This window comes from Leptolyngbya sp. CCY15150 (assembly GCF_016888135.1).
Taxonomy (GTDB): domain Bacteria; phylum Cyanobacteriota; class Cyanobacteriia; order RECH01; family RECH01; genus RECH01.
Map to the genome: position 1 here is coordinate 1 of NZ_JACSWB010000292.1, position 57,671 is coordinate 57,671.

The 57,671-nt window shown below is 54.3% G+C and carries 49 protein-coding genes, 1 tRNA gene and 1 pseudogene; 31 read left to right on the top strand and 20 right to left on the bottom strand.

Annotation, left to right across the window (positions count from 1 at the left end; translation table 11 throughout):
- Positions 1-104: 104 nt before the first annotated feature.
- Both JUJ53_RS23020 and JUJ53_RS23025 read right to left on the bottom strand, forming a co-directional pair.
- Positions 105-914 (bottom strand): hypothetical protein, encoded by an 810-nt coding sequence (locus JUJ53_RS23020; protein WP_204154398.1) that lies wholly within the window; start codon positions 912-914, stop codon positions 105-107.
- A 137-nt stretch (positions 915-1,051) separates the two neighbouring features.
- Complete coding sequence (locus JUJ53_RS23025; RefSeq protein ID WP_204154399.1) at positions 1,052-1,285, bottom strand: hypothetical protein; 234 nt, start codon at positions 1,283-1,285, stop codon at positions 1,052-1,054.
- 197 nt (positions 1,286-1,482) lie between these two features.
- On the opposite strand from JUJ53_RS23025, the gene JUJ53_RS23030 reads away from it, so the two are divergent.
- A complete protein-coding gene (locus tag JUJ53_RS23030; RefSeq protein ID WP_239125310.1) occupies positions 1,483-3,138 on the top strand; it encodes a DUF2079 domain-containing protein in 1,656 nt (551 codons plus the stop codon).
- Between the two features lie 180 nt (positions 3,139-3,318).
- Positions 3,319-3,876 (top strand): NUDIX hydrolase, encoded by a 558-nt coding sequence (locus JUJ53_RS23035; RefSeq protein ID WP_204154400.1) that lies wholly within the window; start codon positions 3,319-3,321, stop codon positions 3,874-3,876.
- A gap of 95 nt (positions 3,877-3,971) precedes the next feature.
- On the opposite strand, the gene JUJ53_RS23040 is transcribed toward JUJ53_RS23035, so the two are convergent.
- Positions 3,972-4,056, bottom strand: a tRNA-Ser gene (locus JUJ53_RS23040).
- 424 nt (positions 4,057-4,480) lie between these two features.
- Between JUJ53_RS23040 and rsfS the strand changes: the two genes are divergently transcribed.
- The 4 genes from rsfS to mdh all read left to right on the top strand — a co-directional run bounded on the left by rsfS (position 4,481) and on the right by mdh (position 6,680).
- Positions 4,481-4,939, top strand: a complete 459-nt coding sequence (gene rsfS, locus JUJ53_RS23045; protein WP_204154401.1) for a ribosome silencing factor — start codon at positions 4,481-4,483, stop codon at positions 4,937-4,939.
- Positions 4,940-5,109: 170 nt separating this feature from the next.
- The gene (locus tag JUJ53_RS23050; protein WP_204154402.1) at positions 5,110-5,280 is read left to right on the top strand and encodes a ssl1498 family light-harvesting-like protein; all 171 of its coding nucleotides are present in this window, start codon (positions 5,110-5,112) and stop codon (positions 5,278-5,280) included.
- 158 nt (positions 5,281-5,438) lie between these two features.
- Positions 5,439-5,654, top strand: coding sequence for an NAD(P)H-quinone oxidoreductase subunit O (locus JUJ53_RS23055; RefSeq protein ID WP_204154403.1), 216 nt, complete (start codon positions 5,439-5,441; stop codon positions 5,652-5,654).
- Positions 5,655-5,717: 63 nt separating this feature from the next.
- Complete coding sequence (mdh, locus tag JUJ53_RS23060) at positions 5,718-6,680, top strand: malate dehydrogenase (RefSeq protein ID WP_204154404.1); 963 nt, start codon at positions 5,718-5,720, stop codon at positions 6,678-6,680.
- A gap of 75 nt (positions 6,681-6,755) precedes the next feature.
- Here mdh and JUJ53_RS23065 read toward each other — a convergent pair whose 3' ends face one another.
- Both JUJ53_RS23065 and JUJ53_RS23070 read right to left on the bottom strand, forming a co-directional pair.
- Positions 6,756-7,571 carry an SDR family oxidoreductase gene (locus JUJ53_RS23065; protein WP_204154405.1) on the bottom strand — a complete coding sequence of 272 codons (816 nt, stop codon included), beginning with the start codon at positions 7,569-7,571 and terminating at the stop codon, positions 6,756-6,758.
- 24 nt (positions 7,572-7,595) lie between these two features.
- Positions 7,596-8,321 carry a hypothetical protein gene (locus tag JUJ53_RS23070; protein WP_204154518.1) on the bottom strand — a complete coding sequence of 242 codons (726 nt, stop codon included), beginning with the start codon at positions 8,319-8,321 and terminating at the stop codon, positions 7,596-7,598.
- Between the two features lie 794 nt (positions 8,322-9,115).
- On the opposite strand from JUJ53_RS23070, the gene JUJ53_RS23075 reads away from it, so the two are divergent.
- Positions 9,116-9,634 carry a GNAT family N-acetyltransferase gene (locus JUJ53_RS23075; RefSeq protein WP_204154406.1) on the top strand — a complete coding sequence of 173 codons (519 nt, stop codon included), beginning with the start codon at positions 9,116-9,118 and terminating at the stop codon, positions 9,632-9,634.
- Here JUJ53_RS23075 and JUJ53_RS23080 read toward each other — a convergent pair.
- The 3 genes from JUJ53_RS23080 to JUJ53_RS23090 all read right to left on the bottom strand — a co-directional run bounded on the left by JUJ53_RS23080 (position 9,631) and on the right by JUJ53_RS23090 (position 12,644).
- Positions 9,631-10,071 (bottom strand): DUF4332 domain-containing protein, encoded by a 441-nt coding sequence (locus tag JUJ53_RS23080; RefSeq protein WP_204154407.1) that lies wholly within the window; start codon positions 10,069-10,071, stop codon positions 9,631-9,633. The genes JUJ53_RS23075 and JUJ53_RS23080 overlap by 4 nt on opposite strands.
- Before the next feature lie 87 nt (positions 10,072-10,158).
- Entirely contained in the window at positions 10,159-11,328 is a 1,170-nt protein-coding gene (locus tag JUJ53_RS23085; RefSeq protein WP_204154408.1) for a DUF3747 domain-containing protein, read from the bottom strand.
- A 485-nt stretch (positions 11,329-11,813) separates the two neighbouring features.
- On the bottom strand, positions 11,814-12,644 hold the full coding sequence (locus tag JUJ53_RS23090) for a photosystem II manganese-stabilizing polypeptide (protein WP_204154409.1): 831 nt from the start codon (positions 12,642-12,644) through the stop codon (positions 11,814-11,816).
- 332 nt (positions 12,645-12,976) lie between these two features.
- On the opposite strand from JUJ53_RS23090, the pseudogene JUJ53_RS23095 reads away from it, so the two are divergent.
- The 3 genes and pseudogenes from JUJ53_RS23095 to clpP all read left to right on the top strand — a co-directional run bounded on the left by JUJ53_RS23095 (position 12,977) and on the right by clpP (position 15,407).
- Positions 12,977-14,191, top strand: a pseudogene (locus tag JUJ53_RS23095) (transposase).
- Positions 14,192-14,342: 151 nt separating this feature from the next.
- The gene (locus JUJ53_RS23100; protein ID WP_239125312.1) at positions 14,343-14,702 is read left to right on the top strand and encodes a hypothetical protein; all 360 of its coding nucleotides are present in this window, start codon (positions 14,343-14,345) and stop codon (positions 14,700-14,702) included.
- A 96-nt stretch (positions 14,703-14,798) separates the two neighbouring features.
- The gene (gene clpP, locus JUJ53_RS23105; protein WP_204154410.1) at positions 14,799-15,407 is read left to right on the top strand and encodes an ATP-dependent Clp endopeptidase proteolytic subunit ClpP; all 609 of its coding nucleotides are present in this window, start codon (positions 14,799-14,801) and stop codon (positions 15,405-15,407) included.
- Positions 15,408-15,520: 113 nt separating this feature from the next.
- On the opposite strand, the gene JUJ53_RS23110 is transcribed toward clpP, so the two are convergent.
- On the bottom strand, positions 15,521-16,180 hold the full coding sequence (locus tag JUJ53_RS23110; protein WP_204154411.1) for a hypothetical protein: 660 nt from the start codon (positions 16,178-16,180) through the stop codon (positions 15,521-15,523).
- On the opposite strand from JUJ53_RS23110, the gene JUJ53_RS23115 reads away from it, so the two are divergent.
- The 3 genes from JUJ53_RS23115 to JUJ53_RS23125 all read left to right on the top strand — a co-directional run bounded on the left by JUJ53_RS23115 (position 16,179) and on the right by JUJ53_RS23125 (position 19,354).
- The gene (locus JUJ53_RS23115) at positions 16,179-16,328 is read left to right on the top strand and encodes a hypothetical protein (protein ID WP_204154412.1); all 150 of its coding nucleotides are present in this window, start codon (positions 16,179-16,181) and stop codon (positions 16,326-16,328) included. The two genes, JUJ53_RS23110 and JUJ53_RS23115, sit on opposite strands and share 2 nt — an antisense overlap.
- 440 nt (positions 16,329-16,768) lie before the next feature.
- Positions 16,769-17,536, top strand: coding sequence for a DUF475 domain-containing protein (locus tag JUJ53_RS23120; protein ID WP_204154413.1), 768 nt, complete (start codon positions 16,769-16,771; stop codon positions 17,534-17,536).
- A 165-nt stretch (positions 17,537-17,701) separates the two neighbouring features.
- Entirely contained in the window at positions 17,702-19,354 is a 1,653-nt protein-coding gene (locus tag JUJ53_RS23125) for a CTP synthase (protein WP_204154414.1), read from the top strand.
- 40 nt (positions 19,355-19,394) lie between these two features.
- Here JUJ53_RS23125 and JUJ53_RS23130 read toward each other — a convergent pair whose 3' ends face one another.
- Positions 19,395-20,777: a HAMP domain-containing sensor histidine kinase gene (locus tag JUJ53_RS23130; protein ID WP_204154415.1), complete on the bottom strand. Its 1,383-nt coding sequence runs from the start codon at positions 20,775-20,777 to the stop codon at positions 19,395-19,397.
- 371 nt (positions 20,778-21,148) lie between these two features.
- On the opposite strand from JUJ53_RS23130, the gene JUJ53_RS23135 reads away from it, so the two are divergent.
- From JUJ53_RS23135 to JUJ53_RS23175, 9 genes are all read left to right on the top strand, one after another.
- Positions 21,149-21,463, top strand: coding sequence for a DUF3155 domain-containing protein (locus JUJ53_RS23135; protein WP_204154416.1), 315 nt, complete (start codon positions 21,149-21,151; stop codon positions 21,461-21,463).
- 690 nt (positions 21,464-22,153) lie between these two features.
- The gene (locus JUJ53_RS23140; protein WP_204154417.1) at positions 22,154-22,777 is read left to right on the top strand and encodes a TetR/AcrR family transcriptional regulator; all 624 of its coding nucleotides are present in this window, start codon (positions 22,154-22,156) and stop codon (positions 22,775-22,777) included.
- 79 nt (positions 22,778-22,856) lie between these two features.
- On the top strand, positions 22,857-24,236 hold the full coding sequence (locus tag JUJ53_RS23145; RefSeq protein WP_204154418.1) for an aminopeptidase P family protein: 1,380 nt from the start codon (positions 22,857-22,859) through the stop codon (positions 24,234-24,236).
- A 177-nt stretch (positions 24,237-24,413) separates the two neighbouring features.
- Positions 24,414-26,933, top strand: a complete 2,520-nt coding sequence (locus JUJ53_RS23150; protein WP_204154419.1) for a hypothetical protein — start codon at positions 24,414-24,416, stop codon at positions 26,931-26,933.
- Between the two features lie 85 nt (positions 26,934-27,018).
- The gene (locus tag JUJ53_RS23155) at positions 27,019-28,200 is read left to right on the top strand and encodes an aldo/keto reductase (protein WP_204154420.1); all 1,182 of its coding nucleotides are present in this window, start codon (positions 27,019-27,021) and stop codon (positions 28,198-28,200) included.
- A 249-nt stretch (positions 28,201-28,449) separates the two neighbouring features.
- Entirely contained in the window at positions 28,450-30,096 is a 1,647-nt protein-coding gene (locus JUJ53_RS23160; RefSeq protein ID WP_239125313.1) for an ABC transporter substrate-binding protein, read from the top strand.
- A gap of 9 nt (positions 30,097-30,105) precedes the next feature.
- Complete coding sequence (locus tag JUJ53_RS23165) at positions 30,106-31,128, top strand: ABC transporter permease (protein ID WP_204154421.1); 1,023 nt, start codon at positions 30,106-30,108, stop codon at positions 31,126-31,128.
- 149 nt (positions 31,129-31,277) lie between these two features.
- On the top strand, positions 31,278-32,051 hold the full coding sequence (locus tag JUJ53_RS23170) for a hypothetical protein (protein WP_204154422.1): 774 nt from the start codon (positions 31,278-31,280) through the stop codon (positions 32,049-32,051).
- Between the two features lie 287 nt (positions 32,052-32,338).
- Entirely contained in the window at positions 32,339-32,884 is a 546-nt protein-coding gene (locus JUJ53_RS23175; protein WP_239125314.1) for a hypothetical protein, read from the top strand.
- 20 nt (positions 32,885-32,904) lie between these two features.
- On the opposite strand, the gene JUJ53_RS23180 is transcribed toward JUJ53_RS23175, so the two are convergent.
- The 3 genes from JUJ53_RS23180 to JUJ53_RS23190 all read right to left on the bottom strand — a co-directional run bounded on the left by JUJ53_RS23180 (position 32,905) and on the right by JUJ53_RS23190 (position 37,432).
- Positions 32,905-34,653: an ABC transporter ATP-binding protein gene (locus JUJ53_RS23180; RefSeq protein ID WP_204154423.1), complete on the bottom strand. Its 1,749-nt coding sequence runs from the start codon at positions 34,651-34,653 to the stop codon at positions 32,905-32,907.
- 185 nt (positions 34,654-34,838) lie between these two features.
- Positions 34,839-35,957, bottom strand: coding sequence for an RNA polymerase sigma factor RpoD (gene rpoD, locus JUJ53_RS23185; RefSeq protein ID WP_204154424.1), 1,119 nt, complete (start codon positions 35,955-35,957; stop codon positions 34,839-34,841).
- A 938-nt stretch (positions 35,958-36,895) separates the two neighbouring features.
- Entirely contained in the window at positions 36,896-37,432 is a 537-nt protein-coding gene (locus JUJ53_RS23190; RefSeq protein WP_204154425.1) for a hypothetical protein, read from the bottom strand.
- A gap of 281 nt (positions 37,433-37,713) precedes the next feature.
- Here JUJ53_RS23190 and JUJ53_RS23195 point away from each other — a divergent pair, with 281 nt between their 5' ends.
- Positions 37,714-38,946, top strand: coding sequence for a sensor histidine kinase (locus tag JUJ53_RS23195; protein ID WP_204154426.1), 1,233 nt, complete (start codon positions 37,714-37,716; stop codon positions 38,944-38,946).
- 37 nt (positions 38,947-38,983) lie between these two features.
- Positions 38,984-39,652: a response regulator transcription factor gene (locus JUJ53_RS23200; protein WP_204154427.1), complete on the top strand. Its 669-nt coding sequence runs from the start codon at positions 38,984-38,986 to the stop codon at positions 39,650-39,652.
- Between the two features lie 187 nt (positions 39,653-39,839).
- Here JUJ53_RS23200 and JUJ53_RS23205 read toward each other — a convergent pair whose 3' ends face one another.
- The 4 genes from JUJ53_RS23205 to JUJ53_RS23220 all read right to left on the bottom strand — a co-directional run bounded on the left by JUJ53_RS23205 (position 39,840) and on the right by JUJ53_RS23220 (position 44,231).
- Positions 39,840-40,829, bottom strand: a complete 990-nt coding sequence (locus JUJ53_RS23205; RefSeq protein ID WP_204154428.1) for a 30S ribosomal protein S1 — start codon at positions 40,827-40,829, stop codon at positions 39,840-39,842.
- Positions 40,830-41,084: 255 nt separating this feature from the next.
- Positions 41,085-42,083, bottom strand: a complete 999-nt coding sequence (locus tag JUJ53_RS23210) for a Gfo/Idh/MocA family oxidoreductase (protein WP_343328023.1) — start codon at positions 42,081-42,083, stop codon at positions 41,085-41,087.
- A 492-nt stretch (positions 42,084-42,575) separates the two neighbouring features.
- Positions 42,576-43,154 (bottom strand): hypothetical protein, encoded by a 579-nt coding sequence (locus tag JUJ53_RS23215; RefSeq protein WP_204154429.1) that lies wholly within the window; start codon positions 43,152-43,154, stop codon positions 42,576-42,578.
- A gap of 168 nt (positions 43,155-43,322) precedes the next feature.
- Positions 43,323-44,231 carry a MoxR family ATPase gene (locus JUJ53_RS23220; RefSeq protein ID WP_204154430.1) on the bottom strand — a complete coding sequence of 303 codons (909 nt, stop codon included), beginning with the start codon at positions 44,229-44,231 and terminating at the stop codon, positions 43,323-43,325.
- Positions 44,232-44,956: 725 nt separating this feature from the next.
- Here JUJ53_RS23220 and JUJ53_RS23225 point away from each other — a divergent pair.
- From JUJ53_RS23225 to JUJ53_RS23235, 3 genes are all read left to right on the top strand, one after another.
- Positions 44,957-45,181, top strand: a complete 225-nt coding sequence (locus tag JUJ53_RS23225) for a DUF2811 domain-containing protein (RefSeq protein ID WP_204154431.1) — start codon at positions 44,957-44,959, stop codon at positions 45,179-45,181.
- Between the two features lie 371 nt (positions 45,182-45,552).
- A complete protein-coding gene (locus JUJ53_RS23230) occupies positions 45,553-46,002 on the top strand; it encodes an NUDIX domain-containing protein (protein WP_204154432.1) in 450 nt (149 codons plus the stop codon).
- A 63-nt stretch (positions 46,003-46,065) separates the two neighbouring features.
- Entirely contained in the window at positions 46,066-46,782 is a 717-nt protein-coding gene (locus JUJ53_RS23235) for a SprT family zinc-dependent metalloprotease (protein ID WP_204154433.1), read from the top strand.
- Positions 46,783-47,060: 278 nt separating this feature from the next.
- Here JUJ53_RS23235 and JUJ53_RS23240 read toward each other — a convergent pair whose 3' ends face one another.
- Together JUJ53_RS23240 and JUJ53_RS23245 are read right to left on the bottom strand one after the other, a co-directional pair.
- A complete protein-coding gene (locus JUJ53_RS23240; protein WP_204154434.1) occupies positions 47,061-47,465 on the bottom strand; it encodes a hypothetical protein in 405 nt (134 codons plus the stop codon).
- A gap of 170 nt (positions 47,466-47,635) precedes the next feature.
- Positions 47,636-49,537: a hypothetical protein gene (locus JUJ53_RS23245; RefSeq protein WP_204154435.1), complete on the bottom strand. Its 1,902-nt coding sequence runs from the start codon at positions 49,535-49,537 to the stop codon at positions 47,636-47,638.
- A gap of 265 nt (positions 49,538-49,802) precedes the next feature.
- Between JUJ53_RS23245 and chlG the strand changes: the two genes are divergently transcribed.
- The gene (gene chlG, locus JUJ53_RS23250; RefSeq protein WP_204154436.1) at positions 49,803-50,822 is read left to right on the top strand and encodes a chlorophyll synthase ChlG; all 1,020 of its coding nucleotides are present in this window, start codon (positions 49,803-49,805) and stop codon (positions 50,820-50,822) included.
- Between the two features lie 238 nt (positions 50,823-51,060).
- Positions 51,061-53,007, top strand: coding sequence for a tRNA uridine-5-carboxymethylaminomethyl(34) synthesis enzyme MnmG (mnmG, locus tag JUJ53_RS23255; RefSeq protein WP_204154437.1), 1,947 nt, complete (start codon positions 51,061-51,063; stop codon positions 53,005-53,007).
- A 90-nt stretch (positions 53,008-53,097) separates the two neighbouring features.
- Here the strand turns inward: mnmG and sigC are convergent, their stop codons facing one another.
- Entirely contained in the window at positions 53,098-54,348 is a 1,251-nt protein-coding gene (gene sigC / locus JUJ53_RS23260) for an RNA polymerase sigma factor SigC (protein ID WP_204154438.1), read from the bottom strand.
- 753 nt (positions 54,349-55,101) lie between these two features.
- On the opposite strand from sigC, the gene JUJ53_RS23265 reads away from it, so the two are divergent.
- Positions 55,102-55,743, top strand: coding sequence for an L-threonylcarbamoyladenylate synthase (locus JUJ53_RS23265; RefSeq protein WP_204154439.1), 642 nt, complete (start codon positions 55,102-55,104; stop codon positions 55,741-55,743).
- A gap of 461 nt (positions 55,744-56,204) precedes the next feature.
- Positions 56,205-57,485 (top strand): HetZ-related protein, encoded by a 1,281-nt coding sequence (locus tag JUJ53_RS23270; protein WP_204154440.1) that lies wholly within the window; start codon positions 56,205-56,207, stop codon positions 57,483-57,485.
- Positions 57,486-57,671 lie beyond the last annotated feature (186 nt).

Sequence of the window (57,671 nt, forward strand, 5' to 3'; positions counted from 1 at the left end):
TTGACATGCTAACGACATCAGTCCGGTTACTCATCTACTATCTCAAGCATCGTCAGATTCCAGTATTCACTTAAATCATTCTTGATTGCGCAACGCCTAAAAGACTATGCTTCCTTTCTTGCACGAGCTTCCTCTCTCCATCGTGCCAGTTGAGTACATGTCGGAGTGCCTGAGAACATTTCTCTAGCCCAGTGTTCACAGTTATAGCTTAGCTTATTCCAAATACGCTTCTCTGATTGTCGGGCTAATTTAATACGCTGTTCAACTTGGCTGTAGGGAACCATATCAGGCAGATGTTCCTCCACAATCCAGGATGGCTCATAGGCAACCTCATGAATATACCCAAATCCTTTCTCAACTAAGTTATTTTGAGCCTTTACAGTCGAGCCAGTGAAAAAGTGAGCAACTCGGAAACCCTTAGGACTAGACACTAGCACACCGTAGTGTTCGTAGTCTTGTCCATTTTCATCTTTACATAAAACCGATACAAGATCGCCTACCTTTACGACTTCACCATTGATATCACAAACATCAGGAACTTTATCTAGTAACGTATAGCAGTCTGACAAAGTGAGTAACTGCCGTTCAGTCGCGGAAAATGGTGAACTAATCCACTTTGGATCAATGCTGGCTCGCAGATCTACAACCTCATCGAACCTATCCGATGCCCATTTCAAATGATTTTGTAAGTTTTTCAGAGCACTAGCATGTTGCTTGTCATCTAGTCTTGTAAACTCTTTGTCTATTTCTATATCCAAGCATGTCACAATCCGATCGCAAACGGCTAGGATTTCTTGATCTCGTGTATGTTTGACTATTTTATTGATTTCATTACGAATGGTGCCATTATTCATGTGTTCTTGAATATGGGCAAGTAAATGCAATGCTTTGCTAGGGCTTGAATAGGTAGGCATGGTTTTAACATTCGGCAGAAAGACACAGTTTTCGGAAATCCGAATTATGGACACTTATACCAGGTTGATACTTCTTTTCGTATTTCGCAAGCAGCGCTTTAAAAGCATCAATAATCCGGATTCAAAGGTGTTGAAAATCATCCTTTCTTAGCCTTAGACTGGCGTTCTGCTTTAGACTCTTTCTCCATCTCATCAATTAGCTCGTCAGTTACCCTGGGCATTGGTACCTGACTGGATTGTATGTTTACTTGACTTCCATAAATGTTTATGGTTGCATCTTTCACTTCTATGGGTAAGCTACCTTTAGAGGCTGCTTGTCCAGCAGTCTTTGCGGAGGCTTGAGCTGAGTTATTGCTTGCAGCAGAGGTCATGACTGGTTACCTAATCAGATGTTTTTTCGCTTGGATTCTAAACAGGAGTGAAGAAGCTTGGTCATGCTAGGGATACTTCACATTACGATTATTCCCCTAATCATAGGAGAAATAACCGAATTGGGCGATCGCCTCCCCCATGGTCTGTGGTTGAATGAAAAGCACAATGTTTCGCAACCATCGTGGGTAAAGCAGGTATGAGCCAGGAATCCAGCAGCGGGTGGAAATGGCAGACGGGGCCAATGGTATGGGAGGTGAGCCGGGGGGCGTTGATGGCCGCCGCACTGTTTTGGGTGGTGGTGCTGGTCTTGGTGCTACACCGCCACCATGCCATGTATCCCTCCTACGCCTCCTTCGACCAAGGCATTTTCAACCAAGTGTTTTGGAACAACAGCCACGGTCGCTGGTTCCAAAGTTCTCTCTCCTCCAGCCTGTCCACCCCCGTTGTCCACGATGGTCAGGTGCCGGATGTGTCCTACCGGCGACTGGGACAACATTTCACCCCGGCCCTGCTGCTGTGGCTGCCGATCTATGCGATCGCCCCCTCCCCCACCACCCTATTTATCATTCAGGTAACCCTGGTGACCTTGGCGGGTCTAGTGCTCTACAACCTGGCCCGGTGCTATCTCACGCCGCAGCTCTCCACCCTGATCGCCATTAGCTACTACGGAGCCAATTCCGTCATCGGGCCCAGCTTGGCGAACTTCCACGACATTTGCCAACTGCCCTTGTTTTTCTTCAGCCTCTTTCTCGCCCTAGAAAAACGCTGGTGGGCCCTGTTTTGGATCATGGCGGGACTGATTTTGCTGGTGCGGGAAGATGCGGGGGTGGCGCTGTTTGGCGTTGGCGTCTATCTGCTGGTCAGCCGTCGCTATCCCTGGCTGGGCGCGATTCTCTGTGGTCTTAGCCTGGGCTATATGCTGCTGCTGACAAACCTGATCATGCCGCTGTTTTCCGAAGATATTTCTCGGCGATTCATGATTGAGCAATTTGGCCAGTACGTCGAGGGCGATGAGGCCAGCACCCTAGATGTAATCGGGGGCATGGTCAGCAATCCGGGGCGCTTGCTGCAGGAATTGGTCAATCCCCTGGGGGACAAAATTCGCTACCTGCTGGGGCATTGGCTGCCGCTGATGTTTATCCCAGCGATCGCTCCCTCTGCTTGGCTTTTGGCAGGCGTGCCCTTACTCAAAACCTTTCTGCGCCAAGACCCCATCGCCCTATCGATTAACCTGCGCTATTCCATGAACATTGTGCCGGGCTTATTCTACGGCGCTGTCCTCTGGTGGTCGGTGCATCCCCAGGCGATTCGTCAGCGCTGGGTGCGGGGCCTGTGGATTGCGGCCATCACCCTATCGATTTTGTTCACCATCACGTCGAATCCCAACCGATCGCTCTCCTTTATCATTCCCGATTCCATTCAACCCCAAGTGTACCTACCGGCTCCGCAGCAGTGGCAACATGTGGCCAAGATTCGGGGTTTCATGGCTGAGATTCCCAGAGATGCCAGCGTCTCAGCCACGTCCCACATCGTGGCCCATCTATCTAGCCGACGGCAGGTGCTGCGCTTTCCAGACCTGAGCCTGCAAAACGATGCTGACGAGGTGGTGGAAATGGACTACGTGCTGCTCGATCTAGAGCAACTGGTCACCTATCAAACCGTATTTGCCGACGATCGCCAACGGCTACAGCGCGCCGTGCGCGTGGTGGATCGGATTCTGGAGCGCGATCGCTACGGTGTTCAAGGCTTCACCGACGGCATCCTTTTTCTGCGGCGAGCAACGCCCTCCCAGCCCGATGCCTTGGCAGCATGGCAAGCCTATCGACAAGCGATCGCTGCTGCGGTAGATTGATGCCCGCCCAAGGAGCCGTAACCGTTAACCGATTCTGGGCATGAGCAATCCATGAACCGGCTGAAATGCCAGAAATGTTGCGGGATTGAGGGAGAGCGATCGCCCATTGTCTAGCCATCTGAGCTACAGTGTGGAGCAGCATTCCTAAGACCCATCTGTAACTATTCTGTAACTATGTCGATGTCAGAGCCGCTTGTGTTTAAAAATCGCCCCAATCAACCCATCGTGGTGGAGGGAAAAACCTACTGGATTAGTCGCAGTGTCACGGTGGTGCCTGTCTTACTCTTTGCCATCGAACGCCAGCTCTATGTTCCCCTCGGTAAGCGCGGCATCGACATGCCCAATGAGCAGGGCAAGTGGGGATTACCCGGTGGCTATCTCGATTTTGATGAAACGACGAGCGAAGCGGTGATCCGCGAAGTCTATGAAGAAACGGGACTGAACCTGCCCTACCTAATGGCCCATCATCGGGTGGTGGGTGATTTAGAGCATCCCTACCTGATTGAAAGTCGGCCGCTGTATTTACAAAACGTATCGCTGCGCTTTCCGCTGATGATTTTTGTAGACGACCTGCCCCCGCTGGCTGCCAAGGTGGGGGTGGGGGAAGTGGAAGAATTGCGGTGGGTGCCGGTGGAAGAGGCGATCGCCCAAGACCTAGCCTTCGAGCACCATCTCCTCATCCAGCATTGCCTAGAGACCTACTTCTGCTGGAATCAAGCAGGCGATCGCACCCTCTAGACACCCTGTAGAATAGATATAGAAACCCCTAACGTTGGCAACGGCAGTCTCAAGCGCGATCGCTCAGTTGCACAACACCTAGATTCCAACACCAACGGAGAGGGTGGGATTCGAACCCACGGTACCTTTCGGTACACTCGATTTCAAGTCGAGCGCATTCGACCACTCTGCCACCTCTCCAGCGCTTTTTATTCTAGCGTGAGTCGAGCATTTATCAACGCCAGAGTTATACGGGTTTTAAATCCGGCATTTGACTAAATCTCGAATCAATGCATCATAGTGATCTAGACATCCATCGGCCGTGCCAGTTTCTGCGGAAGCTGAGGACGCCCCCAACTCTCGAATTAGCTTTGACGTCAACCTTGAAACCTCTCATCATCTCAACCGTTTGGCAACGGTTTCCGTCAGCCCGCGTCGGTATTGAATCAACCTTCAATCAACCGAAGCGATCGCGCCTTCTCCTCGCTAGAGTTGTCCTATACTGACTGGAACACAGGCTCACGCACCCATGGGCAGATCGTATGCGGATTGTATCTTGACTGCCAGACCTTGTGCTCTCAAATTTTCCAAAATTCTTAACCTTTACTGAGGACGAACATCCTGAATGACTGATCACTCTCCAACCACATCCCACCCACCCATCGCCGCGTCACGCTCCGCATCAGATGCGCCAACCCCCTCCAACCCCAGCTATGACCTGGCCCATCGCATTGCCCAAGCCGCAGACGATCGCAAAGGGGGCGATATTGCCTTACTGAATGTTGAGGATGTCTCCTACCTGGCCGATTACTTTGTGGTGATCACAGGGTTTTCCAATGTCCAAGTACGGGCGATTTCCCACAGCATTGAAGACACCATCGCCGACGATCTGCAGCGACAGCCCTTGCGCGTCGAGGGGCGCGGCGAAGGTAATTGGGTGTTGATGGACTATGGCGAAGTCATCGTTCATATCTTCATGCCCGATGAACGGGAATTTTATGATCTAGAAGCCTTTTGGGGTCATGCCGAACGGGTGCCCTTTGTGCCCACCTTCACCGATACCCGCATCCGAACCACGCCGTAATTAGGTGCCCCATAGCGGGCGCGCCATCGAGCTATACCTGGTTTCCAGCCAACGTTTGGGGAGTTTTCCTAGGAAGCTGGTTGTTGCCCCTAGTTTCGTTAAGAAAGCGTTGCATTTTTTGACCCGCCGTCAATTTCTGTTACTGTTGGTAACCAAACGTGGAGGAAATTATGCCTTATACAACTGAAGAAGGCGGACGTCTTAATAACTTTGCTAAAGAGCCCAAAGTCTACGTTGCTGAGCCCCCCAACAAAGGTCAAAAACGCACCTACGTTATTCTGGGTGTGCTAGCCGTTGTGTTGATCGGCGGCTTAATTTCAGTCGCATTCCTCGTCTCCTAAGCGGATAGAGCGAGGCACGTCATCTAACAGGCAACAGCCGAGTTTGATACACTAGCCAAGGTGTTGATAACAGCCGCCTGGGTACAATCATTAGACTCAAGGGCGATCGCTGTTGTCCTCCCTTTTCTCTACCTCTAGGACTGAATACGGCATAGACTATGGCACTCAAAAAAGGTGATGTGGTTCGGGCGCTTCGCGACAAGCTAGACAGCAGCGTCGAGGCCAGCGCCAGTGATACCCGCTGGCCCCCTTATATTTTTGAAACCAAAGGGGAGATCATGGACACTCGCGATGACTATGCCCTCGTGCAGTTTGGCTATGTTCCCACTCCCAATATGTGGCTGCGGCTCGATCAATTAGAAAAGTTTGAATAACATTTCCGGAAAACCTGAACATTTACGGTTATCGTCGTCATTAGGCGACGATTTTTTTTGACCATGTCCACCTACCTTTCCGTGACCTGTATTCCCACCCGCGTGTCTGTGATTGGCGCAGGGCACGTTGGCAGTACCCTCGCCCAGCGCATTGCTGAGAAGAATCTTGCGGATGTGATCCTGCTAGATGTTGAGGCGGGCCGGCCCAAAGGCATTGCCTTGGACTTGATGGAAGCCCGAGGGCTGGAAGGGCACGATCGCCAAATTATTGGCACCGATGACTACCGCGATACGGCCAATTCCAACATTGTGGTGATTACCGCTGGGCTACCTCGCCGCCCCGGCATGACCCGCGATGATCTGCTGCGCACCAATGCCCAGATCGTCATCGAAACCACCCAAAAAGCGATCGCTCACTCCCCGGACGCAGTCCTCGTGATCATCACCAATCCCCTCGATGTGATGACCTACCTAGCCTGGAAGGTGAGCGGCTTCCCCAGCTATCGAGTGATGGGCATGGCCGGCATCCTCGACTCCTCTCGCTTCCAAACGTTCATTGCCATGGAATTGGGCGTCTCCACCGCCGATGTCCATGCCATGGTGCTGGGTGGTCATGGGGATTTGATGGTGCCCTTGCCGCGTTTCTCCACCGTCAGCGGCATTCCCATCACTGAGCTCATGGATCCAGACACCATCCATCGCTTGGTGGAACGCACCCGCAACGGCGGCGCAGAAATTGTCAACCTCATGCAAACCGGGGGAGCCTACTTTGCCCCCGCCTCCTCGGCCTACACCATGGTGGAATCCATTCTCTGCAACCAGTCGCGCCTGTTGCCCGTGGCATCCTACCTATCCGGCGAGTATGGGCTCAACGATATCTTCATGGGCGTGCCGGCCTTCCTCAGTTGTCGCGGTATTGAGCGGGTGTTGGAGCTTGACTTAAAGGACGAGGAACGGGATGCGCTGCACCAATCGGCCCAAGCCATTCGCCATACCCTAGATGACGCTCTGAAGATGATGCCTTGATCTGGTGCTAGCGATCGGGTAGATGAGGGGCGATCGCCCCCCATTCCCCCATCACTCACCATTCAACCGGAAAACTCAGGTAGACGAAGGACGCCCTAATCGCGCCATGCCCCACTGCACCAGGCCCGGCAAAAGTCGGTAAGCTTCCGTAGCGATCGCCGTGGCCCCCACCCCCACCTCCGTCTTCCCATCGGTTGCCGCCTCCCAGATAGCCTGGGCCACATCCTCCGGCCGACTCGCCCAGCTTTGCGTCATCGCCTGGGCCATTTGCTGCCGCTGCTGCTCCGCCGCCGCCGTAGACGCACCACGAAACTGGGCCCGCTCCAAAAACTGACTGTTGATCAACCCTGGATTCACCAACCCCACATGAATTCCCTGGGGGGCCAGTTCTAGGCGCAGGGTATCTGTCAAACCGGTCACGGCATATTTACTGGTGCAGTAGGCGGTCATGTGGGTGAGGGGCATCTTGCCGCCAAAGGAACCCACATTGACGATCGCTCCCTGCTGCCGCTCGATAAACTGGGGTAATAGCGCATGGATGGTGTGAATATAGCCCCACAGGTTGGTATTCAGAATTTGCTGCCAGTCTTCTAAGCTGGTGTGCTCCATGGTGCCCGTCCGGCAAATGCCCGCATTGTTCACCAAAACATCGACGCTGCCGAAACGATCCAGCGCCTGATGCGCCAGTTGAGCTACCGCACCAGCATCCCCCACGTCCGTCGGCACCGCTAGGGCTTGGCATCCCGTCTGGTTGATCTCCTGAGCGATCGCCTCCAGCCGTTCCGCCTGCCGCGCTGCCAGCACCAGGTTATACCCACGCTGGGCAAACAGGTGGGCCGTGGCTCGCCCAGTTCCCTGGGAGGCTCCTGTAATCAACACCGTTGGCGGCATGGAATCTATCCTCAAACAACAAGACTAAAAACGGCTGCCCAACAGGCGTTGCCGCACACCCTCAGCAATTTTTTGACCCAAATATTCTGGAATCACACTCTCATTGGGGCCCAACAAATAGAGAATCAGCCGGGTGCGCCCGCGCCACACCAGAAGGTTAGCATTCACCACCAGCAGATCTTCCTGCCAGATGGCATACATCACCTTATAGAACAACCCTGGTTGGTTGTCTGCCTCAATCAGCAGCGCCGGTAGGTGAAACACTGGGTCAACATAGAACTCGGTTTCCACCTGCTCTAGCCCAGCATCGAGGTTGAATTCCACCGCCAGCATTTCTTCAACCTCAAACCGTCCCGCCAGCGCCTCGCGAATGGCCCGCCGCACATTATCGGCCGTTTTGTCCGTCAAGACCTTGCCACCCCGCGACACAATCAGCTTGATGAACACCAGCATCGGCGGATAAATTTGCCCATACAGACTGAGGCTATGGATCGTGAGCCCATAGGCCGCCAAGACGCCAAAAATGTCGCTGAGCAAAAACGATTGGTTGCGATAGGCGAAATGCAGGGCGCTCTTCGTCCCCTCCGGCTTAAGATCAATCACGACCTGCCGACTCTTATAGAGTTGATACGCCAGCTTCAGGTTTTGAATCTGAATCTCGCTGCTAACAAACTGTTCATAGAATTGTGGAAACGCACGATTGAACCGTTTCAACAATTCCAGCGTTGATTGTTTCAAACCCGAAGCCATAGTTTTGGTATTACACCTGTCTTTCAGGTTAAAGTCCGAGTCAAATTGGACAATCATAGATCCTAGGATCCTAAACATGGGGCGATCGCGACACAACACCCCTACCGTGCTGTTCTGCTAAGACCAACCTGTCAAAAACAGAATGCCCGTTTTTAGGTGCATTGGTGTCACTAGACCGTTCTTGCAGGGGTAATCATGTCCACGCCCTGCAGGGGTTGTCATCTAACCTCAGCGATCGCTCTTCACCTTGCTTCAGAGACCCCATCGCCATGCTCTGTGGATACATCTGATCCGTCTTGCCCTTACAACATCAAGACAACCATTACCCCATCTCCACACCTGCGTGATCTGCATGACACTTGCAGATCCTCTCCGCAGTGGGGTCGAAGATGCCAACAATGAGCCAGCAATTCTACAAGCGCGATGACCGCAATGGCTGCACGATAGTTGTCGCTGTAAAGGTAGATGTTCAGGGGGCTAGAAACCGTTTGTGCTGCATCATGACTAAACCCCAACATACTGAGAGGTAGACCTCTAGCATCCAATCTTGGTGCAGGAGCTACGCTCTCTAGCCGGTATGTGTCAATCCTGAGAATAATACACAAACACAAAGCCAAAGACACTTTCTAGCCTATTTTGACTCATTAAGAGCTATCAAACCCTATCAAAACTCTAAGTTTTGTGCAATTTTCATAGACGAATCCTAGGGAATTCTCAGATTATCAGAGTCGAGACAGGGCACGAAGGATATACTATCTAGTATTGTTGACCTCTACTACCGTAACCATACCTGCATGGGTTTCTGGAAGAGTTTGTTTGCGACCTCTGACGCGACCCCGTCAAAGCCAGCACCAACCAATGACTATACTGAGTTCAACGGAACTTCAAGCACCAATCCTCGCATCTTCTTCAGTACAGAGCGCGAGATAGATTTGTATGACCTTGAAGAGCTGTGTGATGCGGTCGGCTGGTCTCGCCGTCCACTGCGCAAGGTGAAAAAGGCCATCCAGCACAGCTTTTTAGTGGTGTCCATGTGGGAGCAGCGCGGCGCACAGCGACGGCTGGTGGGCTTTTCTAGGGCAACCTCCGACCACGCCTTCAATGCCACCATTTGGGACGTAGTGGTGCATCCAGACTACCAAGGCAAGGGTTTAGGTAAAGCTTTGATGAAGCAGGTGATCAAAAAGCTGCGCAGTGAAGACATCAGCAACATTACGCTATTTGCCGACCCCCAGGTGATCGATTTCTACCGAGGGCTAGGCTTCATGCCCGATCCTGAAGGCATTAAGGGTATGTTTTGGTATCCAGACTAGCGGCGACCGGTGAGCTGCTGGGCATCCTGAATCCACACCATCACGTCGTTGAGCGACGGACAAAGATCTTTGTTCTGCATCGTGGAAATATGCAGCTTCATCAGTTGCCGATGCAGGCGCGGCAGGGGCGTGGTCGCTAGCTGTTCAGGCGTTGCCACCCCGGCATAGAGCAACATTCCACAATAGTGACAGCCCACGCTGGCTACGCGGGCTAGGTTTGCCAAAGCAGACCACTTCTTCACATGCTGTAGATGAGTTTGGAGCTGATTGGCGAGCTGCTGTTGCTGATCTGGAGTTTGGGTTTGGCGCACAAGCTGCAAGGTGGTTTCAATGCCAAGATCCACGAGCTTTTGGCTGTCCTCGGGGCTGAGACCAGGCAACTGCGCGATCGCATAATTGGGCGATCGCCCTTGGGGCGCATGAGAAGGTGAAGCCATGGCGGACATCTGCCAAAAAGATCGTTACTGATCAGCATAGTCCACCGGCTGTCCCTTGACTATTCTTCTCGATCCTCGGGATCAGCGCTAATCAATAGGAAGCACCGATGCAGAAAGACCCTGGCTAGAGAGCGATCGCTGTAGTTGATCCGCCGCCGTCCGGTCTTCAAACAAACCTGCCTGCATGACGGTGCGCCCGTTAAGATTGGTACGGAACGCATCAGGGACAAGCGATCGCACCTGCGCTTCCTGCTGAGAGGAGGTGGTGTTGACAATCACCCGGTAATTAAAGCCCAGAGCTGCCGCTTGGGGCGACGGGGCCGCTACGGCCACATTGGGCATCAGGGTTGTATTCCCCAAAGGCGGCGTCATATTGGGAACGGGTTCCAGCGGTGTAGGCGGCGGCAACACCGGCGGTGCTCCTTGTGCCACCGGAGGAGGTGTAGGGGTAGGAGTGGGCGGCTGAGGCGGCGCTGCCCCTAGTTGCGTGGGAGTTTGACCAAACTCAATCCAGCCGTCGGTAGCCGGTTGCGTGGGTGCGGCGGGCGGCGCAACAGTGACGGGAGCAGGCACCAAGGCAGGAGGCTCCACCACGTCTGGCTCATCTGGCTCAAGGTCTGGTGTAGAAAAGTCTGGACGGACTACAGGCTCTGCAGACGGCGGCAGGGTCACCGATAGTTCTCGCTGAGGTGCTGCTGCGATGGTGGAGCGCAGATCCTGTTCATGGGTGAGGTAGAAATGGCCTAGGGTTTGCCCATCATAGGCTCGTTGGGAAATATACCAGCTTGGATACAGGTAGATTTTGGCAAAACCCGTGGTGATGCGGTTGGTTTGACCAAGGGCGAAACTGGGGGCAGAGCGATCGCGATCGGGCACCGCCATGAGCACCAAGCTATCGCTCGATCGCATCAAGCGCAGGCTGTAGTCCATGCCGAGATCTTGACCTGCCATGCGAACAGAATAGCCATTGCTATCGGTGCTGCGGCCACAGATGCCGGTGAAGTCAAATGAGGTGAGCAGCAGATCAACCACGCCATTTTGCTCACTCCAGCAGGCGCGTTCACTCGACAGTTGCCGCAACAGCAGCAGTTGGTGGTTCTCCCCCACTGGAGTAGCCACCAAAATGAAGTCCTCTGCCGGGACGCTCTGCTGCTCAAACTCAACGGCGATCGCCGGAGCACTTGCACCCACACCAGCCACCATCAAGCCCATACTTAGCAGCAGCGATCGCATCTTCCCAACGCTTCGACTCACCATAGCTTCTTCATTCCTTCGCTTCACCATGCCCACATGTATTCATGGATAACAACTCGTCCACAGGACTACTGACCCGAACCACGTTGCACCCAACCATCTTAATGAAGAGATCGTCTTTTTTGATCCGTGTTGTCAAATCTGGAACCGAGGGGCATCACGATCGAACCTTGGGGAGTTTGGCCGTTGGGGAGCTACAGCCCTATCCTGGTTCCTAATCTTCGTCAATTCTCGACGCTCACTTCAGCAGACCAGCTCGTTGCTGTATGAATTAGCCCTAAGTGTAGCGAAGAAGTGCAAACTTTGATCGCGGATCATCCCCAAATCTGGCCCAACGGCAACCCCTAATAACACCCCCTAACAACAACAAAGAGGGGTATTGCTCCCCTCTTTGCTGCACGTATGCACAATATTCAAATGGCGATCGCCCCTTGATCAAGCTAAAGCACCCTAAAGCAGGTTGCTATCACGAAAGCGATCGCAGCAGCCTAAGCTTCCGATGGTTCAACCCGAGCGTAGAACAAGCCACGGATTTTGACGTCTAGAGCTTCGTCGGTTCCCATATCGGTATCCGAAGGTTGCTCACTCTCAAACGTTCCAGCAATTTCGCCCGTGTAGCCATCTACCTTGGCGACCTGCAGGGAAATGTGACCTTCGCCCGTTTCAAAGCTCTTGACATTTTCCCGACGGATTTCTTCGCTGTCTGCCCGAGCTGGCAAAGCAACGGCGTTGTCATACCCAGTCGTCAAACCCCGACCTTTTGGATCAAGGAAGTTGGACGTACGGTAGGACGGAACTCGGAAGGTACCTTCTAGGTCACTGGACGTGTTGATGGCACCCAAGCCCGGCTGGCTCTTAGCTACTAAACCCTTGATGGTGAACAGGAAGGGTACCTGTTCGCCGCCCGGCAGGAGAACGGTGATGGCTTGGAAGTCAAAACCACCTTCTTCAACAAACGTGACCGACCCATCGGGTTCAGCCTTGAGCTTGCCGCTTACTTGGTCAATGGTTGATGTACGACGAGTCAGCGCCTTACCCGCAATGAAGCGAGATTCTTGGCGCTTATTGGTCGATTCTTCCTTAACAAAGTAGGACGTTGGCTCTAGACAAAGCTCGCGAATGACAAAGGATCCATCACCCTCAATAGGAATGGCTCCTCGGCTGACTTCACCAAGCTGAGGGCATTTGTTGGCTAGCCCGGTGCCACGAATTTGTTCGTAGGTGAGTGGGCCGTCCGCCGCATCTGGAGCCTCACTACACGCAGTTAAAAAGCCTAAACATAATGCCAGGAATGCGGCAACGAAAGCGCGATACCTCATGATTAACCTCTATGTGAATGCAAAATCCCCACCAATATTCCGAATGCGTATAACCGGCTTCTGACGCGCAGGCGCAGGACGTCAGATGCGTTGTGCAACTGCTAGGGCGTGCTTTGCAATCACAAGGCGATCGCAAACTCCGTTGTCCTAGTCACCGAGACAAGCCTAGTCATCTAAACCAGCTCGGGTTCAATAAACTCTGCGCGAAACGCAAGCGATTAGAAGCCTAAAGTGGTTCTCGTATAAGTCTCATAGAGCATGTTACCAAAGAACTGGATCTAAAGCCTTGTCCTTCTGAGACGGCTTTTTATGTTGCATAATACGACATGACGATGATTGTGCTTGAGTTCAAAGCCTACGGTAAATCTCAGCAAGACCGGGCGATCAGCGACGCGATCCGGACTGTTCAATTCATTCGTAACCAGTCCATCCGATATTGGATGGACAACCGGGGCACTGACCAGAATGATCTGCAAAAGCTTTGCGCCAGACTTGCTAAAGAATTTCCTTTTGCGGCAGACCTCAACAGCATGGCTCGGCAGGCCAGCGCAGAACGAGCATGGCGTGCAATCTGTCGGTTCTATGAAAACTGCAAAAAAGCCATCCCTGGAAAAAAGGGGTTCCCCTTGTTCCAGAAGGATAATCGTTCGGTGGAATACAAGACCTCTGGGTGGAAGCTTGCAGAGAACCGTAAGGCTATCACCTTCACCGACAAAAAGGGAATCGGCACCTTGAAGCTCAAGGGTACCCGCGACCTACACTCATACTCAATCGATCAGATCAAACGGGTTCGAATCGTCAGGAGAGCAGATGGGTACTACATCCAATTTTGTATTCGGGTAGAGCGTACTGAGTCCGTAGAGCCGTCTGGTCGAGCTATCGGTCTGGACGTTGGACTGAGGGAGTTCTACACCGATAGCAATGGTGAAGTAGTCGCAAATCCCCGGTATCTCAGGAAGGGTGAAGAACGTCTAAAACAGGCGCAACGCATTGTTTCAAGGAGGGTTAAGGGGGGGCAAAACCGGGCAAAAGCAAGGGCAGTTTTGGGTAAGCGCCATCTCAAAATAAGTAGGCAACGTAAAGATTTTGCTGTGAAGTTAGCAAGATGCGTCATCCAGTCTAACGACTTGGTGGTCTACGAAGACTTGAGGATCAAGAATATGGTGCAAAATCACCACCTTGCCAAGTCGATTAGCGACGCTTCTTGGTATCAGTTTCGAGTGTGGTTGACCTATTTTGGCAAGGTGTTTGGCAAGGTCATCATCGCCGTTCCACCTCACAGAACTAGCCAGGAATGCTCTGGTTGCGGTGCGATTGTCCAGAAAACGCTATCCACTCGGACTCATGTGTGTCGGTGTGGATGCGTCCTAGATAGAGATCACAACGCAGCGAGAAACATCCTCAGTCGGGGATTGAGTACGGTAGGGCATACCGGAACTTTTGCGCTAGACGCAAGCAACGCTTCAGGAGAATGAGCCTCTACCTTGGTTGGAGCCATCCTGTCAAGGCAAGCTGATTCGTTGAGTGAAGAATCCCCACGCCTTTAGGCTAGGGAGTGTCAAAAGACCTTGTCGCCTTATTTTGGCGCAAGTCCGCAAATTCAAGCAGCGCAAAGACCCACAAGACAAAATCGGGTGCGTCTCGGGATGAGAGCAGCTACGATGATGAAACCCACTCCTGAGATACAACAGGCTACTTATGAATCAACGTGTTCCCTCGACCAATCCAACATCATTGCCAGGAAAACTGTCCGTCGATCCCAGCACCTACCCAGAAGATTTACAGGCGATCGCCACCTTGGTTCAAGATGCAGCCATCGGCCGCAAAGACGACTGTTTGAGCCTGCTGTCGTTGCTGCGGCTATTGGAAGCGCTCCACCGCGATATCCGCGAGCATCTTTTTCAAGACACCCTGCCTAGAAATCGGCAAAATCTCTACGCCCTACTACGAGACATTGAAGCCAATGGCGGTTGGCCCTACATTCATCGCATGAAAATTCGTCGATTGCTCGATAACGTGCCGATGCCCGATGACTCGGATTCATCTCCCCTAGCCTAAGCACCGAGTATCTTCAGTGGCGTTGATTGAGCGATCGCCCCCGACGATCCAAGCAAATCGGTAGAATAGGGCAAAGACCTGTTAGCAGTAAGCTCCATGATTCCTACAGTTATTGAACAATCTGGTCGTGGCGAACGCGCCTTTGACATTTACTCCCGTCTCCTGCGCGAGCGGATCATCTTCTTGGGGCAAAAAGTTGACTCTGACCTAGCCAACCTCATTGTGGCCCAGATGCTGTACCTCGAATCGGAAGACTCCGAGAAGGATATTTACCTCTATATCAACTCTCCCGGTGGGTCTGTGATGGCAGGTCTGGGTATTTTTGACACCATGAACCACATCCGCCCCGATGTTTGCACCATCTGCGTAGGTTTGGCGGCCAGCATGGGAGCCTTCTTGCTCAGCGCCGGCAAAAAAGGCAAGCGCATGAGTCTACCCCACTCTCGGATTATGATCCACCAACCCATTGGGGGAGCCCAGGGGCAAGCCGCTGATATTGAAATTCAAGCCAAAGAAATTTTGTACCACAAGCGCCGACTCAACGAGTGGCTGGCCAATCACACCGGCCAACCCCTAGAGCGCATCGAGGAAGACACCGAACGGGACTTCTTCATGTCTGCCCACGAAGCGATGGAGTATGGACTGGTGGATCAGGTCATTGATAACCAATCCGTCGGTAGCCGTCCTCTGTCTATGGATCAATAGGGTCAGAACTCAAGAGGGTCAGGACTCCCTAGATTCACACCTCAAAAGAGTCAGCTCTGCTAGAAGCGATCGCTTCTAGCAGAGTTTCCCATGCCTAAACCCCAGCCCAAACCCTACTGCGCTTCTAGAAAACCGAGGAAGTCCATCAGTTCCGAGTCGGTCAATTCTTGGCGGGTTTCTTTGCCATAGGTTCTCCGCAAATGGTCTCGCCCTTGGGATTTTGACCATCCCAACCGCCGCATTTCCACCAAAATTTTTGCAATATCATCCGATCGATCCACATTCCCTAGAGGCACATCAGCGGGTGGAGATTCTGCTGGATAGGGGGTAGGAAAACTAGACAATGGCTGCGATCGCTCCTCTGGCAGGGTCGGATGATCCCATGACTCCGATCGCGGTCTGGGAGCGCTGACACCCACCGGCTCCGGCATGACCGGTTGACGAGGTTCTGGAGAGGTTGACCGAGATTCAAGGGAAAACTCAGGCGGTAAGGATGGCGGCGTTGTGCTGGCAACCGACTGGGGTATGGGAGGAGCGGCTGGAGACGTCCACAACCCCAGCGATCGCAGCGCCCGTCCCTGAGCCCGATCTTCGGCCTGCTCGATCTGCGGATCGGCCGACAGCCCCGAAGCAGTGATGGTTTCCCCCAATTGCACATAGGCCCGCACCACATAAACGCCATCGTGCATAGCGAGAAGCTCGGTGATGAGACTGGCCGTGGGGTAATGGTCTCGAAATTGGGCAATGAGAGCAGGCAGCGTGGTGGAATCCATGGGTTGGTATCAGGGTGGACGTCAAAACAATGGGGTGAGTCGAGCTGGAGGCAGGCGCGATCGCTCGTTGGTCGTGAACAAGCTAGGGGGACATGGCAGCCGAGCTGGCACCCTGTCCGCCGCGATCGCCGGCTCCTCCGCAGCATAGCGTCTATGATTCACCAGCGAGGCACCAAAGAAGATGCACCGACGAAGCATGGTAGGGCGATCGCTCCCGACCAGAGTTTCTTCGACGACCTCCAAAATTCCCGAGGATAACGTTAAGCTAAATCAAGAACGTTCTCATGTTCGCTAGAAAACTGCCTGTTCGGTGCAGGTAGGAGGTATACAGCTAAGATTCCACGAGATCTAAGAACAATGGCATGGACTAGAGCTTGGCATGGCTCCCAAGAGGCTCCAAGAGGTCAAAGAGCTTGGGCCTAATCCATTCAGGCGGCTTCCCAGACACCTGAGTCATCCATCATTAGGATCGTACATATTAGAAGTTAGCATTTTGATCCATCAACCGTTGAGGTTCATGGATCAACACCTCTTTAGAGACGCCCCCAGCGTCAACCGTTTTGGCTCAGACTCGCATTTTTTAGGCTGATGTTAGACAAACTGCTCGAACTTTCACCCAATGTTGGACTGGATACTCTCCTGCTGCTGCTGGTGCTCATTGCCCTAGAGGCAGTGCTATCGGCGGATAATGCGATCGCCCTCGCTGCGATCGCTCAGGGATTAGGTAGCGCTGAACAGCAGCGCAAAGCGTTGAATATTGGGCTGGTTGCAGCGTTTACGCTCCGGGTCGTGCTCATTTTAACGGCGACGTGGGTCGTTCAGTTTTGGCAGTTTGAGCTGTTGGGAGCCGCCTATTTGCTTTGGCTCGTCTTCCAGTATTTTCGCTCGGATGACGATGGCAGCGCCCACCATCACCACGGGCCACGCTTCGCCTCGCTGTGGCAGGCTATCCCGATGATTGCCGTCACCGACCTAGCCTTTTCCTTAGACAGCGTGACCACGGCGATCGCCATTTCTCAAGAACGCTGGCTGGTGTTGACGGGGGGAGCGATCGGCGTGCTCACCCTCCGCTTCATGGCAGGTCTGTTCATTCGCTGGCTGGATGAGTTTGTCTACTTGGAAGATGCGGGATTTGTCACGGTGGGATTGGTGGGTGTGCGGCTGTTGCTGCGGGTGATCAATCCAGATTTTGTGCCTCCCGAATGGATCATGGTGATGCTGATTACCGCCCTGTTTGCCTGGGGCTTTTCGAAGCGTACAGAGCCGGCAGAGCCAGGGCGATCGCTGGAAAGTCCTACCCTGCCACCTATTCCAGAATCGGTCAAGGAGCCCCAAGAAGTCTCCATCGACGGATAGCGTGAGAGACCTGGCTGCACCAGCCGTAACCTGTCGGTGCTGTGGCACGCTGTGGCACAATGAATGCGATATGGCTAGACCCATCTTTCCTGACCTATCCCTTTGGGAAGCGTTGGGAGAGTGGCGATCGCACCGTCAGTCTTCACTCGGTGGGTGTTTAAAGGAATGACTAAATTTGTATTTGTAACCGGCGGTGTTGTTTCCAGCATCGGTAAAGGGATTGTGGCCGCAAGCTTAGGGCGATTGCTGAAATCGCGGGACTACTCGGTGTCCATCCTCAAGCTCGATCCCTACATCAACGTAGATCCGGGCACCATGAGCCCCTTTCAGCATGGCGAAGTGTTTGTCACCGAAGATGGCGCGGAAACTGACCTAGACTTGGGTCACTACGAGCGATTCACCGACACCTCTATGTCGCGGCTGAACAGCGTCACCACGGGCTCCATCTACCAAGCGGTGCTCAACAAAGAGCGGCGGGGTGATTACCAAGGGGGCACAGTGCAGGTGATCCCCCACATCACCAATGAAATCAAGGAACGCATCCTGCGCGTGGCCCAAAATACCAATCCCGATGTGGTGATCACAGAAATTGGGGGCACCGTAGGCGATATTGAATCCCTACCCTTTTTGGAAGCCATTCGCCAATTCCGCAAAGCCGTAGGGCGCAGCCAGGTGCTTTATATGCACGTCACGCTGATTCCCTGGATCTCAGCGGCGGGGGAAATGAAAACCAAACCTACCCAGCACTCGGTGAAGGAACTGCGTTCTATTGGCATTCAACCCGATATTTTGGTCTGCCGCAGCGATCGCCCCCTGCAGCCCGGCATCAAGTCGAAGCTCTCGGAATTTTGCGACGTGCCCGAAGCCTGCGTGATCACCTCCCAGGATGCCGACAGCATCTACGAAGTGCCCCTCACCTTAGAACAGGAGGGTTTGGCGCACCAAGTGCTGGATCTACTGCGCCTCGACCAACGCCCCCCCGATCTCGACCATTGGCGCACCCTAGTGGAACGTCTCTATCGCCCAGGCCATCCCTTAGAAATTGCTATCGTCGGCAAATATGTGCGGCTCAATGATGCCTACCTTTCCGTGGCTGAGGCCCTGCGCCATGCAGCGATCGCCAGCGGAGCTAGCCTCGACGTACGCTGGATTAATTCAGAAGACCTCGATGGGCAAAGTGTAGAACAGCTCCTCCAAGGCGTCGGCGGCATCATTGTCCCTGGTGGTTTTGGCAACCGAGGGATTGAGGGCAAGGTGGCAGCCATTCGCTATGCCCGAGAGCATCATGTTCCCTTCCTCGGCCTCTGCTTAGGGATGCAGTGCTCGGTGATTGAATGGGCTCAGCATGTGGCTGGACTGGAGGATGCCAACAGTGCCGAATTTTCCCCCACCTGTAAAAATCCCGTGATTAACCTCTTGCCAGAACAGCAAGATGTGGTTGACCTAGGTGGCACCATGCGTTTGGGGCTCTATGCCTGCCGCATTGCTCCCAACACCCTAGCGGAGCGGCTCTATGGTGCAGAGGTGGTCTATGAGCGCCATCGCCATCGCTATGAATTCAATAACGCCTACCGCACGCTGCTATTAGAAACCGGCTATGCGGTCAGCGGCACCTCGCCGGATGGGCGGCTGGTGGAAATTATTGAGCTGCCAGATCACCCCTTCTTCATCGCTAGCCAGTTCCACCCAGAGTTTCAGTCTCGTCCAAACCGCCCCCATCCCCTGTTTATGGGGCTCGTACAGTCGGCGATCGCCTTTACCCAACCCCAGGGCGCGATCGCTCCTGCTGACCTCCAGCCAACCCTCAGCGAAAGCTAAGCGGTTGCCGATAGGCGAGCGGAGCCAACGGGCGTGAATTCTACGCCACCTCTGGCAGCCATACTACTAAAACTGTGCCGTGGGACGTTAGGGGCAGCAGAGGAGCCTGATCCCCTTGGGGTTGCCATGCCGCTAGGGGACTGTAGACCTCTAGCTTGCCCCCCATCTGGATGATCAGATCACGAGCGATCGCCAGACCTAGCCCCGTGCCGGGAATACCGGTGTGGGCCTGGACACCGCGATAGTGGCGTTCAAAAATATGCTCTAAATCGTCAGGGGGAATACCTGGCCCCGTGTCCGCAATGGTCACAGCCTGCAGGGTGCCGGTGGGGGTTTCCTGGCGATCGCCCACCCACACCCACACCTGTTCTTGGGCTGGTGTATATTTCAGGGCATTGTCTAGCAGGTTATTCAGCACCTCCCGCAGGGCTTGGCGATCGGTCAGGACAGCGGGCAGATCATCGGCTAGTTCTACATTGAGCTGAATCTGTCGATCTTGGGCGATCGCACCAGCGCTGGATAATAGGGGCGCTAACACATCGGTGATGGCACAACCCTCTAGGACAAGCTGCTGCCCGGTGAGAGCGTTCTGGCTAGGCAAACGAGCGGTTTCCAGCAGCCCTGCTGTCAACCATGGCCCGGTCGAGTCATCCGTATCCTCCCAATCCAACACCTGCCCCTGATCCATCACCTGATCAAACTGCTTGAGCAACTCCTCCAGGCGCTGGCTCTCTTGGACGATGCTGTTCGCCAAACTGCGGTTTTTATCCTCCGGCAGTAGCCTACGCCAGAGCAGCTTACCAAAGGTGCGCATAGCCGTAAGTGGATTGCGAAACTGGTGCAGCAGGTTGCCCAGCATCTCCCGCTGCTGGGCCTGGATCTGGCGCTGGCGTTGGAACTGCTGGGTCATCCACTGGGAGCGCTGATCCAGCAGGCGAGCGATCGCTAACGTTCGGGCAATATGCTCTACTTGGGTGCGTTCTGCCGGTTTCCAAGGGCGATCGCCCCGAGCCACCACCAGCGCCCCAAATACCACATTGTTGTGTCCTAGGGGCAAAATAACCTGGTGAGAAGGCTGTTTTAAGGGCTCTGGGGTCGGTAGGTCGCCATCGTTCATCGTCGAGCCTAACCGCAGAACGGGGCGATCGCTGCTGCCATCCCCCCCACCTCGGGACGGCAAAGCCAAGCGGGGCGGCTCCCCCGCCTCATGGCCACTCTCCGTCAACCAGGTGAGTAAGCGCTCCGCCGACCAATCGCGCACAGCCTCGGGCATCGCCACAATCGGCCGGAGATTGGCGATGGCATTGTTGGCCATGTCTTCGGTGAGATAGACCACGCTGAGGGTGGCCCCCAGGCCTTGGCGAATCAGGGCCATTTGGGTCTCACACAACCTCACATATTCATCGCTTGCCGAGATCACCATTCACAATCCCTAACCCTTAGGACAGGAGCTAGCCCCATCTGCATCGCTGAGCGATCGCTCCTAAAAAAAATCCTAGCGCGCAGTCCGAATACAGCACCACTCAATCCTGTTTGTTCCGCCTAAAAGCTGATGACAAGGGCACAAAACTACGCAGGTATACCCAGCTACTTAACAGTTCGTTACGTTAATCAAGCGGGGGTGCGATCCACAGAACGGTTGATAAGTCTAGATAGCTTAGGATATTGAATAAATGAAATGTGTAAAACCTTTAAATAAAGTTGAAATTTTAAACTCAAGTCGATATACTTTGCACGGTTTTTCTATTTTGTAGTGACGATTACACCTGTCGATCGAAAGAGGAGGTAGAAAGCTTGGCCAGAAGACGCAAGCGCAAGAGCCGTCGTCGCCAGGAGGGACGGAGAATTCTAGATTTAGTGCCCCAGTATAGCATTGAAAGCGGCGAGGACAAACCTGTTACGGCTGCTCGCAAGTTTATTCAGTCTGAAGGCATTTTGCCCCCAGCATTGCTGTTGGTAAAGCGAAATGAACACACCACCGACCGGTACTTTTGGGCTGAGAAAGGTTTATTTGGGGCTCAGTACGTCGAAGAAAACCATTTTCTGTTTCCTAGCCTGCGCGATCCCGAAGATGAGGAGGAGATTCCTGCCATGGTCGGGCATGGGTAGTCTAGGCTACTGGTCTCCACTAGGTTTTGCAGTCGCCTCCCCCCTAATGGCGTGCGTAGATCAGCCCATGTAGACCGTCGTTTAGGTTTCGTACGAGGTCATTCAGAAATCCTAGCTGTTGGTGTGAAGGAGCACGTTAGGCATTTCCGGGTTTAACCACCGCACCTCCCTGAATCAAGCGGCATCGACCACAGCAATGCCCCGCCCTTTGAGTGTGGACTATCCATTCTGTGACGTCCTAGGACTGCCTGCCCCAACCGTCTTGCTTTGGTTATGAAGCTTGGCGGTTCAAGGATCAGGAACGTCTATGATGTAAAACCAAATCCTGCTGCTAATCGCACCTAACGTTCTCAACAGCCTAGGTGCGATTTTGCATGGGTAGCACTCGTTGAATCAGCACAAGAATAGGGGATGGGCTGCGACCAGCTCAGCCCGGACGGTATCTATCCCATCCCAAACACTTGGGGTTGCTGGAGCCATAACGCTTGGAATCTCCCCTTGTGTAGGGAATCATTAAGGAGATGCTTGCCCGCAAAAAATTAACGTTAAGCTGAGCCTAGGCGGTGCCGTTATCCCTTCAATCGTTACACATGCATCTCACTCGTCGGCATCCTAAGACAGCGCTCTACGACGTAGGTATCACCCACGTCACACTAATTTGATTTCTGACTTTTGATTTCTGATGTAGCCATGCACGTTTCCCATCGCCACACGTCCCCCGAACTAGAAACGCAGACTCGAATTCTGAACGCTGCTCAGCGGCTATTTGCCCGGCGCGGCTACGATGGCACCACCACTCGCGATCTCGCCCAAGCGGCGGGGGTGGCAGAAGGTACCCTATTTCGCCATTTTGAAAACAAAAAAGCAATTCTAGTCGAAGTAGCCACTCGGGGCTGGGTTGATATTCTCACCGATTTACTCACCGAACTCAGCGAGATGGGCAGCTATAAAGCGATCGCCCAAGTGATGCGGCGGCGAATGCTGCATATGCATGAAAACGCCGATATTCTGCGGGTATGCTTCATGGAAGCGCAGTTTCACCCAGATTTGCGAGAGCGCATCCAAACCGACGTGATTGAAAAAATGACCGACGTTGCCGAGGCCTTCTTTCAAACTGCCATGGAACGCGGCACCTATCGCCCGATGAATCCCCGCATTGTGGCTCAGGTTTTCCTGGGGATGTTCACCGTTGCCGGGTTCAGTCAAGATAGCGTCATGAAAAATGGCTCGTCTCCCGCCGCCATGAAAGAAATGGCTGAGGGCATTGCCGATATTTTTCTCAATGGTGTTCTGGCCCCCAGCGATGCTCAGTAATGCTCTCCCGACTGCTTCCCCCAGCACCCGCCTGCGCTAGCATAGGCACCAGAAGCTCTCGTCCCCTCTCTTCTGCACCATGCAAGCTATTGATACATCTTCTGGGCGATCGCCCCTGACCTTGTCCCATCATCTCAAGCAGCGCCGCCAGCGCCTTGCCGATCGGCTCGATCAGCCCGTGGTGCTCTGGTCTGGGCAGCGGATGTCCCGCAACTTTCCGGCCAATAGCTATCCCTTTCGGGCCAGCAGCCACTTCCTCTACTTTGCCGGCCAGTCTATCGAAAGGGCAGCGATTCACCTCGATGGTGGACGACTCACGCTGTTTCTAGACGATCCTGCCCCCAGCGCTGCCCTGTGGCATGGCCCCACCCCCAGCCGAGACCAGTGGGCCGAGGCGATCGCTGCCGATGCTGCCTATCCCTACAGCCAGCTTGCCGACTTTCTAGATGGCGCGCTCACCCTGCCGGTGCAAGACCCCAGCAGCCAACAGCAGCAACAGCACCTCCTCCAGCGATCCTTCTCCCCCACAGGAGCCGATGCCGACTTGGTGCAAGCGATCGTCAGCCTGCGCTTACAGCATGATGCCGCGGCCCTGGCTGAACTAGAGCAGGCAGCTCAGGTGACGGTGCGAGCCCACCAAGCTGGGATGCGAGCCATCGGCAGCACTGAAGCTCAGGTGCGGGCCGCCATGGAACAGGTGATTGTCGCCGCCAATATGACCTGTGCCTACAACAGCATTGTGACGGTGCATGGGGAAGTGTTACACAACGAGGTCTACCACCATCCCCTGCAGCCGGGAGACCTGCTGCTCGCCGACGTAGGAGCCGAGACCGCGGGGGGCTGGGCGGCAGATATTACCCGTACCTGGCCCGTATCGGGCACCTTTTCCAGCAGCCAGCGATCGCTCTACGAAGTGGTGCTAGCGGCCCATGATGCCTGTATTGCCGCGATCCAGCCCGGGGTAGAGTATCGCTCGATTCACTTGTTAGGAGCAGCAACCCTGGCCGCCGGTCTAGTCGATCTAGGCATTCTGCGGGGTGCGGTAGACGACCTTGTTGACCAGGATGTGCATGCGCTCTTCTTTCCCCACGGCATCGGTCACCTGCTCGGGCTCGATGTGCATGACATGGAAGACCTAGGAGATTTTGCCGGCTATGCCCCCGGCCGCCAGCGCAGCGATCGCTTTGGCTTGGGCTACCTGCGGCTGGATCGGCCCCTGCTGCCGGGCATGGTGGTGACCATTGAGCCAGGGTTCTATCAGGTGCCGGCCCTGTTGAACGATCCAGACAGGCGATCGCGTTATGCCCCTTGGGTGAACTGGGAGCGATTAGCCCACTTTGCTGATGTGCGCGGCATTCGCATTGAAGATGACGTACTGGTGACCGATCAAGGCCATCGCGTCCTGACAGCCGACCTACCCACCTCAGTCGCCGACCTGGAAGACTGGATGGCGGGCTGATCCCCCAAAGGATCCCCAAGAGGATCCCCAAGAAGATCCCCCAGAGGATCTTCCAAGACTAGCCAACCAGCCGACAATCTAGAAGCCCTATGATAGGCTTAGCCTGATCTCCGCCGGCGATCGCTGGTCTGGGGAGAGCATCGCCGGTTCCGATCCTTACACTGCCGTTTGACCCCCATGGCCCGCCGACCCCAACCATCCCAGGTTCCTCGCCGCCGTCCGGCCGCTGCACAGGAGCGGCGATCGCGACCCAAACCTGCCTATCTCACCCTGCCAGAATATCCCTGCTGTCGCCTCCCCAACCAGCCGCCCCAATATCCCTACTGTCCCTTACCAGAAGCAGCTCCGCGATCGCAGCCTCCCCGGCGTCCCTTTTCTTGGCGATCCCTAGGGCTGAATGTCTTAGTTTTGCTCTTGTTGTCCGGTATGGTGGCCGGCGTTGGGGGCGGTCTCTGGCTAGCGGCCGCCCTAATGTTTCATCCAGACTCGGTGACCTCGCGGGACTGGCTGAGGCGGTGGCTGCCGGAATCGGGCATGAATACCCACTCTCCTCAATCGGTGGCTGACATTGATGCGGATCTGCGCCAAGGCAATCGCTTCCTAGGCACGCCCTTAATGCTGCCGGCGGCCGATGGAGAGCCTGCGCCCTGGCTGGTGCCGGTCACCATTCCCCTGCCCCACTGCCAAAACCAAGGGAACCTGACCCTGACAGACTTAGGAGAGTCAGCGCTCCTGACCCGCGCCTGGCCCGACATCAATCGCTTGTCGCCCGACTGTCAACAGGTGGTTGAGTTGCGGCTCTACCGATCCCTGCCCACTGCTCCGGGGCGATCGCCTCGCTATGAGCTGCTGGATCAACTCTCCCTCGGCGGCACGCCGGAATTTCGAGTCGCGGAATTCTATCGACACTCGGCCCGCAGCACAGGATCCAATTCGGCACTGCCCTTCACCCAAGTCGAGTTTTTAGGCAACCGTCCCTTGGAGCCGACAGAAGCAGTTTGGTTGACCGTTCACGGCACTTGGTCGCGGGGCAGCAACCAAGCCAATCATGGGCAGGTGATTCAATACCTCCCCGATCGCCAAGAGTTGCAGACGTCCGTCTCTTGGGTCAGCCCTGAGATGAATCAACCCGAATGGCAGGATATTACGGGGGATGGCCGAGCCGAATTGGTGGTGAACAAAACCGTGGGCTTGGAGCCAGCCTTTGAGGTGTTTCGTCTCTTGCCGGGGCCCCAACTGCAAGCTGTTTCACTCCTAGACACCGCCTCCGACCATCCCGCCTACGAAAAGGCGATCGCCCTCGCCCAGGCCAAACTTTGGTCGCCGGCCTTAAACCAAATGCGGGTGGCTCAAACCGCAGAATCATCCCAAGGCACCTGGTCTAACGCCGCCCAAATCCAGCTTGAGGTGATCGATCTCCATGCCCAAGCTGCCCAAGCCCAGGCCAATCAAGTCTGGTCGAATGCGGGACAACAGTTAACCGCCCATCTGATCGACGGACAGTGGGCGATCGCCCTTGAGTTTTTGGATCAACAGGTCGCCGATCAGCGTTCTGATTTGCGACAGGCTCTAGCCGCCGGGGCGCTGTGGCAGCGGATCAATGCCGCTCTGCGCATTACCCCCGAGGATAACGATCTCCAGGTTTGGGCGGCTTTAACCCTAGCCGTACGCAGCGATCGCACGGCTGCCGTGACCTGGTGGCGCAGCCAAACCACCACCGAGCCTGTGGCTGCACCCGTTACTCCCGCCATGCTGCAAACCTTAGAAGCGGCTTTACCAACCGATCTGCGTCAGCGCCTCGATGCTCTCGATCGCCCCGCTCCCGCCATCACCCCTGCCGCTCCCACCACCACACCTGCACCCACTGCACCGCCATCGGCGACCCCTCGCCCCCAGCCCCAGTCATTGTTGGGTATAGCCCGTCCTATACTTCTGTCAGAGTGGGGTAGTGCCGTCCAGAGCTCTACGGGCGGTCAGACCTATGAAGTCGAGATCACTGCGATCCAGGCTGATCAGCAATGGCAGCGATCGCCCCTGAGTTTCCTCGATCTCTCCTCCGAGCAATGGCGCAGCCAGCTCGGTCTCCAAACCGCCCAATCTCTGCAGCTCCTGCATTGGAACAGCCCCACCTCCCTCAACAGCTTGTTTCAAGCACCCCAAACCAGTAGCGCCCAAGTGCTGGATGCCGTTGTGAGGGGCGATCGCCTCCTAGCCCTCATCGAGGGTAGCGGATCGTCTCGCACCTATGCCCTAGCAACCACGGCCCGCCTGCGTCCAGCTTCGGCTGAGATCTTGACTTGGAGCCAGGTACAGCAAACCCCCCAGGACAGCGATCGCCTCCGACAGGCACTGCAAACCCTCCTAGAGCAAGAAGGCTGGAGTGGGAATGGAGATAGCCTAGACAATGTTCTTGACCAGGGAGCGATCGCTCGGGTGACCCTAGATGACCAAACCAACGCCATGGTCTTGCGCTTGACGGCCAGCAACGTTAGCACCCTCCAGCCGCCGCTGACGGTGCCGGCCACCTATACGCTCATGGTGTCTGAGACGGATGTTTTGCTGTACCAAGAAGTGAGCGGCAAAACCCGAGAGATGCTGGTGGCGATCGCCCAGTTGGATGACGGTTCTCCAGTACTCGTGATTGACACCGGCCGTGACTATCAACTCCGCTTCTGGAACACCGAGTTTTTTAACTAATGTTAAGTTTTAAGGAGTTGTCCTCGACGGCCCTAGATGGGATAGCGCTGTCAGGCGGTGGTTCACCTTCGTTACCTTCGACATGATGCAATATCGGCGTTTTGGACGGACAAACCTGCAAATTCCGGTGTTTTCCTGTGGCGGGATGCGCTACCAGCATTCGTGGAAAGACGTGCCCGCGTTCACCATTCCCCGCGATCGCCAAGACAACCTAGAAGCAACCATTCGGCGATCGCTGGAGGTGGGCATTCATCACATCGAAACCGCTCGGGGCTATGGCACTTCAGAAATCCAGCTTGGACGCATTCTGCCCACGTTTCCGCGCCAGGATTTAATCGTACAAACCAAGGTATCGCCCACCAAGGATCCCAAGGAGTTTCGCCGCACCGTGGAAACGTCGTTGGCCAACCTCAAGCTCGATCATGTAGATCTGCTGGGCCTGCATGGCATTAATACCGCCGAGTTGTTAGACCACAGCATTCGTCCTGGCGGCTGCCTAGAGGTCGCCCAGCAGCTTCAGCGCGAGGGCAAGGTACGCTTCATCGGTTTTTCAACCCATGCGCCCCTGCCGGTGATCCTCACGGCGATCGAGACCGGACAGTTTGACTATGTCAACCTGCATTGGTACTACATCAACCAGTTCAACTGGCCGGCCATTGAAGCCGCGACCCGCCACGATATGGGCGTTTTTATCATTAGCCCATCTAATAAAGGCGGCAACCTCTACAGTCCGCCCCAAAAGCTGGTGGATCTCTGCCAACCCCTGAGTCCAATGGTCTTCAACGATCTCTTCTGCCTCAACCATCCCCAAGTGCATACCCTCAGCATTGGCGCTGCCCGCCCAGGCGATTTTGATGAACACCTGAAAACCTTGGACTACCTGCACCGTGCCGATGAGGTGCTGCCCCCCATTCTGGAGCGATTGGAACAAGAAGCGATCGCTCAACTTGGAGAATCTTGGTACCGCACTTGGCACGAGGGGTTACCAGATCCAAGTGAAACCCCCGGGGGCATCAATATTCCCGTGATCCTTTGGCTGCGCAACCTAGCGATCGCCTACGACATGGTGGAGTATGGGCAAATGCGCTATAACCTCCTAGGCAACGGCGGGCATTGGTTTCCCGGAGCAAGAGCGGAACAGGTTGATCGCTTGGACTTCCGGACATGCCTAGCCAACAGCCACCATGCCGATCGCATTCCTGACGCCCTCAAAGATGCCCATCGACGCTTGGGCGGCAAAACCGTCCAGCGGCTTTCCCAAAGTTAGAACCAGCGTTCAAGCTCTCGCTCCATGTCATTTTCCGATATACTACTGAACTTAATCCGCCGGGATGAAGCCAGGGCGATCGCTGGTCGTGAGTTCGATGACACTATGGCTCCAGTAGCCTCTAGAGTCGTAGGTGTAGAGTAGGCAATTTAGGGTGGGCAATGCCCACCTCCTAGAATGTCCAGTCCTAGCCCTAATCCTAATCTCTCCAGATTCTCTATCAGTAGTACCAACAGTAGTACCAAAATTATGATGAACGGTCTCGGTTCCTTGCGTCGGGGTGGGCGATCGCTCGCTCAGTTGATTGGATTATTCTGTCTGTGCCTGTTTCTCACCGTAAGCTGCGGAGGCGGTTCCTCCACCGATTCTGCCGCCACTGACAGCAGCGCTAACGGACGCCTCACCCTAGGCACAACCCTCACAGTACGCACGGTGGATCCAGCCGATACCTACGAAATTTTTCCCGGCATCTTGCTTTATAACTTGGGCGATCGCCTTTATGCCTACGAGCCAGGCACCACCGACCTCGTGCCCCAACTGGCTACCGAGATGCCCCAAATTAGCGACGATGGGCTCACCTACACCATTCCCCTGCGCGACGACGTCACCTTTCATGACGGCAGCCCCTTCAATGCCGAGGCCATGGTCTTTTCCATCCAGCGGTTTATGGAGAATGGCGGTCGCCCTGCCTACCTGTTGTCCGATAAAATTGCCTCTGTGGAAGCCAGCGGCGACTACGAGATCACCATTCAACTCTCGGCCCCCTTTGCCGGCTTTCCCTCCCTCCTAGCCTTCTCTGGCGTCACCCCTGTGCCCCCCAGCGCCTACGAGATTGGCCCCGGCTCCTTTCAGCCCACCTCCTTCATCGGCACCGGCCCCTACAAGCTCAGCCAGATAGGAGCCGACCTGGTGCGCCTTGATGTGAATGAAGACTACTGGGGCGAGGCACCGGCCAATAACGGGTTAGACATTCAGATTTTCTCCAGCCCTGCCAACTTATTCAACGCCTTTAGAACCAACACCGTTGATATTGCTTACCAAACCCTGGATCCTGATCAAATCAGCAGCTTGGTGCGCGAGGCAGAAACCAACAACTGGCAGGTGGAAGAGGCGGGCAGCACCGTGATCAACTATCTGGTGCTCAACCAAAAGATGGAGCCCTACGATAATCTGGATGTGAGAAAGGCGATCGCCTCCTTGATTGACCGGCCCCTGTTGAACGAACGGGTTTTCCAAGGGCAGGCAGAACCGCTCTACAGCATTTTGCCCACCAGCTTCTCGGAATATGAGCCCGTGTTTCAAGAGGCCTATGGCGATGGCGACGCTGAGAAAGCCAAAGCTTTTCTAGAATCCGCTGGATTTTCCGAAGCCAATCCCCTACCGCTAGAAATTTGGTACATTTCCACCTCCACCACCGACGGCTTGGCCGCCAGCACCCTAGAGGCATCCATTGAACAACAGGTGCCCGGTCTGGTGGACGTGACCCTCCAGGGCGTAGAATCTGCCACCGCATTTGAAAATCTCGGGGATGGCATCTATCCCACCTTTATCCTCAACTGGTACCCCGACTTCTACGACGTCGATACCTTCATTCATCCCTTCCTCCACTGTGATGAAGGTTCGCCAGAAACCGGCTGTACCTCAGGACAAACCCAGGCAGGCGGCTCGTTCTACTACAGCGATCGCGTCATTGACTTGGTCAATCAGCAGCGCCTAGAGTCGGATGTGGACGCTCGCCGGGCGATTATTGCCGAGCTACAGCAGAGCCTGATCGAGGATGTTCCCTATGTGCCGCTGTGGCAGAAAAAGGACTATGCCTTCAGCCAGCCTAGTGTGGATGGATTTTCCATTCAGCCCACACAACAGGTGCTATTCTGGCAACTTAGTAAGTCTTAGGAAGAGACAATGTCCCGCTCTAGCGCCCTACGGTACTACGTTCTATCTCGGTTGCTCTTAGCGCCCCTGATGCTGTGGACGGTGATCACCATTGTGTTTTTGCTGCTGCGGGTCAGCGGCAATCCCGTTGATGCCACCCTCGGCCCCCGTGCGCCAGAAAGCGCCAAGGAAGCACTGCGGATAGAGCTGGGCCTAGATGCGCCCCTGTGGCTGCAATATGTGCGATATCTGGGTGCTTTGCTCCAGCTTGATCTGGGCACTTCTATTGTCAATCGGGGGCAAACCGTTTGGCAGATCATCCGTGACTACTTTCCCGCCACGGTGGAGCTAACGCTGTTGAGTATGCTGGTGTCGGTGGTGGTCGGGGTGGCGATCGGATCCCTGGCCGCCTCCCGGCCCAACACGGCGGTCGATGCCGGGGGGCGGCTGTTTGGCATCATCACCTATGCTGTGCCCATGTACTGGTTTGGCATGGTGCTGCAGCTTGTGTTTGGCGTGTGGCTGGGCTGGTTTCCTACCAGCTTGCGCTACACCCCCGGTCTTAGCCCTGCCCCTGGCTTCACGGGGCTTTACGTCATCGATAGTTTAGTCCAAGGACGATTTGACCAACTGGGCATCGCCCTGCATCACCTAGCCCTGCCTAGTTTGACCCTAGGAATCTTACTCAGCGGCATTTTTGAACGCATGGTGCGGATTAACCTCAAGCAAACCCTGCGGTCAGACTACGTGGAAGCGGCGCGGGCCAGGGGCATTCCCGAATATCGGGTTGTGCTCATCCATGCCCTGCGCAATGCCTTAATTCCAGTGGTCACGGTCTTGGGGCTAACCATTGCCTCCCTCCTCGGGGGAGCCATTCTCACCGAAGCCACCTTTTCCTGGCCAGGACTAGCCTTCCGGTTATACGAGGCGATCCGGATGCGCGATTACCCGGTTGTACAAGGAATCATGGTATTTTTTGGAGCCATTGTAGCGATCGCCAGCATTGCGATTGATATTCTCAACGCCTACATCGATCCACGCATCCGCTATTAGCGATCGCTTCCTCCATGCATCAGGATTGTTTTCCTTGATGGCTATCTGATCCCACTGCCGGAAATCAGAGCTATCCTATGGGAGATGTTGGGTGACTACCCAGTTGTATTATCAGCCCTAAACTTTTTTGGGACACCGGGATGTCGATCATGAAAAAACTGCCATTGCCTTCAGCACTGTCAACCGGTTGGTTTGCAGGGGCGATCGCCCTGACCTTATTCGGGGCCAGTTGTGCATCCGAGACTCCCACGGCTAGCGAAAGCGCGGTGCCCGTTCCCCCTGCGCCCACCGAACTGCCCCTGCAAGAGGATGATATGGATCCCCTGCCGACACCAGGCGTTACGGATCCTGACCTAGTTGACAGCGAAGCGGCGGCCAACGCGCCCCTGCCCGTGCCCACCCTGATTCCTCCCACAACCTCCGCTGGGCAAGTCGCCCGCATCCAATCAGGACGCAGCAATCCCTTTGCCCCCCTAGAACCCCATAGCGTTGTAATTAGCCGGCCAGCGTCCCCCACCCCAACGGCACAGCCCGCCACAGTCGCCGCCACCCTGCCCACTCCCCAAACCATTAGCACCGTACCTGTGGATCCTACGCCCATGCCTGTGGTGCAGCCCGGCGAGCCAACTCTCAGTGATGCGATCGCTGCTGCTCCCGGCACCTCGGTAGCGCCCACCACGCCATCGGCTCGCCTTGCTGACCTGATCGAGATTACCGGCGTCGTGGAAGTGGGCGGCCAGGTGAGTATTATTCTGCGAGCGCCCAATGAACATACGAGTCGCTATGTACGGGTAGGAGACTATTTGGCCAACGGTCAAGTCTTGGTCAAGCGGGTGGATATGCAAGCTGGGGGTGAGCCTCTGGTAATTTTGGAGCAGGATGGTGTTGAAGTGCCCCGTTATGTAGGTAGTGGTGCTGCCTAGTTCTCTGAGACGGACGTAACCCGCCTAGTTGCTAAGGCGGGAAGCCTTGCGCATCTTGGAAGTCCTTTTCGTTTTTCTGTCTTCGTTCGTCTGTCTTGCGGTCTTGGATCGTGTCAGCGCTCTGTTACCAAGAATGAATAAGTCCGGCAGAAACTAGGGCGATCGCGATAAGCTTTTGACTATGAGCAACTGATCCTCAACGGGTTCTCAATGGCGAGGGCGAGGTCTCTTGCTGTACCATGGTCAGCGTTCCTGTGATTTCTTCATCATCCTTGCGAGATGCGCCTATGACGGAGTCTAGCCCCAACCGCATCAACCCCTTTGCGGCCGCCCAGCGGGCCCACAAGCTGCCCTATAGCCTTACCGATCAAGGCAGCTATCTATGTCCGGCCTGTCGCCATGGGCAAGTTCAGCAAATGGTGTTGATGGACACCTTTGCCTGCAATTTTTGCCGTCATATTTTCACCGCCAATCTTGCCGAGCAGACCCTACACATTGCAGATAGCTCCCAGCCTATGGCTTGGAAATGGAGCGGTCGGCGCTGGCAGTCCATCTATCCCCAAGGGGCTACCCTCAGCCCCATCGTGTGGATTATCGGACTGATCGTTGTCATCATGCCTTCGTCCCTTATCTGGCTGTCGTCCTATATTTTTCCGCCCCTATCCGGCAGTCGCTGGTCTTGGTTTCCCATCCTGTGGGCAGGAATGACCCTAGCGTTTCACTTAATGATGGTGGGATGGCTGGTTGCCGAATACTATCAGCTACCGCTGTATGTATCCAGCAAAATTAAGCTGCGCCAGGCGGGTGAATTTCTCACCCGAATGCATCTCTAGGCTGCATCTCTAACGAGCTTTTACTGCAGCACTTCTTCCAGTTTGTGTTGCTCCCATAGTTTCAGATACAGACCACCCTGCTGTAGCAATTCAGTATGGGTACCGGATTGCAGGATAGTCCCCCGATCCATCACCAAGATGCGATCGGCTAGGGCTGCCGCTGACATTTGATGAGAGATAAAGATAACCGTCTTGCGCCGAGTCCCTTCAGATAGGTTTTGCAGGATTTGAGTGGCGGTTTGGTTATCTACGCTAGAAAGGGAGTCATCTAAAATCAAAATTGGCGCATCGACCAACAGGGCACGGGCTAGGGCTGTACGCTGACGCTGCCCTCCAGATAGGGTAATACCTCGCTCACCCACCAACGTCTTGTATTGCTGAGGAAAGTTCAAAATCTCGGGATGGATTTGCGCTGTTTTCGCCGCATACTCAACGTCCATCGCTTCACTCAGCGGATCGCCGTAGCGGATATTGTTGGTGATGCTGGTGCTAAATAGAAAACTATCTTGGGGAACGTAGGCGATCGCTCTCCGTAGATCAGCGAGCTGCAGATGGGTAATATCCTGACCATCCAGAAAAAGCTGACCGTCGGGAATATCCAACAGCCGAGGTAAGGCGCTGGCCAAGGTGGACTTACCTGAGCCAATCGGCCCGACGATCGCCACGGTTTCACCTGGCTCAATCACAAAATTGACGTCCTGCAGGGCTGGCACCAGCGTATCGGGATAGGCATAGCTGAGGTGTCGAGCTTCAATTCGCCCCTGCACATGGTTGACATCAAGGGCGATCGCCCCTGGTTCGGTATAGATCTTGGGCGTTGAGGTGAGGATATATTCAACGCGATCGATACTCACCTCTCCCCGCTGATAGGCCGTAATGGTGAAGCCTAGAATAGCGGTGGGGAAAACAAGCCGCTCAACGTAGAGCAGAAGAGCAATGAAGTCACCAATGCTGAGCAACCCACTCTGAATTGCTCCCGACCCTGCCCAAAGCACCATCAACAGGCTAATACTCGCCAATCCTCCCAGCATGGGGAATAAAATATTGCGGGTTTTCGCCAGCTTTAAGTTGGCACCCAGTAGCCGCTGGTTGAGCTGATGAAAGGCTCGGCGTTCATTGTCTTCTTGCCCATAGATCTTAATCAGGGCCATGCCGTTCATGTCTTCCTGAATGAGCTCACTGATCCGTGACGTTTCTTCTTGAACATCCCGCTGTTCATCCCGCAGGCGATCGCTAAATAAATGCACGATCAAAAACAGGATGGGATAAACCGCGATCGCCAAGAGCGTAATTCTCCAGCTAATCGCCAGCATAAACGGTAGCGTGAGCGCATAGGCAAAAACCGTATTGGCTAAACTCAATACCGCAAAGCCTACCAAACGTCGGATATTATCAACATCACTGGTGGAACGGCTGATCAGATCGCCGGCCGGATTGCGAGAAAAATAGCTGGGCTCTAGGGTGAGTAGATGATTGAAAATACGCTGCTTCAGATCAAATTCCACCTGCCGACCCACGCCAAACAGGGTGATGCGCGACACCATCCGCACCCCCCACATAAAGGTGGCTAGCACGAGCGTTAGGACAGCGTAAAAGACGACGCGATCGAAACTAAAGGTGACCTGTAATTCATCAATGCCATTTTTAATGAGCTGGGGAATATAGGCCCCAATCGCATTGACGATGAATAATGCTCCTACACCCAAGGCTGATTTTTGCCAATAGGGGTGCAGATAGGCACCAAGCTGTCTGAGTTTTGAAGTTGCCATACCAGGGGGACGTTAAGCTAGCGGAGAAAGGTAGTCCAATTGTTCCATCCTAAACGACATCCTCAGCAAGGGTCGTAGAACTGCCCAGAAACCAGATAAATCGGGACAAAAAAACCTACCGGGCTGGGTAGGTCAATCTGGGATCCGAGAGGAAGCCTAGCTTCCCCTCGTCCAGTCATGGATGACTAACGGATATATTCCTTCAAGACGCTGTTGCGATTGGGGTGGCGGAGTTTCCGCAGGGCCTTCGCCTCGATTTGGCGAATGCGCTCCCGAGTTACGTTGAAGATTTGACCGATTTCCTCTAGGGTCTTCATTCGGCCATCATCCAGCCCATAGCGAAGACGCAGCACATCGCGCTCCCGAGGGCTGAGGGTACCCAAAACACCCTCTAGATCTTCCCGCAGGAGACTCTTGGAAACCTGATCCTCTGGGGTCTCACCATCAGACTCAATAAAGTCACCCAAACGAGAGTCTTCTTCCTTACCAATGGGTGTTTCCAAAGAGATGGGAAGCTGAGCAGACTTGGCAATAAACCGCAGCTTCTCGATGGTCATTTCCATGCGAGTGGCGATCTCTTCCTCCGTTGGCTTGCGTCCCATTTCCTGAGACAGCAGCTTCGTGGTTTTCTTTATGCGAGAAATGGTCTCGTATAGGTGAACAGGAAGACGAATGGTTCTCGACTGATCCGCGATCGCCCTTGTGATCGCCTGCCGAATCCACCAAGTGGCATAGGTCGAGAATTTGTATCCCTTTTCGTGATCAAACTTCTCAGCGGCCCGAATCAACCCCAAGCTACCTTCTTGGATCAGATCCTGAAATGATAGGCCTCGGTTCATATATTTCTTGGCGATCGACACCACGAGTCGTAGGTTCGATTGCACCATCTTGTCCTTGGCACGTCGTCCAAGGTGTAGCCGGTAGCGGAACTTGGGAAGTTCCATGTTAACCGCTTCTGCCCATTCAGCATCAGCCGGTTCGCGAGCTAGCTCATCGGTCAGCTTTTCGCGAATACGCTCTAGCTCTAGCAGGTCAGCAATTTTACGTGCCAACTCAATTTCTTCATCAGCCCGCAGTAGACGAATGCGTCCAATTTCTTGCAGATACAGCCGAATCGAGTCTTCGGTGTAGTGCTTTTTCTTAGACTGGGTGCGACGACGAGTGGTCTTACCCTTGGCGACCTTCGTATCCTCCTCGTCTGGTTCGTCATACATGCCATCGCTTTCTTGCTCTCCACCCAGTAGGAGATCTAGCTCATTGGCTGGCTGTTCAATCGTTTCAAGTACGTTGTTAGCCTGAGTCATGCCGTGCTCCTCATGCTCCTTAAATCAAAACTATCAGCGTTAATTCTGAACGTAAATCGCTTATCGTCAATTAAAAATCGTGCATTTCACTGGACTGACCCATGGGCCAGACTCAGATCGAGGCGATCGCCTCTCTTTGCGCCAACAGAGTCTATATCGTTATCCGCTCTTGCATTCTCAATGCCACGATCGATAACTGTGGCTGAGGTGTAGACCCTTTATAAAGTCGGTCAATTCACGCTTCAGGAACACGGACTAAACCGATTCTAGCGCTGCCGACGCTCTATGGCCGTTAACCTCACCCACCAGCGTAGCAAATCTAATCATGAAAATTGCTTTTCCGAGCGGGAAGACTATGCAAACTATCGAAACAGACTAGGGTTGAGCATGATGCGATCGCCGACATAATGCTTGCCGACATCTATCACGCAATCTCAACATCCATGGTAATCCCATCTGCTTGAAGGGAGTTGACTTGGTGAGTGACGACGGGATGACAGGTAGACTTCACAGGTTCCCAATCTAGCTTGCCCCAAATCAGATCTTGGAGCTAGAGGGGAGGGCGGGCATTGCCCATGAAGACTGTTCAGGAATGGTCTCTCCACCTTAGCGACCAATAGAGCAGAAGCGTTGCATCAAGTCTATGATTTTATTCAGCCATGTTGCTGATCTTTATATCCCCTTTTTATGGATATTGCCGCTGTCAATCCGCATGATCGCGTAATCTAGGATCGCTGTCGCGAAGGGCGATCGCCCATGCTGTCTTCGATCGAGCGGTTGTATAGCCCTCTATCCCAGGGGCTAGAGGACTCTCTCCTGACGTTTCGCTTTCTATCATGAAAAATGGACAAACCCGGCCAGGTTTGCCCATAGATTCAGATTCGCTTCAAATTTAGAGTTGCTTCAGATCAAGATGCGATCGCGCTCAGCCTCGACGTTTATTGGCCCATTTGACTGCTTTGATTGCGCGGCCGTCCTTCACCCTCTGAGCAGGATCCATCACGATGGCGATCGCGACGCTGCCCTTGATGATTGCCCATGCGATCGCGCATCATCGTGCGCAATTCATCCCGTTGAGCATCCGTGAGGATAGTGGACGCCTGATCATGGGCTGCCCCCATAATGGATCGAAGCTGATCCCGCTGGTCGGCATCTAAATCCAGATCGCGAAGGACGCCAAAAACTTCACCGCTATCAAATGCTGTGCTCAGTTGTGTTTGTTGATCAGGTGTGAGCACGGCTTCCACTTGGGTGCGCACTTGAGAGCGCAGGGCCTCAATATCAGCCTGCTGATCGGCAGATAGATCTAACTGCTCTACAACCTCAGCATGATAAGGACTCAGGAGTCCTGGCCCACCTCCATGTCCCATACCATCACCTGGGCCACCACCTGGGCGCTGAGCGATCGCCGCCGTGCCCCCTAGCCCGACCACACCGATTAAACTAGCAATTATCCATACTTTGGGACGAATCATCATCCTTCTCCAAATGCTTACACTATTGAAAATCACAACCCTGTCTAGCTGAGATACCTTGATCTTAAAAACTCCCCTGGCAAACCGTCGTCTGTCCAACGTCACGATCGCACTAGGAAAAACGTCATAGATCCTAGCGGCAAACCTACGCTACACCTGAGATCAAGGATTGGTCAGAACAATGCGCTGTGACCGATCCAGAAGGATGGCTCCGGGAATACCCAGTTGTCTACGTCTAGGAGTCTCCTTGTCTACCCTCAGCTAAGCTGCCTTAATCTCAGATGTCGCAAGCCATTCACCTCCGCAACCATCCGTTCCGCTTTTTGTTGTTCCTAGAGTGGGGATTAGTGGCGATCGCCCTTTTCAGCCAGATGGCCCCATCCCATGGGCACGGGCACGGATCACCGTCTCTCCTAGGTTTAGTCAGCACTTTGATATTTGGCCTAATGGGGATTCGCTTGCCCGCCCGTCCTTGGGTAAAAATTGCCTATACCGCCCTTGAATTTGGTCTGATCCTGCTCACACCCAGCATGAGTTTCCATCGAATGCGGCTGTTTCCGCTGCTCTACCTGGTGGTGATCATCCGCAGTTGCTTGATGTTTTCCATTCAAGGACGGTTGATCGTCAGTGGTCTGGCCTACGGGTTATTTGCAGCCCTGTTGCATCTGCGTTTAGGACAACTAGATTTGCCCTTGCGGGGGCAAGAACGGATTCGTGGTTTGCTGGGCACGGCATCTCTGACGATCATGGTGCTCTTTGCCCTGGTGCTACTCTTTGTCTTGCTGATGGTGAATGCTCTCTTGGCCGAGCGCCACAGTCGAGAACAGTTGGTGCTTGCTAATCAACGCCTGCGAGACTATGCCCTGCAGGTGGAAGATCTGGCCATGACCCAGGAACGCAATCGCATCGCTCGGGATATCCACGACTCCCTAGGGCATTCCCTCACCGCTCTGAATATTCAGCTCGAAGGAGCCATTAAGCTCTGGCAGCGCGATCCGCCCCAAGCCCAACAGTTCTTACAGGAGGCCAAGCGCCTCGGTTCCACCAGCCTGCAGGATGTTCGTCAATCGGTGGCAGCCATTCGCCGCGATCCCCTAGCTCAGCAGTCGTTGGAGGAGGCGATCGCCGCCCTGCTCAAAACAACGCAGCAAACGGTGGGCATTCAACCCACCTTCCAGATGCAGCTTGATGCGCCTATTCCTGCACCTGTTCAGACTGTCCTGTATCGCATTGCCCAAGAAGCACTAACCAATGTGTGGAAACATGCTCAAGCCTCAGCGATCGCCCTCGACCTCCGCAGTACCTCTACGAACGTGACCCTGCAAATTCGCGACAATGGTCAAGGCTTTGATCCTGACTACAACCAAACCGGCTTTGGCCTTCAAGGTATGCGGGAGCGATCCCTAGCCCTAGACGGCACCTTTGTGATCACCAGTGCTCCCCAGCAAGGATGCTGCATTACCGTTCAGATTCCCTACGGTCTCCCAGGGCAAGGGGCATCTTCAAAGGCTTGATGGTCGCGAGAAGCATTGCTACCCCTTCAGATTCACCATGAACAAAATTTGTATTCTCTTAGCTGATGATCAACCCCTCCTGCGCCAAGGGCTCAAGGTTTTGCTGGAGCTAGAGCCCGATCTCGTCATTGTGGGCGAAGCGGCCACAGGGCAGGCAGCCGTCCAGCAAGCCCTATATCTCAAGCCGGATGTGGTGCTCATGGATATTCGAATGCCGGTGATGGATGGGGTGGCAGCAACGGCCCAGATCCATCACCAGCTACCTACGACCAAGGTCTTGGTACTCACAACCTTTGATGACGATCAATATGTCACCGCAGCCATCCAAAACGGAGCGGTGGGCTATTTGCTCAAAGATACGCCATCAGAAGAGCTGGCGATCGCCATTCGAGCCATCCACAAAGGCTATAGCCAGTTCAGTCCTGGTATTTTGCAAAAAATGATGGCCGATTTAACCTCGCCTGCTCCCAAATCCCCAGATCTCCCCCCAGGTTTTCAAGATCTCACCCACCGAGAGCGGGATGTGTTGCGGCTGATTGCCCAGGGAGCAAGCAACCGAGAAATTGCCCAGCAGCTCTATATTTCGGAAGGCACGGTCAAAAATCACGTCACCCATATCCTGTCACGCCTGGAGCTTCGCGATCGCACCCAAGCTGCCCTCTTTGCCCAATCGGTTTTAGATCGCCTCACCGAGGAACTTCCATAATTGATCTGCAGGGTTGTCGATCGGGTCTAGTTCCTCAGGTTGTGGACAGCAGCGATCGCAAAAAAAATACCCGACTGACCACTCCAAAGAGACGATCAGCCGAGTATTCAGATGAATCATGGTGCAAATAGCCCAATGGGGATGGAAGAGCGATCGCGCCCTTCGATACCATCCCTGCGGCTATAGCTTAGTCTTCAACGGCGAGAGCAGGCTCTTCTTCAACCGCAACGGGCTCAGTGGCCACGTCTTCTTCCTCGACGACGGGTTCTTCTGCACTAGGTTGTCCTAGACCCATCACCTGTTCACGGTAGCGAGCAGCCATCTCTTCTGCCTTGTCATAGACGAGAGACGGATTCTTCACCATATCACCGGGATCTGGCTCAAGCTGCTTGGTGGACAGAGAAATCCGACCGCGCTCAGCATCTAGGTCAATGATCATGACCTTAATTTCATCGTTCACATTGAAGACACTATGGGGAGTATCAATGTGATCGTGGGAAATTTCAGAGATGTGGAGTAGTCCGCTGACGCCGCCAATATCAATAAAGGCACCGTAGGGTTTCAAGCCACGAACTGTACCGATGACAACTTCGCCAACTTCGAGGCGGTTCATCTTGCGCTCAACTAAGGCGCGACGATGACTGAGCACAAGGCGGTTGCGATCTTCATCAACCTCTAAGAACTTCAGCGGCAATTCTTCCGCCACCAAGTCTTCCTTCGGCTTACGAGTGCTGATGTGAGAGCCTGGAATAAATCCGCGCAGACCTTCGATGCGAACCAGCGCACCCCCTCGGTTGGTTGCAAAGACACTGGAGCGTACTGTGGCATCTTCCGCTTGAAGCTGACGAACCCGCTCCCAGGCTCGCATGTATTCAATACGTCGGATCGACAGTGTTAGCTGACCGTCTTCATTTTCATCCGTCAAAATGAAGAATTCGCGAGTTTCATTCGATTGCAACACCTCTTCAGGGGTTTCAATGCGATTGATTGACATCTCTTGAATCGGAATATAGGCCGCTGTTTTAGCACCAATGTCAATCAGAGCACCTCTTGGCTCTAGGCTGAAAACCGTTCCAGCCACAATATCGCCGGGGCTGAAATGATAGTCATACTTATCAAGGAGTGCCGCAAAATCTTCGTGTGTAAAACCGATATCTGGTGTTTTCTGATTGACCATGCTAGTTTTATCCCAGTGTTTTTCTCCGTAAACGATAGGGTCAAAGTCTTGAACAGTGCATCCACGGTTTGCCGTCCTTGCATTCGTTTCATGCAAGGTCATGGCCAAGACAGACATTCAGTCTAGTGAGCAACCCAGCCCTAGGAAGACTATGATAACCCACTAGACTGCAATCGCGAAACTGATTTTCCAAATCTCATTCAGTTGTTAGCCAAATGTGGGCGATCGCCACAGGTACGCTTTTCCCTATCCAAGCTAAACGTATAGCAATTCTGGACTAAGTTGGTACCAAGCTTGGTGATCATCGGAAGCAATTTGCTCAATCAGGCTAGCAAGACGCAGGGCCTTGAGGGCCTGTTGCCCGCCCACCGAGGGCTGATCGCCGCCGCGCACACAGGTGACAAAATGTTCTAGCTCGGCATGGAGCGGCTCGATATTGCTGGTATGAACTTTCTCAATTAAGCCATCTTGCCGATAGAGCACTTGCCCATAGTCCGTTGAGCAATTAGCCGTAGTCTGCCGATGAATGAGGATGGCATTGTTGAGAAAATCGGCTTCGGTGAGGGAGTGCTGGCAGTGAGCGGCAATCTGACGAATCTTGCGATGGGTGACTTTGCTGGCTGTGAGGGTGGCAACAACGCCATTAGCAAAGCCTAGGGTGGCGGTGACATAGTCTAAGTGGTGGGAGTTGGTGGTACGGCTACCGGTTGCCGTGAGTTTTTCCACCGGGGCTCCAGCTAGTTCTAGCAAAAGATCGATATCGTGAATCATCAGATCGAGCACCACCGAGACATCATTGGCTCGATGGGAATAGGGGCTCATGCGATGGGCTTCTAGGGCCAAAATTCTGTCGGTTTTTAGAACCTTGCTGAGTTCTTGAAAGGCAGGATTAAAGCGCTCAATATGTCCTACCTGCAAAATCGCCCGGGCTTCAGCAGCGGCATTGACTAAAGATTCAGCCTCAGCAATATTGGCGGCGATCGGTTTTTCAATCAGCACATGCACCCCTGCTTGGAGGCAAGCCATGCCCACCGCATGGTGTAGACGGGTGGGAACAGCGATACAAACCGCATCTACATGCTCTAACAGGTCTTGATAATGTTCAAAAAACCGTACCCGGTATTTGCTGGCGGTATCAATGCCGCGCTCGACATCAATATCTGAAATCCCCGCTAGCGTCACATCTTTCAACAAGCTGAGCACACGGGTATGGTGTTGCCCCATGTTGCCAACCCCAATCACGCCAACCCTGATGGGATCAGCGGATTGCCCTCGTTGTGGCGACGCAGATTCATAGCAAAGGGAGCCATTGGCTGTAGGGTCTTGCACTCCTGTCTTCTCCTAGGGCATTGGGGTCAAGGGCGATCGCACAAGTCAGGGATAGTTCACAACAAGGAGCAATTCTAGGGGCTGATGATGGGGCTTCGGTCGTGGGCAAAGGGACAAGGAGGATGACCAGAGCCCGAGGAAAGACGCCACTCCATGGCATAGGCCTTACGTATGAATGACCGCTGATTGTATCGATGCTTCCCTCAGATAGTATCACGGGGCTTTCAGGAGTGAAGATTTGCCGCCATCCCAACTATCTGCCTTGAGACGCTAGGCTCAACTCCGCCCAGATTGCGATGGGACAGGCGATCGCTGCCTTGATTATGGAGGAGCGATCACCCTCTGTTGACGACCATGTGGCAGTCAAAAAATCGTCCTAAGGGCTTCAGGGAAGAGTGATGTAGATCACATGAATTCCTAGGGAGTGAGCCGGGCAGGAGAACAAGTGCGATCGCTGCTAGACCGTTCAATATTTTTGCGCAGGACACCCAACAGCGTAGACACCACCACACAGCGCCTCATGCGACTGCCATCCTGCCGCATCAAGGTTAGCCGCCCCAATTGTCCATTCACATTCCCTTTGTGGTTGAACTGCACCCGGTATACTCCTTGGCTGCGCAGCAGCGTAGTGCGGGTGGGATCGATCGCCACCTGCGATGACAGGGGCTGCCACTGGGCTTGGGCAGGCAAGGTATGGATGGGATGCACCGCCGCTTGCACGGTACCATTCACTTCACGAAAACTAGCCTGCCAACGTCCTCGGTTGCGCGTGGCTTCCTGCTGAGCTTGGCGCATCATCAAAAACGCCTGATCCTGAGACTTGGCGAGCACAAGATTTTGCTGAAAGGCTACCCAACCGGGGAGAGCGATCGCGGACACCAAGCCCATGACGAGTAGAATCACCATGATTTCTAACAGGGTGAAGCCTTGGCTGGCAGTCAGCCGTGATGCTGGACAGACCCGAGCAGGCCGACCGCAATGATGTCGATAAAACATGAGGTAGATGCAATCCTGAGCAACAAACGATTGCTCCGATTGTCTACAACACACCTACCCTTGAGCCTCTTGGAAAAAACGGAATCTTGCCCCCAACCCAGCCAACTTACTGAGAAATATTCAGCACATATAAGCTTGACATTTTCTCCGCATTAGCCGTTCATCCGGCTATGGGATGGCCACCGTTTCGACTAAGCGTTGAACAATGGCCTTGGCATGACGACCACTGGTAGGGATCAGACGATGAGCTAGCACATAAGGAGCCAAAAGCTTGACATCATCAGGGGTAGCGTAGTCTCGTCCATCTAGGTAGGCGAGGGTTTGTGCTGTCCGATGGAGCGCCACGCTGCCACGGGGACTCACCCCAAGACGAATTTCTTCATCTTGGCGCGTGGCCCGGACGAGTTCCAAAATATACTTCTGCAACGGCAGCTCTACTCGCACTTGCTGACAGAGCGATCGCAACTCCTCAATCTCCTCCAGCGAGAAACAGGGGCGCAGGTCATCCAAGGTTTTACCCCCCTGAAGACGCTGCAGCATCTGGAGTTCTTCGTCTTCGTCAGGATACCCCAAGCTCAGAGAGACCATGAAGCGATCCATCTGGGCCTCGGGCAGCGGAAATGTGCCCTGATATTCCACGGGATTTTGAGTAGCGATCACAAAAAATGGGCGAAGCACCTGCCGCGATCGCCCATCAAGGGTCACCTGTTGTTCTTCCATCACCTCTAGCAAGGCCGACTGGGTGCGGGGCGTTGCTCGGTTAATTTCGTCTACCAACAAAACATTGGAAAACACGGGCCCTGGCAAAAATTCAAACTCTTCGCTGCGCCGGTTCCAAATGTTAATCCCCGTCACATCAGACGGCAGTAGATCCGGCGTGCATTGAATGCGCTGAAATTTGCCGTCAATCGATCGGGCTAAGGATTTAGCCAGCAGCGTCTTGCCAACCCCTGGGACATCTTCCAATAGGGCATGACCGCCAGAAAATAAGGCCACCAACACCAAACGGATGGCGGTTGTTTTACCGACGATCGTTTGCCCTAGGTTTTGCGTAAGTCGTTCGATACTATCTCGCATAACTGCCTGCTAAGGAACCTCTTGTCCATTCTGTCTGTTCCAACAAAAGGTTGCCAATGATTTCACCCTAGTTGGGGGGCGATCGCTGGCGTTTCAGACATCAACCTTGCTTCACCTTATGGGACAGGAGAACAGGCGATCGCCCCCAGCCACCCCCTAGCCATCCGAGACGTTGATGAATTTTTCTAGCTTCTGCTCCCCCAAAGCGTAATTTTTATTACTTTTCCCTAATCGTTACAATTCTTATTGATTACAGCATTTTTTCCCAAGGAAGTCCAAAGTTTTCCACAGGGTTGCCAAAAGTTTTCCACAAAGCTTATGCTGTTTTCCACAGGGTGTAACGGCATACCAAGCGATTGCGAATTTAGGCGGGGATCCAGGGCTGGCTGGAACATGCCTGAGAACCCCAGGGCTATTTGTAAAGCAATGTAACAAAAAAGTCCCTCAAACCCGCATTCCTTTGTAGAGCCTCCTGAGCGCCATCTCGATCCGTGGGCATCTGCAACATTGACAACCCCACCCCCTCCTAGCGCACAATGATGCCTACCTTGATGAATGCGCTCTGGCTTGATTGTCTGATTCTCCGGGCTACCTTGGGTAAGCTGCGGAGAGGGGATAGGCACTGAAGCTAGTTTGGCGCGGCTTTTAGCTGTCATCACGATCGCCGCTGAAAGCAGATCTAGTCTCGTCCAATCGTTCACCACCATGAAAGAGTAGAGGTTCTCATGAACGCAAGCGTCAGCATCTTGGCAGAAATCCCTGAAGATCTGCACGAGTCTCTTCAAGGCTATCTAGACAACCATCCAGAATGGGATCAAGATCGAGTGTTTTCCGCTGCTCTATCGCTGTTTTTGTTGCAGAATAGCCAGACCACTACTCCCGACGCCACGCGCTCCTATCGGCGGGCTGCCCGAGTTTACCTCGATACCCTCTTCAAGCACGCCGTTTAGGGCTCCTGAGGTTCCTAGCTGGCATCTGAATCCCCAAAGAAGCTGGGGGCTGCTGACGCGATGACCTGCCGATTTAGCATCAGCCTGTCAGAGATCACCGATTTAGCTAACGCCACCATCCATCGATACAAACGCCCACCATCTTAGCTCCAGAGCCATCAGCACCGCTCCAGTTGACACTGCCCAAGCGCAGGGTGACGAGAGCTTGTCATCCTACAGTGAAAGCCATCATCCTTACCCCATCAGCAACATCACCCATTGAGATTCACCCATTGAGATTCACCATCCATCCCCATCTAGCCTGGGAAACGATATCCTAGACCATGAGACGCGATCGCGCTCCTGTGGTTCTGGCATAAGGATGGCAGAGTATGGCTAGGCATCCTGTTCAAGTGGCGGTGGCAATTTTACATCAAGACGGACAGTATTTGATGCAGCTCCGGGACGATACACCGGGTATTCTCTATCCCAAATGCTGGGCCTTTTTTGGCGGGCATCTAGAGGGCACAGAAGATCCAGAAACGGGGCTACGGCGAGAACTCATGGAAGAAATTGGCTATGCGCCCCCCGAGGTCACCTTATTTCGACAATGGGGGGATGAGCAGGTGCATCGATTTGTTTATCATGGGCCATTGACAGTGCCCCTAGAAGCACTTCAACTCAATGAAGGCTGGGATCTAGGTTTGCTCTCACCAGAGGATATTCGCCGAGGCGATCGCTATTCGGCCGTGGCCCAACAAACCTGTTCCCTGGGCGAGGTTCACCAAAAGCTTCTCTTAGATTTTTTAGAGATCCATCCCCATCTAGGAATCCCCACCTAGGATAGAGACAGCCAAGACTATGGGACATCTAATCATCATGCATCCTTCGTCTACGCCGGTTCTATGACGTTAACGTCCTACCAAATTCGTGAGAGCCGCCGCGCTAAGTACGTCAACATTAAGGTATCTCCCCATGGCAGTGTGGAGGTCGTTGTGCCACCCAACTTTGACCGTCACCACCTGTCTGAGATTTTGGCAAAGCGACAGGGTTGGATCACCAAAACTCTCAATCGGCTGCAGGCAGAACGCCTAGCTCTGTCCCTAGAATCCGATGATCCTTGTCCCACAGAGATTCATTTTCGGTCGGTTGATCACCATTGGTCTGTCCAATACTGCCATCAAGCCAGTCATGCCATCACCCTGACGATGACCGGCGATCGCATCCTCACCCTCACGGGGCCCGTCGATGATGTGGCCATCTGCCAGCAGGCTTTACGGGCATGGCTGCGTCAGCAGGCGAAGGCTATCCTCATTCCCTGGCTCCTTCGGATCAGCCAAGAGCAAGATCTACCAATTCAAACTATATCCGTGCGACGGCAAAAGACTCGATGGGGCAGTTGCTCTAGCCAGCGCAACATAAGCCTCAACGATAAGCTCTTGTTCTTGCCGCCGCAGTTAGTAGGCTCTGTGTTGATCCATGAGCTTTGCCATACGCTGGAGATGAATCATTCCGCCGCATTTTGGTCCCTTGTGGCTGAGCGTGACCCCCACCATGCCGAGAGCGATCGCCTGTTAGACACAGCTTGGCGCTACATTCCCAACTGGGTTGAACCTCATTAGTCCGCTGCAGTGGAATCATAGTTGGGCTCTGGCTTTCTCCCTTCGGGAGACGTTTCACACGGCTTCGCTCGGCCAGCGTAGTCCCTGGAACTGACCTGTCTCCATAGCAAGTCCATCTCCAAAGAAAAACCCCTCTCCGAAATAGAAGCAGGGAGAGGGGTTGCTGGTCATTCAAAATGGGTTCCTGTCTAGCAGATGTAACGTAGGGAACTATCTAGAACAGGAACAAGTTTTATGATGAGCGGTGTCGAGCGCCTTGGTGGACATCACCTTGGTCGCTACGGAGCAATAGTAAGTTCGTAGGTGTAGCTGCCAGGGTTGCGGTTGCCCACGTAGACATTGTAGGCTCCTGCATCCCATACACCCGGTAGGCTAATGAGCCCATCGGAAAAGCTATCTGCAAATAGACATTGGTTTTGACCGTTGCCGGTAATCCACAAGGTTGCGTTGCGATCGCTATCTACAGTGAACTGCAAAGAGGCAAAGGGTTCAGTGACCCGAATCACCTCAACCGGTTGATCTGAAACAAGGCCACAGGCTCCAGACTGTGCGCCGTTGGCGTTCACCGTGACGTTACCGCTACGGGTGACCGGGCTGCTGAGGGGCGTGGCCACGTCTGCTTGGGCAGAGGGAGCGATCGCGCCGACCAAGACGGCCAGCGTTGGCATAATCATCCAATTCATCCAGCGTTTCATGAGTTAGCACCTCCTACCCAAATGTCGCAGGTCTTGTTGTTCGTTCAACAGCTACGTTGAGTTGTTGGGTTGAACTACATTGATCCTACGGTGACTACCTTTATAGACGGGGGGGGGCTGTGCCAGTTCCTGAAGGGGCACGTTCCACGGCAGGAGTTCTAGACCTGGGGCGGATTCTGAGACATGAGGGTGGGCAAGTAGTCATAGCCGTCTACGCCAATGACCGCGATGAGCTTAGAGCGCTGTTGTTCTAAAACTGCCTTCACCGGCCCTTCCCCTAGCTTGCCTTGAATGATCTGCAACAGCCCAGCCGGTTGCCGCCAGCTTGAGGAGGCCATTTGGTGCAGCAGATACATGCCCAGGGCCCCCGCATACACAGCCGCTTCTAGATGATGGAGCTGGTAATGGGCTTCCGCGAGGTAGGCCAAGTTGGTGCCTTGTAAAAAGAGATCCCCCGTAAATTGAGAGGCATGGATACCGCCTTCCAAAAATGCGATCGCTTGCTGGGGCGCTTCGATCACCACATGGGCAATACCCAAACTACTCAAGCAAAGAGCCTGGCTTTGGCGATCGCCCAACCGTTCTGCTAGCTGCAATCCCTGCTGCAGGCGATCGATAGCCGATTCGTAGTAGTCGGGGTCGGCTTCTTCCCGCTGCTGGGCTTCAAAGACTTCACTAAACCCAAGATTGGCCAAGGCATTGGCTTCACCGGGGCGATCGCCGGCTTCCCGGCTGAGGATCAAGGCCCGCTGGGCACGTCCAATGGCTGGGCCATACTGCTGGTTACCCACATCGAGACGGCTGAGGTGATTGAGGACGGCAATTTGGCAGGGGCGATCGCCGGCCGCTTGGGCAATTTCTAGGGCTTGATTGTAGAACCCAAGGGCGCGATCGCGCTGCCCCAACACGAGGGACGAATAGCCCAACAGGGTGAGGATGCGGGCCTTTTCCTGGGTGCCTTCCGCCTGCTGCAGCGGCAGGTCGAGATAGCTGAGGGTGTCGGCTAAATATTGCCCCGAAAAGGACACAAAAATGCCGCCGTAGAGCGGGAAATAATCCCGTTGGGCAAAGGCTCGAAGGATCTGTAGCCCTGCCTGCAGACAGGTTTTGGCAAACATCTGGCTGAGGGTAGGATGCACCGTTTGCCGCTGCAGACCCATGGCTAACTGGGCCCAGACCAACGCAAACACCAGGTAGGTTGAACGGGATAGCTTCGCCCCCACCTTCGAGTCGTACACCAGTTTGTCAAACCAGGTGACCAGACCCTGCTGCAAACAACGCAGCAAAATCGCCAGTTCTATCCAGTCGGCCGCCTGGATCTCTAGACTCTGCCCCGTGGTCTGGGTGGGATGTTCTGCCCATTCCGAGAGCGATCGCCCTAGGGATAAGGCTTCAAATAACGCTTGGGGGATCGGTCGTTTGACCTGCTGACTCCACAGCACCCATGGCCCGCGCTGCCCTGCTCCTTCAAAGCCAATCGAGCGACCTTGGTCGTAGATCCAACTGACTAAATGGGGTTCAATGCGTTGCCAAGAGGCAATTCCCTGGTGAATGCCTTGGGCCAGAGCCGTCAAGGAAACCGCTGGATCCAGAGCATCTGCGTCCGAGGTCTCAGCCTGGGCCACTAACCGCCGAGCCAAATCTTGCCATTGCCCCATGCGTAGAGGCTGCGGCTGGTTGGGATCAAGAGCCATTAACAGCGCCATCAGCCGATCGCCCTCGGCCAGCAAAATAGACTGCACTGCCGCCTCCAGGGTGCGATCGGCCTGATGGTCTTGCTGCCATCGATCCCACTCACCTTGAATCGTCTTCAGGGCGCGTAGACTGCGGAGGGCTTTGGCGTGCTGGAGTTCATCGGTTTGGGTTTCGGTTTGCCGCTTCATGCCTGCCAAGCGATCGCCCAGGCAACGGTCAAAAAGTTCACCGGTTCCCCCCTCGACGCCATCGTTGAGAAGCTGATACACCTGTTCTTTGGAGCGAATTTTGCCCTTGAGCGTCAGGTTGGTAATATGGTCAATCAATTCACAGTAGCGATCGCGGAGGGAAGAAGCATCCGACATGATTCAGTGCAATGAAACAACAGGCCTAACTTGTCTTTTAGAAACCCTAGCCTTATCCTAGCGAGGAATTTCCCAAATCCTTGCAGATTTTGATCCGCAAGGCTGTTGTTTCAAGCGATCGTCCTTTAGGCTAGTTAAGGATGCTACGGCTAGACGCCCAGCGGTGGACACCCACGCGCTTCTAGTACAGGCAAGTCACAAGGGCCCCTGGCCCACACCTACTCCCATTCGTTTCGGCTTTATCCATCCGAGCTAGATGCTACCTATGTCTAATCCATCTCCTTCTGACCTCCCTCAGCCTACCCCCACCCCCGAGGCGATCGCCCCTGAGTCTACCGGCAGCGGTAAGGCACGGCAACTGCTGGGCATGAAAGGAGCTGACGCGGGTGAAACCTCCATTTGGAAGATCCGCCTGCAGTTGATGAAGCCTATCACGTGGATTCCCCTGATCTGGGGGGTGGTCTGCGGAGCGGCTTCCTCCGGTGGCTATGTGTGGAGTCTAGAGCATGTGCTGGTGGCAGCGGCCTGTATGCTCATGTCTGGCCCGTTGCTGGCTGGTTATACGCAGACTATCAACGATTTCTACGATCGCGACATTGACGCCATCAATGAACCCTACCGCCCCATTCCCTCCGGTGCCATTTCCATTCCCCAGGTGCTTACCCAGGTCTGGGTGCTGCTGATTGCCGGGATTGCTGTTTCCTATGCCCTAGATCTGTGGGCAGGTCACACCTTCCCTATCCTGACAGCGCTGGCAGCGGGCGGCTCATTTTTGTCCTATATCTATTCCGCACCGCCCCTAAAGCTGAAGAAAAATGGCTGGCTGGGCAACTACGCCCTAGGCGCAAGCTACATTGCCCTACCCTGGTGCGCAGGTCACGCCCTGTTTGGTACCCTGACGCCCACGATTGTGGTACTCACCCTGTTCTACAGTCTTTCAGGGCTAGGTATTGCTATTGTCAATGATTTCAAGAGCGTGGAGGGCGATCGCCAACTAGGGCTGCAATCTCTGCCAGTGATGTTTGGTGTCACCACAGCCGCTTGGATCTGCGTCTTGATGATCGACATCTTCCAGCTAGGTGTCGCGGCCTACTTGGTTAGCATTCACCAAAATCTCTATGCCACGCTGCTGGTCTTGCTGATCATTCCCCAAATCACCTTCCAGGATATGTATTTCCTGCGGGCTCCCCTGGAAAACGACGTGAAATACCAAGCTAGCGCCCAACCCTTTTTGGTGTTTGGCATGTTGGTCACAGGGCTGGCTCTAGGGCATGTTGCGCTTTGAGCCGGTTCGCCCTCGATCTCGATCCTGCTTACAATATAAAGACGTGTAGTTATCCCATCTTGATCAAGGCGCAGCTCTTAGTGATCCCTAGTCGGTTCATCAGTGAGTCAGCCCTAGATGATGTCTGATTAGATCGGCGGACATGGTGGGTTGCGCGGAGCTTACCCCAACGACATGGGGTACCGGCTCTAGATTATCGATGGGTAGGGCACGTAGTGGTCTAAGTCTGGGTTGAATTATGGTTACGCCTGCGTCTGCGGTTGAATTTTTGGATACGTTTGAAGTGGTGGTGGTGGGGGCTGGTCACGCGGGTTGTGAGGCGGCCCTAGCGTCCGCTCGTCTGGGCTGTAAAACCCTCTTGCTCACCCTCAACCTAGATCGGATTGCCTGGCAGCCCTGCAACCCCGCTGTGGGTGGCCCGGCCAAGTCTCAGTTGGCCCACGAGGTGGATGCCCTGGGAGGTGAAATTGGCAAAATGGCCGATCGCACCTATCTCCAGAAACGGGTGCTGAACTCCTCCCGAGGCCCAGCGGTCTGGGCGCTGCGGGCCCAGACCGACAAGCGCGAATATGCGGCGGTGATGAAGACCATTGTGGAGAATCAGGACAACCTGACGATCCGGGAAAGTATGGTCACGGACTTGGTGATCGGGGACAACGATGAGGTGATCGGGGTTCAAACCTATTTTGGCGTTGCCTTTCAGTGCAAGGCGGTAATTTTGACCACCGGCACCTTCCTGGGTGGCGTGATTTGGGTAGGCAACAAGTCTATGCCCGCCGGACGAGCAGGGGAATTTGCCGCGACGGGGCTCACCGAAACGCTGAATCAACTGGGGTTTGAAACTGGCCGCCTGAAAACCGGCACGCCGGCCAGGGTCGATCGCCGCACCATCCATGTGGATCGCCTAGAACCCCAGCCGGGCGACGATGATGTGCGCTGGTTTAGCTTTGACCCTGAGGCCTGGGTAGCACGGGAGCAAATGTGCTGCTACCTAACCCGTACCACGGCGGAAACCCATCGTTTAATTCGCGAAAACCTACACCTGTCGCCCGTCTATGGCGGTTGGGTGGATGCAAAAGGGCCGCGCTATTGCCCCAGCATTGAAGACAAAATTGTTCGCTTTGCCGATAAAGACTCCCACCAAATTTTCATCGAACCGGAAGGGCGCAATACTCCAGAGCTGTATATCCAAGGCTTTTCCACGGGGTTGCCGGAAGCCCTACAGCTGCAAATGCTGCGATCGCTCCCCGGTCTAGAAGATTGCGCCATGCTGCGTCCTGCCTACGCGGTGGAATACGACTACCTGCCCGCCACCCAGTGCTACCCCACCTTGATGACCAAAACCATCGAGGGGCTGTTCTGCGCAGGCCAGATCAACGGCACCACCGGCTATGAAGAAGCCGCTGCCCAGGGCATTGTGGCAGGTATCAATGCCGCTCGCTTGGTGCGTGGCCAAGAGCTGGTGATCTTCCCTCGGGAGCAAAGCTATTTGGGGACTCTCATGGATGATCTTTGCACCAAAGATCTGCGAGAACCCTACCGCATGCTCACCTCGCGATCGGAATATCGGCTGATTTTGCGATCGGATAATGCCGACCAGCGTCTGACTCCCCTGGGCCGCGATTTGGGGCTGGTGAGCGATCGCCGCTGGGAGCATTTCACCCGTAAGCAAGCCAATATTGCCGCAGAGAAAGAGCGCCTGCACGCCACGCGGCTGAAAGAACATGACCCGGTCGGTCAAGCGATTTGTGAAGCTCAGCGCCAAGCCAACGCTACTGACCAATGGACGATTAAAGGATCCATCACTCTGTCCGACCTGCTGCGCCGTCCTAAGTTCCACTATGGCGACTTAGAGCAATACGCCTTGGGCAACCCCGACCTCAGCCTAGAGGAAAAGGAAGGGGTAGAAATTGATATCAAATATGCGGGCTATATCCAGCGGCAGCAGCAGCAAATTGACCAAGTATCTCGCCAGGCCCAGCGCCCCCTGCCTCAGGATTTGAACTACTTTGATATCCAAACCCTATCCATGGAAGCAAGGGAAAAGCTGGCCAAGGTGCAGCCTCTGACGATCGGCCAAGCCTCGCGGATTGGTGGTGTCAACCCCGCCGATATTAATGCCCTGTTGGTGTACCTAGAGATGCGATCGCGTTCTGGTGCAGCCCCGGCCTCCTCCTCGGTTTGACGTCAACAACCTGCGCTACACAATACGCTACAAAAAAAGTCCCTTAGCGGGTGAGCTAGGGGACTCAAGCAAGTTGCTCAGAATCGAGACTTAGGTGAGAGACTCCAAATAATCACGAATGCGATTGCGGCGCTTGGGCTGGCGCAGTTTTTGTAGGGCCTTGGCTTCAATCTGCCGTACCCGTTCGCGGGATAGATCTAGCGCCCGACCAATTTCTGCCAGGGAATAGGGATGATCATTGCCCAAACCGTAGCGCATCCGAATTACGTCCCGCTCCCGGTTGGTGAGGTCAGCGAGGAGCTGCTGCAGATCGCGGTGTAGCGACTCCCGCATCAGCAATTCTTCCGGCGAAATGCAGTCGGTTTCTAGGAGTTCGCCCAGTTCCGTATCCCGCTCCTTGCCTACCTTGGTTTCGAGAGAAACAGCACGGGGCACCCGCAACAGCACTTCTCGCACCTGATCCGGCGACATATCTAGCTCTGCTGCAATGTCATCCACCCCCGGCGTGCGTCCCTTTTCTTGGGAAATTTTGCGCTGGGCTTTTTTAATTTTGTTCAGCTTTTCGGTGATATGAACCGGCAGGCGAATCGTGCGGCTCTGGGTGGCGATCGCTCGGGTAATGCCCTGACGAATCCACCAGTAGGCATAGGTGCTAAACCGATATCCCTTCGTCGGATCAAACTTTTCCACTGCCCGCTCTAGGCCGAGGGTGCCCTCTTGAATCAGATCCAGCAGCTCTAGCCCACGGTTTTGATATTTCTTCGCCACCGACACCACTAGGCGCAGGTTGGCCTTGATCATGTGATCCTTAGCGCGGGTGCCGTCTGTCCGAGCTTGATCGAGAGCTTCCACCGTCAAGTCAGCGAGTTCGGCCCAGCGGTGCTTACCTGCGGTCAAACTCGGCTTGAGATCTTCTAGGGGAATCCCCGTGGTCAGCGCCCAGCGCTCTAGGGACGGACGATGCCCGAGGTGGGAGGTGAGGCGATCGCGATCGCTGATCAGCTTGACATAGGTTTGCAAGACAGGGTCTTTCTTGGCCGAAGCATGGCAGAGGGCCAGCAGCTTCATATAGCGCTGCACCTTTTGGGCTTCTGATACTTCCTCATCGCGACCGAGAAGGCGCACGCGTCCAATTTCTTGAAGATAGAGACGGACCAGGTCAGTCGTGCGGCGCACCGTTCCCTTCCGCAGCGGTAGAGAAACAGCAGCATCCTGCTCCAGGTCAGTCAGTTCGCGTTCAAGCTGTTCAGCATCCAAGTCTACGTCTCCCTCGACCTCAAAGGCTGTCGATTCGGCAGGCTCGTCATATTGCGTATCAGCGTAGAAAGATTCTGCTGGCATAGTGATCGTCTCAGTAGCTCCAGGTAGTAACGGGGCTGGCAGTTGTCATCGGCAGACAGAGCCTAAGGGTGGTGCTCTGGGAGGCGCGATCGCCCACTGGCGTGAACGACATGGAATGGTTCCGCTCACCCAACCTGCCTTTACCGCTTACGTTGAGTATTCCCTTAATTCAGGATTAAGTAACAACACCGAAGGTTCCAGATTAGGATTAATGCTATGCAAAGGTTAAGAAAACCAGACAGACGATCTAGCTGTTGATTCTAGTACATGCATCCAGCGTCCCCATGAAGCTTCAATCCCTTCTATAAGTCTGAAAAATTGGGTGACTATTACGCAGCCGTCTTCATCTCATGACGATTTTGGAGCGGCTTTGACCCCAAGGGCGTATAAAACTCTACAGAAGAGCCAAGGGTGATTCCTGACATTTTTCGGGACAGATCGGTCTTAAGGTAAGACTGATCGATACGACCATCCTTTAGAGCACCGATAGAGGCGTCATTGACTTTGCCTAAGAGTTTGCTGATCAGACATTCTGAAATCCCGCCGGGGCATCCTCTTCGCTTGAGCGCGGGAGTGATTAACGAGGAGAATATCGCTGAGACCATTGCCCAGAACACCGCTGAGAAGAATGCTAGGAAGAGTGGCCTAAATTGTTCGGATGGGGTTCCAATAGGCTGGCATAATCACACTAGCGGGCTTCAGCGGACAGAGTATGGATGACGCTAAGCCACTATGATTCCTGAGAGGCTCCCCATGGCAACCATCTACGAAATTCATCCGGATACACCCCAAACTCGACGGATAGAGAGCATTAGGGATGCGTTGAAACGTGGGGCTGTGATGCTATATCCAACAGATACGGTCTATGCGATCGGGTGTGATCTGAATGTAAAGTCTGCTGTGGCAAGAGTTCGCCAGCTTAAGCAACTGTCGAATGAGAAGCCGCTCACCTTTTTATGTCCGTCGTTATCCAACATTTCTGATTACGCTTGGGTCAGTGATCATGCCTATCGCATCATCAAACGGCTAATTCCTGGGCCCTACACGTTCTTGCTCCCAGCGACAAAACTTGTCCCGAAGCTGGTGATGAACCCCAAACGAAAGACAACCGGGATTCGAGTGCCCAATAACTCAATTTGTCAGGCACTGATTGCGGCGCTCGACAACCCAGTGGTGTCTACATCTGCGCTCAGTGCGTTCAGTTCCGACGATCGCATCCTTTCTCAGGCCGAACTCTTTGACCATCTCGATCGGTTAGTGGACATCATCATTGATGATGGCGGTGATATGAGCTACAAGGTCTCCACCGTCTTAGACCTAACCGATGAGCCGACGGTAGTTCGCAAAGGGCTCGGTTGGGAGGCTGCGTCTAGCTGGGTTTCAGATGTGACGTAGTGGCAGACGTGGAGTACATCGATGGTCTAGAACGTGAGCAAAGGATGGACACAATCCATGCTCCCGATCCACCTATCCCTGTATCCCATACGTCAGCCATGGATGAATTCAAGCTGGCTTCACCTCAGAGGGCTGGGAATCCGCAAACCCTGACCAGTTCTTTGATTGTCCTATAGAAAAATCGTCCCCATCAGGTTTTAACCAGAGGTGATTATGTGGCTCCAAACAGCCCCCCAATCGTTGCTCTCACCTGGGTTCAATGACTTGCTATCTCTACCTCGGTAGGGATACGTCATCGTGCATAGGTCGTTCTCTCTCAAAGAGTGCCACATGCTGCTCCCTGAGATGAGGTCTGAATCGATACAGTCAGGATATAGTCAATCGACCTTCAACTGCTTCTGTCATTGAAGAGAGGGATAGACCTCTGTCCTGCTCTTTGTGCATCACCAAAAGGTTAAGCCATGAACGTTAAATCTACCGAATTTCGTGCCTCTCTACCGCCTAACTCTGACGGTTCTTCTACCTCTCCCTCGCCAACGCCCGTTCAGTCTACCCGCGATCGCCAACTTACCCCTGACGCTACCTCATCTGCCCCCAGTGCCGCCCCCGTAGACCACAATCACACAGAGTTTGTACAACTCCTCATTCAAGAACTTCAGGCAGAAACCGGAGGAGTTTCCAAAAGCTTGCGAGATGTGGCGCAACGCATTGCTGTGGAAGTTGAACGCATTTGTGAAAAGAGCGATCGCATTCAACAGTCTGGACAGGTGCGATCGTGGCAACTCACCCTTGCCCGCCACCGCATTCAAAAGTGCTTGGCGTATCACAAACTCGGATCTCGCCGAGGTCGGGTGGAACTCCATAGCCACCTGAGCGCGATGGTCTATCGGCACATTGCTCCCGCTCGCACCCACATGGGTTTCCAGGGTCGCTACACGCTCATTGAAGACTTTCTACAAAATTTCTACATCGAGGTGCTCAAGGCCTTTCGCCGCGAGAACCAGCTCTCTGCTGAGTACAGCCCCCGTACTCGCATTGAATTAGCGGAATACATGGCGTTTACGGAACAATATGCCAAGCGCCGCATTAACTTACCAGGACGGCGGAATCAGCAATTGGTGGTGTTGCGAGCCCAGGGCTTTGCCAACCGCCAGCCCCTCGAAACCTCCGTGGATATGGAAGCTGCCATTGAATCGGGTCGTAGTGAAGAAGCGGAAGCCTACAGCCGCTCTCCGGTGGTGCAGCAGGTGCGGGAACAGATGGTAGCTGAAACCACCGATCCGTCGGACTCTGTCCTCCGCGATCGCATCATTGCCGAACTGGTGGAATACCTAGAATCCCAAGGGCAGTCGGAATGCGTAGACTACCTGGTGCTCAAACTGCAAGACCTCTCCGCCCCCGAAATTGATGAGGTGCTGCAGCTCTCCCCCCGTCAGCGGGACTATCTACAACAGCGGTTTAAGTATCACGTCGAGAAATTTGCCCGCTCTCACCGCTGGCAGCTCGTCCACCAGTGGCTGGGTGCAGATTTGGATCAAAATCTCGGTATGGCGCAGCAGAACTGGGATGCGTTCGTTGATACCCTCACCCCCGATCAGCAGCATCTTCTACGGCTGAAACAGCTCAAGACCCCGGATCAAGCGATCGCTCAAACCCTGAAATGTACTACCAAACAGGTGCATAAGCGCTGGGTGAAGCTCCTTGATCTAGCGTGGCAAGCTCGCAATGAAGCAAAGTCCTAGGGATGGGCAGGGCTGGTTCAGGTGCTGCTGCTAACAGGTGCGATCGCCACCCAGATCGACCCCATCTACACAGCTTGACCTCATCAACCCCCAGCCATCCTAGGCCTTCCTGCCACCATGCGTGAGCCACCCTATGACCATCAGGAGTCGTTGTGAATAGTCAACCTCAGGCAACACCACAGGTCA

Bases quoted from the DNA above. Each gene is read 5' to 3' on its own strand.
- chlG (WP_204154436.1), top strand. From the start codon at position 49,803: ATGTCTAATCCATCTCCTTCTGACCTCCCTCAGCCTACCCCCACCCCC.
- JUJ53_RS23090 (WP_204154409.1), bottom strand. From the start codon at position 12,644: ATGAGGTATCGCGCTTTCGTTGCCGCATTCCTGGCATTATGTTTAGGC.
- JUJ53_RS23130 (WP_204154415.1), bottom strand. From the start codon at position 20,777: ATGGTGATCTCGGCAAGCGATGAATATGTGAGGTTGTGTGAGACCCAA.
- rsfS (WP_204154401.1), top strand. From the start codon at position 4,481: ATGACTGATCACTCTCCAACCACATCCCACCCACCCATCGCCGCGTCA.
- JUJ53_RS23225 (WP_204154431.1), top strand. From the start codon at position 44,957: ATGAACGCAAGCGTCAGCATCTTGGCAGAAATCCCTGAAGATCTGCAC.
- JUJ53_RS23245 (WP_204154435.1), bottom strand. From the start codon at position 49,537: ATGTCGGATGCTTCTTCCCTCCGCGATCGCTACTGTGAATTGATTGAC.
- JUJ53_RS23215 (WP_204154429.1), bottom strand. From the start codon at position 43,154: ATGTTTTATCGACATCATTGCGGTCGGCCTGCTCGGGTCTGTCCAGCA.
- JUJ53_RS23140 (WP_204154417.1), top strand. From the start codon at position 22,154: ATGCACGTTTCCCATCGCCACACGTCCCCCGAACTAGAAACGCAGACT.
- JUJ53_RS23180 (WP_204154423.1), bottom strand. From the start codon at position 34,653: ATGGCAACTTCAAAACTCAGACAGCTTGGTGCCTATCTGCACCCCTAT.
- JUJ53_RS23055 (WP_204154403.1), top strand. From the start codon at position 5,439: ATGGCACTCAAAAAAGGTGATGTGGTTCGGGCGCTTCGCGACAAGCTA.
- JUJ53_RS23065 (WP_204154405.1), bottom strand. From the start codon at position 7,571: ATGCCGCCAACGGTGTTGATTACAGGAGCCTCCCAGGGAACTGGGCGA.
- JUJ53_RS23190 (WP_204154425.1), bottom strand. From the start codon at position 37,432: ATGATTCGTCCCAAAGTATGGATAATTGCTAGTTTAATCGGTGTGGTC.
- JUJ53_RS23050 (WP_204154402.1), top strand. From the start codon at position 5,110: ATGCCTTATACAACTGAAGAAGGCGGACGTCTTAATAACTTTGCTAAA.
- JUJ53_RS23070 (WP_204154518.1), bottom strand. From the start codon at position 8,321: ATGGCTTCGGGTTTGAAACAATCAACGCTGGAATTGTTGAAACGGTTC.
- JUJ53_RS23155 (WP_204154420.1), top strand. From the start codon at position 27,019: ATGCAATATCGGCGTTTTGGACGGACAAACCTGCAAATTCCGGTGTTT.
- JUJ53_RS23240 (WP_204154434.1), bottom strand. From the start codon at position 47,465: ATGAATTGGATGATTATGCCAACGCTGGCCGTCTTGGTCGGCGCGATC.
- JUJ53_RS23150 (WP_204154419.1), top strand. From the start codon at position 24,414: ATGGCCCGCCGACCCCAACCATCCCAGGTTCCTCGCCGCCGTCCGGCC.
- mdh (WP_204154404.1), top strand. From the start codon at position 5,718: ATGTCCACCTACCTTTCCGTGACCTGTATTCCCACCCGCGTGTCTGTG.
- JUJ53_RS23220 (WP_204154430.1), bottom strand. From the start codon at position 44,231: ATGCGAGATAGTATCGAACGACTTACGCAAAACCTAGGGCAAACGATC.
- JUJ53_RS23200 (WP_204154427.1), top strand. From the start codon at position 38,984: ATGAACAAAATTTGTATTCTCTTAGCTGATGATCAACCCCTCCTGCGC.
- JUJ53_RS23100 (WP_239125312.1), top strand. From the start codon at position 14,343: ATGAATCAACGTGTTCCCTCGACCAATCCAACATCATTGCCAGGAAAA.
- JUJ53_RS23205 (WP_204154428.1), bottom strand. From the start codon at position 40,829: ATGGTCAATCAGAAAACACCAGATATCGGTTTTACACACGAAGATTTT.
- JUJ53_RS23110 (WP_204154411.1), bottom strand. From the start codon at position 16,180: ATGGATTCCACCACGCTGCCTGCTCTCATTGCCCAATTTCGAGACCAT.
- JUJ53_RS23230 (WP_204154432.1), top strand. From the start codon at position 45,553: ATGGCTAGGCATCCTGTTCAAGTGGCGGTGGCAATTTTACATCAAGAC.
- JUJ53_RS23160 (WP_239125313.1), top strand. From the start codon at position 28,450: ATGATGAACGGTCTCGGTTCCTTGCGTCGGGGTGGGCGATCGCTCGCT.
- JUJ53_RS23195 (WP_204154426.1), top strand. From the start codon at position 37,714: ATGTCGCAAGCCATTCACCTCCGCAACCATCCGTTCCGCTTTTTGTTG.
- JUJ53_RS23125 (WP_204154414.1), top strand. From the start codon at position 17,702: ATGACTAAATTTGTATTTGTAACCGGCGGTGTTGTTTCCAGCATCGGT.
- JUJ53_RS23270 (WP_204154440.1), top strand. From the start codon at position 56,205: ATGAACGTTAAATCTACCGAATTTCGTGCCTCTCTACCGCCTAACTCT.
- JUJ53_RS23025 (WP_204154399.1), bottom strand. From the start codon at position 1,285: ATGACCTCTGCTGCAAGCAATAACTCAGCTCAAGCCTCCGCAAAGACT.
- JUJ53_RS23075 (WP_204154406.1), top strand. From the start codon at position 9,116: ATGGGTTTCTGGAAGAGTTTGTTTGCGACCTCTGACGCGACCCCGTCA.
- JUJ53_RS23085 (WP_204154408.1), bottom strand. From the start codon at position 11,328: ATGGTGAGTCGAAGCGTTGGGAAGATGCGATCGCTGCTGCTAAGTATG.
- JUJ53_RS23165 (WP_204154421.1), top strand. From the start codon at position 30,106: ATGTCCCGCTCTAGCGCCCTACGGTACTACGTTCTATCTCGGTTGCTC.
- JUJ53_RS23115 (WP_204154412.1), top strand. From the start codon at position 16,179: ATGGGTTGGTATCAGGGTGGACGTCAAAACAATGGGGTGAGTCGAGCT.
- JUJ53_RS23080 (WP_204154407.1), bottom strand. From the start codon at position 10,071: ATGGCTTCACCTTCTCATGCGCCCCAAGGGCGATCGCCCAATTATGCG.
- JUJ53_RS23175 (WP_239125314.1), top strand. From the start codon at position 32,339: ATGACGGAGTCTAGCCCCAACCGCATCAACCCCTTTGCGGCCGCCCAG.
- JUJ53_RS23235 (WP_204154433.1), top strand. From the start codon at position 46,066: ATGACGTTAACGTCCTACCAAATTCGTGAGAGCCGCCGCGCTAAGTAC.
- JUJ53_RS23265 (WP_204154439.1), top strand. From the start codon at position 55,102: ATGGCAACCATCTACGAAATTCATCCGGATACACCCCAAACTCGACGG.
- JUJ53_RS23020 (WP_204154398.1), bottom strand. From the start codon at position 914: ATGCCTACCTATTCAAGCCCTAGCAAAGCATTGCATTTACTTGCCCAT.
- sigC (WP_204154438.1), bottom strand. From the start codon at position 54,348: ATGCCAGCAGAATCTTTCTACGCTGATACGCAATATGACGAGCCTGCC.
- mnmG (WP_204154437.1), top strand. From the start codon at position 51,061: ATGGTTACGCCTGCGTCTGCGGTTGAATTTTTGGATACGTTTGAAGTG.
- JUJ53_RS23035 (WP_204154400.1), top strand. From the start codon at position 3,319: ATGTCAGAGCCGCTTGTGTTTAAAAATCGCCCCAATCAACCCATCGTG.
- JUJ53_RS23120 (WP_204154413.1), top strand. From the start codon at position 16,769: ATGTTAGACAAACTGCTCGAACTTTCACCCAATGTTGGACTGGATACT.
- JUJ53_RS23170 (WP_204154422.1), top strand. From the start codon at position 31,278: ATGAAAAAACTGCCATTGCCTTCAGCACTGTCAACCGGTTGGTTTGCA.
- rpoD (WP_204154424.1), bottom strand. From the start codon at position 35,957: ATGACTCAGGCTAACAACGTACTTGAAACGATTGAACAGCCAGCCAAT.
- JUJ53_RS23030 (WP_239125310.1), top strand. From the start codon at position 1,483: ATGAGCCAGGAATCCAGCAGCGGGTGGAAATGGCAGACGGGGCCAATG.
- clpP (WP_204154410.1), top strand. From the start codon at position 14,799: ATGATTCCTACAGTTATTGAACAATCTGGTCGTGGCGAACGCGCCTTT.
- JUJ53_RS23145 (WP_204154418.1), top strand. From the start codon at position 22,857: ATGCAAGCTATTGATACATCTTCTGGGCGATCGCCCCTGACCTTGTCC.